This is a genomic window from Paenibacillus sp. 2TAB26, assembly GCF_052115145.1.
Taxonomy (GTDB): domain Bacteria; phylum Bacillota; class Bacilli; order Paenibacillales; family Paenibacillaceae; genus Pristimantibacillus.
Window position 1 is genome coordinate 1 of the sequence record NZ_JBFRGC010000010.1, and the last position, 57,671, is coordinate 57,671.

General features: G+C 46.0%; 41 protein-coding genes (1 of these 41 running past the window's edge). 6 read left to right on the forward strand and 35 right to left on the reverse strand.

Annotated features, from left to right (window positions below; genetic code table 11):
- Nucleotides 1–778: 778 nt before the first annotated feature.
- The 12 genes from AB4Z50_RS13205 to AB4Z50_RS13260 all read right to left on the reverse strand — a co-directional run bounded on the left by AB4Z50_RS13205 (nt 779) and on the right by AB4Z50_RS13260 (nt 20,118).
- A complete protein-coding gene (locus tag AB4Z50_RS13205) occupies nt 779–2,182 on the reverse strand; it encodes an alpha/beta hydrolase family protein (RefSeq protein ID WP_441879445.1) in 1,404 nt (467 codons plus the stop codon).
- A gap of 1,019 nt (nt 2,183–3,201) precedes the next feature.
- A complete protein-coding gene (locus tag AB4Z50_RS13210) occupies nt 3,202–3,756 on the reverse strand; it encodes a GNAT family N-acetyltransferase (RefSeq protein WP_339208279.1) in 555 nt (184 codons plus the stop codon).
- Nucleotides 3,757–4,082: 326 nt separating this feature from the next.
- A complete protein-coding gene (locus tag AB4Z50_RS13215; RefSeq protein WP_441879448.1) occupies nt 4,083–4,562 on the reverse strand; it encodes a hypothetical protein in 480 nt (159 codons plus the stop codon).
- Nucleotides 4,563–5,998: 1,436 nt separating this feature from the next.
- On the reverse strand, nt 5,999–6,988 hold the full coding sequence (locus AB4Z50_RS13220) for a carbohydrate kinase family protein (RefSeq protein ID WP_441879450.1): 990 nt from the start codon (nt 6,986–6,988) through the stop codon (nt 5,999–6,001).
- Nucleotides 6,988–7,827 (reverse strand): carbohydrate ABC transporter permease, encoded by an 840-nt coding sequence (locus AB4Z50_RS13225; protein WP_441879452.1) that lies wholly within the window; start codon nt 7,825–7,827, stop codon nt 6,988–6,990. The genes AB4Z50_RS13220 and AB4Z50_RS13225 overlap by 1 nt, the downstream gene beginning before the upstream one ends.
- 10 nt (nt 7,828–7,837) lie before the next feature.
- Nucleotides 7,838–8,770: a carbohydrate ABC transporter permease gene (locus AB4Z50_RS13230; RefSeq protein WP_441879454.1), complete on the reverse strand. Its 933-nt coding sequence runs from the start codon at nt 8,768–8,770 to the stop codon at nt 7,838–7,840.
- Nucleotides 8,771–8,834: 64 nt separating this feature from the next.
- On the reverse strand, nt 8,835–10,745 hold the full coding sequence (locus AB4Z50_RS13235; RefSeq protein ID WP_441879456.1) for a GH32 C-terminal domain-containing protein: 1,911 nt from the start codon (nt 10,743–10,745) through the stop codon (nt 8,835–8,837).
- Entirely contained in the window at nt 10,745–12,346 is a 1,602-nt protein-coding gene (locus tag AB4Z50_RS13240) for a glycoside hydrolase family 32 protein (protein WP_441879458.1), read from the reverse strand. Before AB4Z50_RS13240 ends, AB4Z50_RS13235 begins: the two co-directional genes overlap by 1 nt.
- 121 nt (nt 12,347–12,467) lie before the next feature.
- Nucleotides 12,468–14,099, reverse strand: a complete 1,632-nt coding sequence (locus AB4Z50_RS13245; protein WP_441879460.1) for a response regulator transcription factor — start codon at nt 14,097–14,099, stop codon at nt 12,468–12,470.
- A gap of 5 nt (nt 14,100–14,104) precedes the next feature.
- Nucleotides 14,105–15,880 carry a sensor histidine kinase gene (locus AB4Z50_RS13250; protein WP_441879462.1) on the reverse strand — a complete coding sequence of 592 codons (1,776 nt, stop codon included), beginning with the start codon at nt 15,878–15,880 and terminating at the stop codon, nt 14,105–14,107.
- A gap of 133 nt (nt 15,881–16,013) precedes the next feature.
- The gene (locus tag AB4Z50_RS13255) at nt 16,014–17,429 is read right to left on the reverse strand and encodes an ABC transporter substrate-binding protein (RefSeq protein ID WP_441879757.1); all 1,416 of its coding nucleotides are present in this window, start codon (nt 17,427–17,429) and stop codon (nt 16,014–16,016) included.
- Between the two features lie 1,798 nt (nt 17,430–19,227).
- Nucleotides 19,228–20,118, reverse strand: coding sequence for a LysR family transcriptional regulator (locus tag AB4Z50_RS13260; protein WP_339208264.1), 891 nt, complete (start codon nt 20,116–20,118; stop codon nt 19,228–19,230).
- 167 nt (nt 20,119–20,285) lie between these two features.
- Between AB4Z50_RS13260 and AB4Z50_RS13265 the strand changes: the two genes are divergently transcribed.
- Genes AB4Z50_RS13265 through AB4Z50_RS13275 form a run of 3 tightly spaced genes read left to right on the forward strand, consistent with a single transcriptional unit; the run spans nt 20,286 to nt 22,987 of the window.
- Nucleotides 20,286–21,125, forward strand: a complete 840-nt coding sequence (locus AB4Z50_RS13265; protein ID WP_441879464.1) for an SDR family NAD(P)-dependent oxidoreductase — start codon at nt 20,286–20,288, stop codon at nt 21,123–21,125.
- Nucleotides 21,115–22,293: an MFS transporter gene (locus AB4Z50_RS13270; RefSeq protein WP_441879466.1), complete on the forward strand. Its 1,179-nt coding sequence runs from the start codon at nt 21,115–21,117 to the stop codon at nt 22,291–22,293. The genes AB4Z50_RS13265 and AB4Z50_RS13270 overlap by 11 nt, the downstream gene beginning before the upstream one ends.
- Nucleotides 22,280–22,987, forward strand: a complete 708-nt coding sequence (locus AB4Z50_RS13275; protein WP_441879468.1) for an SDR family NAD(P)-dependent oxidoreductase — start codon at nt 22,280–22,282, stop codon at nt 22,985–22,987. Before AB4Z50_RS13270 ends, AB4Z50_RS13275 begins: the two co-directional genes overlap by 14 nt.
- 361 nt (nt 22,988–23,348) lie before the next feature.
- Here AB4Z50_RS13275 and dcm read toward each other — a convergent pair whose 3' ends face one another.
- The 5 genes from dcm to AB4Z50_RS13300 form a co-directional block, all read right to left on the reverse strand.
- A complete protein-coding gene (gene dcm / locus AB4Z50_RS13280; protein ID WP_441879470.1) occupies nt 23,349–24,245 on the reverse strand; it encodes a DNA (cytosine-5-)-methyltransferase in 897 nt (298 codons plus the stop codon).
- A 51-nt stretch (nt 24,246–24,296) separates the two neighbouring features.
- Nucleotides 24,297–24,563, reverse strand: coding sequence for a hypothetical protein (locus tag AB4Z50_RS13285; protein WP_441879472.1), 267 nt, complete (start codon nt 24,561–24,563; stop codon nt 24,297–24,299).
- Nucleotides 24,564–24,770: 207 nt separating this feature from the next.
- Nucleotides 24,771–25,340, reverse strand: a complete 570-nt coding sequence (locus tag AB4Z50_RS13290; RefSeq protein ID WP_441879474.1) for a manganese catalase family protein — start codon at nt 25,338–25,340, stop codon at nt 24,771–24,773.
- Between the two features lie 43 nt (nt 25,341–25,383).
- The gene (locus AB4Z50_RS13295; protein ID WP_144376813.1) at nt 25,384–25,647 is read right to left on the reverse strand and encodes a spore coat protein CotJB; all 264 of its coding nucleotides are present in this window, start codon (nt 25,645–25,647) and stop codon (nt 25,384–25,386) included.
- A gap of 2 nt (nt 25,648–25,649) precedes the next feature.
- On the reverse strand, nt 25,650–25,874 hold the full coding sequence (locus AB4Z50_RS13300; protein ID WP_076269558.1) for a spore coat associated protein CotJA: 225 nt from the start codon (nt 25,872–25,874) through the stop codon (nt 25,650–25,652).
- Between the two features lie 205 nt (nt 25,875–26,079).
- On the opposite strand from AB4Z50_RS13300, the gene AB4Z50_RS13305 reads away from it, so the two are divergent.
- Complete coding sequence (locus AB4Z50_RS13305; RefSeq protein ID WP_441879477.1) at nt 26,080–26,955, forward strand: arylamine N-acetyltransferase family protein; 876 nt, start codon at nt 26,080–26,082, stop codon at nt 26,953–26,955.
- Nucleotides 26,956–27,057: 102 nt separating this feature from the next.
- On the opposite strand, the gene AB4Z50_RS13310 is transcribed toward AB4Z50_RS13305, so the two are convergent.
- The 9 genes from AB4Z50_RS13310 to AB4Z50_RS13350 form a co-directional block, all read right to left on the reverse strand.
- On the reverse strand, nt 27,058–27,336 hold the full coding sequence (locus tag AB4Z50_RS13310) for a DUF2277 domain-containing protein (RefSeq protein WP_076269556.1): 279 nt from the start codon (nt 27,334–27,336) through the stop codon (nt 27,058–27,060).
- A gap of 112 nt (nt 27,337–27,448) precedes the next feature.
- Nucleotides 27,449–28,339 (reverse strand): glycoside hydrolase family 43 protein, encoded by an 891-nt coding sequence (locus tag AB4Z50_RS13315; RefSeq protein WP_441879479.1) that lies wholly within the window; start codon nt 28,337–28,339, stop codon nt 27,449–27,451.
- A gap of 220 nt (nt 28,340–28,559) precedes the next feature.
- On the reverse strand, nt 28,560–31,475 hold the full coding sequence (locus AB4Z50_RS13320) for a GAP1-N2 domain-containing protein (protein ID WP_441879481.1): 2,916 nt from the start codon (nt 31,473–31,475) through the stop codon (nt 28,560–28,562).
- 23 nt (nt 31,476–31,498) lie between these two features.
- A complete protein-coding gene (locus AB4Z50_RS13325) occupies nt 31,499–32,758 on the reverse strand; it encodes a TRAFAC clade GTPase domain-containing protein (protein ID WP_339208235.1) in 1,260 nt (419 codons plus the stop codon).
- A 14-nt stretch (nt 32,759–32,772) separates the two neighbouring features.
- The gene (locus AB4Z50_RS13330; protein WP_076269552.1) at nt 32,773–33,408 is read right to left on the reverse strand and encodes a beta-mannanase; all 636 of its coding nucleotides are present in this window, start codon (nt 33,406–33,408) and stop codon (nt 32,773–32,775) included.
- 23 nt (nt 33,409–33,431) lie between these two features.
- Nucleotides 33,432–34,718 (reverse strand): VWA domain-containing protein, encoded by a 1,287-nt coding sequence (locus AB4Z50_RS13335; protein WP_441879484.1) that lies wholly within the window; start codon nt 34,716–34,718, stop codon nt 33,432–33,434.
- Nucleotides 34,719–34,775: 57 nt separating this feature from the next.
- Nucleotides 34,776–37,199 carry a transcription initiation factor TFIID gene (locus tag AB4Z50_RS13340; protein WP_441879760.1) on the reverse strand — a complete coding sequence of 808 codons (2,424 nt, stop codon included), beginning with the start codon at nt 37,197–37,199 and terminating at the stop codon, nt 34,776–34,778.
- A 2-nt stretch (nt 37,200–37,201) separates the two neighbouring features.
- Nucleotides 37,202–40,591, reverse strand: coding sequence for a tubulin-like doman-containing protein (locus tag AB4Z50_RS13345; protein ID WP_441879486.1), 3,390 nt, complete (start codon nt 40,589–40,591; stop codon nt 37,202–37,204).
- Nucleotides 40,592–40,615: 24 nt separating this feature from the next.
- Entirely contained in the window at nt 40,616–42,391 is a 1,776-nt protein-coding gene (locus tag AB4Z50_RS13350) for a vWA domain-containing protein (RefSeq protein ID WP_441879488.1), read from the reverse strand.
- 305 nt (nt 42,392–42,696) lie between these two features.
- On the opposite strand from AB4Z50_RS13350, the gene AB4Z50_RS13355 reads away from it, so the two are divergent.
- Nucleotides 42,697–43,665: a hypothetical protein gene (locus AB4Z50_RS13355; protein ID WP_441879490.1), complete on the forward strand. Its 969-nt coding sequence runs from the start codon at nt 42,697–42,699 to the stop codon at nt 43,663–43,665.
- 118 nt (nt 43,666–43,783) lie between these two features.
- On the opposite strand, the gene AB4Z50_RS13360 is transcribed toward AB4Z50_RS13355, so the two are convergent.
- The 8 genes from AB4Z50_RS13360 to AB4Z50_RS13395 all read right to left on the reverse strand — a co-directional run bounded on the left by AB4Z50_RS13360 (nt 43,784) and on the right by AB4Z50_RS13395 (nt 55,520).
- Nucleotides 43,784–44,833 carry a glycoside hydrolase family protein gene (locus tag AB4Z50_RS13360; protein ID WP_441879492.1) on the reverse strand — a complete coding sequence of 350 codons (1,050 nt, stop codon included), beginning with the start codon at nt 44,831–44,833 and terminating at the stop codon, nt 43,784–43,786.
- A gap of 52 nt (nt 44,834–44,885) precedes the next feature.
- On the reverse strand, nt 44,886–46,220 hold the full coding sequence (locus AB4Z50_RS13365) for a multi antimicrobial extrusion protein MatE (protein ID WP_441879494.1): 1,335 nt from the start codon (nt 46,218–46,220) through the stop codon (nt 44,886–44,888).
- Between the two features lie 344 nt (nt 46,221–46,564).
- On the reverse strand, nt 46,565–47,980 hold the full coding sequence (locus tag AB4Z50_RS13370) for an alpha-L-fucosidase (RefSeq protein ID WP_441879496.1): 1,416 nt from the start codon (nt 47,978–47,980) through the stop codon (nt 46,565–46,567).
- A 27-nt stretch (nt 47,981–48,007) separates the two neighbouring features.
- Entirely contained in the window at nt 48,008–49,717 is a 1,710-nt protein-coding gene (locus AB4Z50_RS13375) for an ABC transporter substrate-binding protein (RefSeq protein ID WP_441879498.1), read from the reverse strand.
- Nucleotides 49,718–49,838: 121 nt separating this feature from the next.
- Nucleotides 49,839–50,738 (reverse strand): carbohydrate ABC transporter permease, encoded by a 900-nt coding sequence (locus AB4Z50_RS13380; RefSeq protein WP_441879500.1) that lies wholly within the window; start codon nt 50,736–50,738, stop codon nt 49,839–49,841.
- 21 nt (nt 50,739–50,759) lie between these two features.
- Nucleotides 50,760–51,644, reverse strand: coding sequence for an ABC transporter permease (locus AB4Z50_RS13385; RefSeq protein WP_076269619.1), 885 nt, complete (start codon nt 51,642–51,644; stop codon nt 50,760–50,762).
- Nucleotides 51,645–51,961: 317 nt separating this feature from the next.
- Nucleotides 51,962–54,196 carry a helix-turn-helix domain-containing protein gene (locus tag AB4Z50_RS13390; protein ID WP_441879502.1) on the reverse strand — a complete coding sequence of 745 codons (2,235 nt, stop codon included), beginning with the start codon at nt 54,194–54,196 and terminating at the stop codon, nt 51,962–51,964.
- Nucleotides 54,197–54,797: 601 nt separating this feature from the next.
- Complete coding sequence (locus AB4Z50_RS13395; protein ID WP_441879504.1) at nt 54,798–55,520, reverse strand: ThuA domain-containing protein; 723 nt, start codon at nt 55,518–55,520, stop codon at nt 54,798–54,800.
- Nucleotides 55,521–55,715: 195 nt separating this feature from the next.
- Between AB4Z50_RS13395 and AB4Z50_RS13400 the strand changes: the two genes are divergently transcribed.
- Entirely contained in the window at nt 55,716–56,654 is a 939-nt protein-coding gene (locus tag AB4Z50_RS13400; RefSeq protein WP_441879506.1) for an AraC family transcriptional regulator, read from the forward strand.
- A 58-nt stretch (nt 56,655–56,712) separates the two neighbouring features.
- On the opposite strand, the gene glgD is transcribed toward AB4Z50_RS13400, so the two are convergent.
- Nucleotides 56,713–57,671, reverse strand: partial view of a glucose-1-phosphate adenylyltransferase subunit GlgD gene (glgD, locus tag AB4Z50_RS13405; RefSeq protein ID WP_441879508.1) — the 3' portion only. 154 nt of this gene lie beyond the right edge of the window; 959 of the gene's 1,113 nt are visible here — the last part of the coding sequence; its start codon lies beyond the right edge, outside the window; its stop codon occupies nt 56,713–56,715.

Consider the following 57,671-nt stretch of genomic DNA (forward strand, 5'->3'; position numbering starts at 1 on the left):
ACGATATAAGAAACAGCGGGTTTCGGYGGGATGAATGCGGGAGGAGGTGACTGCGGCGGTTGTCTCATGGGTCCTATATTTCGCATTTGAACCATAACATCACTCCTAACGGAAGATATTCATGATATTACATGAAAGTGTATCTTATACTATGTAGATGAATAACCACTTGACTATACGCATGCCTAGTCATAACCATTTTGCACGGTCAACCGCTGCAATTTCTGTCCTGAAGCTTAAACTCCAGGGAATTGCTGTTATTATGTGTACGATTTCCATTTCACAGGGTACTTAAAAATTTCTCAAACTATTGGCTGAACTCTCCTGCCCGTTAGCTTAATTAGTGAGTTCAGTTTACAACTTTTATGTTTATCTTCTTCACCTTCTCCCTGCAATCTATCGGGAATGAGTTCAAGTTCTTGTCAAAATCGGGAATGGGATAAAGTTCTTATCATTTGTTTTTGAGAGGAACCTTATCCCACAAAATAAAAAAGCCACGATTTTCGAGGCATTAGAGTATTTGTAATTGCCTAAAGATTTAATTCCATCCAATAATCTGCTTCAATAAAACCAAACTTTTTATATACCGGTCTACCTAATGTTGAAGCCCCGAGTTACAAGCTACACAATTCCGATATGCCGAGTTTAGCGGCCATTTAGTGAAAAGGCATCTCTGTAGCATGCCAGAACGAAAAATATTTAGTTCTTGCATCCTTGTTGTATATGTTAATAAGAAAGAGAGTGTCCCACCGTCGGCACCCTTTCTGTAGTTTTCGGTTTATTCCTTCGGAAACTCAACCTCCGGATATGACGGATTCGGCTTGCTGATCAAGCCACCGCCGGTTTCTTTTAAATGCTTGTTGAAAAAATCCAAAACGTATCGGTTCACGATATCCGCGCTTCGTTCGCCGTCAATGTCGCCCGTCATGCCGAGCTGCTTCAAAAGTTTTGAATAAAGCTGTAAGTCGGTGAAGTTGTAATGCTCCGTACTTTCAATATACACCATTGATGCTTGGTCTATGATTTTGTATTCCTTTTTTCGTTCCTCAATCATCTTGTTGAATTCTTCTTTCGTCAAACCCGAATTTTTGATTTCTTCATCAGAAATCTTTCCACTCAGCGCCTTGTTTTTGATGTTCATAAAGCTGGTCGATTCCATGAACAGAAACGGCTTTGAAATCGCCTGCTTGTCGTTGACATTGTACAATGAACCGTCCATGTTGATTCCTGCTTTAATTCTGTGATTTGAATATGCGGCGTTAAACGCCGTGGCGCCGCCGAATGAGTGACCCATCATCCCGATGTTATCCATATCGAGTTTTCCCTCAAAGGCATCACGATTCAGCTGATCCAACTGGTTGATGACAAAGTCGGCGTCGTGCGTCCAAATGTTCCCGAGCTTGCTGATGTTTTCGGAAACTCCGTTCATATATGGCTCGGTTGTTAAGCCTGTCACCCGTCCGTCTGGAAAAGCCGTTGCTATTGTGCTGTAAGTATGATCGATAGCCACTGCGACAAATCCATGACTTGCCAGATGCTCGGCTTGGGAAGCGTGCAGCAGCCGGCTTGTTCCGAAGCCGTGGCTGATTACGACGACTGGATATCGGGCTTCAGCTAATGAAATCGTGGTGTTTTCGTATGAGTTAGTTTTGATATAGCGCCAATAGTCCAAAGCAAACGCGGGAAGGCCGAATCCATCTGCGAACCTCTCGATATACTCGTGAAATGTGCTTGCGTCTTCGGAAAAGAGAGGTGCCTGTTTCTGTCCATTCAAACCTTGTGCGGGGTACCATACTTGGACCATCAGTTCTCTATGATCGTGCGGATTTTTTGTCAGCGTTTCTTCTCTGCCGCGGTCGGTCAAATGAAACATCTTCGTCCCGACCGAATAAGCACCGTCAGGCTTAGGCAAATCGAAAACGGGCAGGTATACAGACAGGAAGACGGAGACCGCCAACATGGCGATTGTTAGAACATACAAGCCATATTTCAACAGCTTCCACATCCTGATATGAAACCTTTTTCCGAAGATCGCGATAAAGGCGAGGACGACGGAGATCAGATAGATCAAAACCATTTGCCATCTGTACCCCTCAAAAAAAAGCTGTCCCGCCAATAAGCCAATGTTCGCAAATCCGGCTGACGCCGCAAGCTTTCTCGGCATTTTTTGCTGAAACAGCATGACAAAAGACAAAAGAGTTAATAATATTTCGAAAGTTCTCATGATTTCTCCATTATATAAGTTGTTGGTGGTCTTATACATAACGAATGTGTGGTTCGATTGGTTGCAAAAATATTCCTTTTGGCTGCATTAAAAAAACGTTGGATTGCCCAGAGGTTGCAGCTTATGATGTTGTGGTTCGCTCTAAGCTAGTTCTCCTTTATCTGTTTCACATGTATACGGTAAACCCATTATCGCTTTGAGAAAGCATGGACATGTTGCAAACGACTATTATATCTTTCATAAGTAATATGACAGTATCAGCTTCGTATATCTCGTGAAATTCAGGTTCGCAAATCCTTTTCTGCGCATAAACCGTGAACACCTGATTCGTATATCTAAGCTAAAAAAATCAAAGTTATGCGAAAACAAAGCACCAAAAGCGAAGTAGGGAAATAGATTAAACCCTTGTTGCACAAGGGTTTAAGGTATTTATGAAGGCTCAAAAAATGGTTCGCATAATTGAATTTGATATGGCTTAACATTTTATCCTTAACAAAGAATTTTTTGAATAATAATCATGATGTTGTTATCGACTATTACGTTACCTATAGTGATAAAACGAGTTATATGATGGAAGCATCAAGAGATTTAAACATTAACATTAAATTTATTGTATTGCTGGTTGACAAGAATGAGTTATTACGAAGAGATAGTCAGAGACCTCTTAGACATCAAATGGGTGATCGTTGTATTATAGGGCTTAACGAGATACTAAAGTCAAATCCACCTGAGAAGCACATCATGAATACAACGCACACTGATATTGAGGAAGTTGTAGATGAGATTTTGAGAAATCCAAGGTTTCTTTTAGATTCTTCGTCATAGCATTCAAAGTGTTGATAGCTAAACAGCCTGCCGGAGTGATCTGGCAGGCTGTTTACGATTAAAAATGAATTAAGTTACCTCAGTCTTATAATTCCGATTCACTGACTTGTGCTCGGATGCCTCTTATTGTCTCCATTCAACATCGTGAACGGTTAGCTCGATACGAGGTGTTTTATAAATGCAATTCGTACTATTTGATCATCCCATATAGGCCCGCGCCATACCACTTCGTAATCTAACTTACTATTCATTTTAATCACGGGGATATTTGATTCTTCAGTATGGGAGTAGACTAATTGTACACCCTTAATTCGTGCTTCCTCTTCTAATTTTAGCTTAAGTTCGTAGGCGATCCCTCGTTTACGATAATCTTTATCGACCCATAGTTGGTAAACTTCCATAAGCTGACCATCTTCGGGAAACAAAGCTCGATCTATCCTCCGTAAAATACTAAAATCAGGAACATCGTCACGATTTCTTACTCGATACATCAATAATCCAATCTTTTTCTTGTATGATTGGTCTTCACAAATAAATGCACCTATTCCATTATCATCATTCTCTATAAAGGAAGAAACTGTATGCCGGTGCTCCATTATTTCTTCAGGTGTCTTATCGGCATTTGTTGTTGTCGTTCCTTCACTTTTAAAATCTATACTAAATATGAAATCCAAATCACAAGCCAAGGCCTTTCTTATAACGATCATCTTTCAACTCTCCCAATATACGCTTCATGTACTTTTACATAATAAGTAATATTAAAAATCGCATCTATCAATTTGAGAACCCACACCACGTAAAGTAGGTGAAGACCTTGCTCGAGAATAAGAGTTATTTCGACTATATTGTTCTCAATCCTTTCTAATATGGAAAATTGTAGCATGAGAAAAATAACTATGTAAATGGTTTTCTACTTACAGAGGTGATTAACGTATTCTGCTCGTTAACGTAATGAAGCTGCCCATCGTTCCGGCAGCTTCATCATAGGTGTTTATTGTGCTATCGTTCCCTGTTAGCTTATCAATTTGTTCCTCTAACTTCTCAATTCGTACAAAAAGACATTAAGTGAATTTACTTTTATATTTTCCACAGTTTGCTTATCTTCATCTCTTGCTTCCTCAAAAGGAATACCATCATGATACTGATATTTTAAAAACACATTTATTATCGAATCTATGTTTTCTACTGTTTCAATTTCACATTTAAAAGGTAGTTTTGTATGGATGTCTGAAATGAAATTAAAGCGCAACCTTCCAGATCGCCAATCGAACCATACATAAAAAAGCATTCTATTACAGTCTGCTTTTGTCATTTGTTCAGTTCTATTTGTAATTACATTACAAAAAAAGTTTCCTATCTCACCAACTGTAAACTCACTAGCTAACTGTTGACTCATCGAAATTGACCATGTGTTTTGTGAAATTTCTTCTTCTAAGTCATCGATATCATTTCCAATGAACATTTTATCTTCTACTATTTCATCGAGTTCCTTTAGAAACACCTCTTTGTTCATGTCCGCAGCACCTTCTCATTATACTTAATTAGCTCTCATTGCCCGTCAGTGAGTCAAATGTTACTTCTCATTGACTTATAGGCCATGTGAATAAGGAGCGGCAGACGCCAACAATGGGAGTATGGGGAAATTTTGAGTTAATTGGTAACGTCTCGCTGTCGATCCATATCGGTAAGCACCTGGACGACATCGCCTTCTTATATCAGTTCTAGGTTTCGAGCTGCGGCAGCAAGCAGAATCTTCAGATAGATCTGTTCTACCGGCTTTCCGTCCGGCTTATGCTCATCCAGTGGCGGATATAAGCACTCGCCTCCTCCTTGCTCATACTGCCCAATCGCGTCTTAAGCGAGTTTAAAGAAAAGGATCCTGATGCTTCACGAAACGTCTCGTGTGCTTATAGATGCCCTGGATCAGTGGTAAGGATTTTTTTCGTGTTCCTCATGGAGCACAACTTCGACTGAATGACCATTGCGAAACGTAACACCACCCTGTTTCGATTCGTGAAGGAGCCGGGCCGACAGGATCGATACATCCAGTATCTGCATGCCAATTGAGTAAAGAATCGTATAAATCCCTTTTCCCAAAGGGACTGCCGAAAGGGCTAAATGCGTTAATGTTACCTAATAATAAATCGTAGTGCTGTAAGAAACCCCTGTATAGAAAAATGATGATCTGCCAGAGGGAACCGCACTTCTCATACAGTATAGATTTATATCATCGGTCAATATTGAACAGTGCTTGTAAGTCTTTTCTGCGCTCACGGTGTTATCAAGGTAGTTGATGTAATTTCTTAAAAAAAGTAGCGATTAATTCATAGAATTTTGCCCAGCTTGGTCACTCCGAACCTTGTATAATACTCCATATATCCTCTTATCTGCATTTCTTCGTACAACTCTTTAGTTAAATATTTCATTCTTTCCTCTTAATCTCATTTCGCTGACTCACTAAGTATACGGCTTGTAAATCTCTTTTTTTGCGGTAACCTTCCCATTAGTTTAATAAAAAACGGGCCATTAACATGACTAAAAAATCAAAAAACCCGAACTCACGAGGTCGGAAAGCTTCATCTTAAGCTATTCAACTAACGTTCCCCGTCCTTCGGATGGAAGATGCTGGAGGATGCAGCCAAGTACGAGCATCTCCTTGTAATCGATATAGACGGCTCGAAGGTTGCCTGTTTTCCTTTCATAACTCAACGATCCCTTTAAGATGCACATCTGAAATGCCGCCGCATCCGATAAACCCGAGTTTTATGCTTTTATCCTCCTTCAATATTTGAAAGCATCCAACGTTAACCATCCAGTGGCATTTCCAAAATATCATTTAGATTACCGATCAGACTCTCAGAACTGATCAAATTAATTTACTGGAGCCTCTTAGACGGTACGGTGCACAAAAAAAGCCAGAGTCAGACAACTGACTCTGGCTTTTCGGGGTTAACGTCTCCCGCGAAGCAACTCTTCGATTTCTTCCAGCGTCCCGAGCGAATGAATGGCGCCCTTACGAGTCGTAGCGAGCGCCCCGCCGGCGTTGGCGAAGGCGACTGTTCTGTGCAGTTCCTCCTCGCTCCAGTTCGCCGCCTTCGTCTCGCTGCCGAGCACGCAGTGCAGAAACGCGCCCATGAAAGCGTCGCCCGCCCCGGTCGTATCGACTGGAACGACACGGTTGGCTGCCACTTCGCCGGCATAGCGCGCCGTCCGATAATACGTTCCTGCTGCTCCTCGCGTGACAAGCAGTACGTCCAGCCCGTAGCGAAGGACAAGCTCTTCGGCTCCGGTAGCAATATCCAGTGTGCCGGCGTCAGGCAGGCCCGTCAGCAGCGCCAGTTCCTCATCCGACACCTTAACAATGTGAGCCTGTTCAAGCCCACTCTTCATCCATACAAGCCCGAGTTCCTCGGTCTCCCACAGAGATGGACGCCAGTTCGGATCGTAGGAGATGATCGCGCCTGCTTGCCGCGCCGCCTCAACTGCATGAAGCGTCGCATGGCGCGAAGGCTCCGATGTTAGCGAGATGGAGCCGAAGTGGAACAGACGCGTTCCGCTTGTAAGTTCCGGCCGCACTTCGGCCTCCATAAGCAGCGCGTCCGCTCCCGGCTGACGGGCGAAGTGGAACGAACGCTCACCCCGCTCATCCAAATGTACGAACGCCATCGTCGTATGTGCGTCCCGGCTTAATACAAGCCCCTCAGCTGCGATTCCTTGCCTGATCAGCTCATCCCGCAAATACTCGCCGAACGGATCCTGTCCGACCTTGCCGATAAAGGCAGTCTTGTTGCCCAGTTTTGCGAGCGCCGCCAGTACATTAACCGGAGCGCCGCCGGGGTTGCGTTCCAACAAAGGCTCCCCCGATACCGAAACGCCATCCGGCACGAAATCGATCAAATACTCGCCAAGTGCCACCGCATCGTAAATTTTGTGCCCCATTACCCTTTGACCCCCGACATCGTGATGCCCTGAATGTAGTAGCGCTGCAGAAACAAGAACAGAATCAGAATCGGAGCCGTTGCTATCGTGCTAGCCGCCAAAATTTTGGACCAATCGGTACCGGCTAGCGAAGAGAACGACGCAATCGCGACTTGAAGCATCTGCTTCTTTTCGTCGTTGATGACGATAAGAGGCCAGAGATACGAGTCCCAGTTGCCGAGAAACGTCATTAGGCCGAGTGTTATTAGCGCCGGAACGGCCGCCGGAACGACGATTCTAATGAACACACGCATAACCGAAGCACCGTCAATCTTCGCCGCTTCCATAATCTCATTCGGAATGTCCGCGAAAAACTGCCGCAGCAGGAAGATGCCGAACACCGATAGCGAGGAAGGCACAATAAGACTAGCGTATGAGTTGACCCAACCGAAATTGTTCATCAGCAAGTAGTTCGGCACGAGCGTTACTTCACCCGGAATGACCATCGCCGACATGAACAAGGCGAAGACGATCGACTTGCCACGGAATCGCAGCTTCGCGAAAGCGAAGGCGGCCAAGGCGCTTACGACGAGCACGATGACAGTTACGGATCCAGCCACGATCACTGTGTTCCAAATGTAGCGTAGGAATGGATTCGTTTCGCTGAAAATAACGTTTTTGTAGTTCTCCCAGGTGAACTTGACTGGCACGAACATATGCCAATTCAAGCTCGATGAATATTGGAACAGTTCCTCATAAGGACGCAGAGATCCAGCGACCATCCATACGATCGGAATGATGCAGACGATGGCGATGAGCGTCATCATGATGTATTTAAGCGCAAACCCCATTTGCCGCATAATAATCCCCCTAGTAGTCAGCTTTCTTATTGAAGTAGGTCATTTGCGCAAGCGAGATGATCAGCACGATAGCGAACAGAACAAAAGCCGCCGCTGTGCCGTAGCCCATTTGCATTTGCTGAAAAGCCGTTTTCCAGATGTAATACACGACTGTCTGGGTGGACCCGTTCGGTCCTCCATTGGTGAGGACGAAGACGATACCACCCAGCTTGATTGCATCGATCGTCGTCATGATGACAACGAAAGCCATCGTCCGGTTCAGCATCGGCAGCGTAATGCGGAAGAACTGCTGCGCTCGGCTTGCTCCGTCAACCCGAGCAGCCTCATATAAGTCTTGAGAGATGTTGTTCAGTCCCGCAAGAAAAATAATCATGAAAAACCCAGATGCTTTCCAAATGCCGAGAATGATTATGCCGTACATCGCGGTATCCGGATTGGATAAAAAGTTCGTCAGCGGCAGTCCCATCGACTTGAGAAGCTGATTCAGGATGCCGAAGTCCTTGTTGTAGATGAGCTTGAACACCGTGGCTGCGACCGAGGTCGAGATCACGACTGGGATAAAATAAGCCGTGCGAAACAGGCTTGTAAAACGCCCGGCTCGCTGAATCAGCAACGCGAGGCCTAGCGAGATCGCTGTCTGTACCGGAATGACAATGACCGCGAAGAATAGTGAATGCCGAAGACTTGCTAGAAACTCAGAGTCATTCATCAGCGTCCGGTAATTATCTATGCCGTTAAAAGAACGGGTTCCGCCTACCATGTTGTAGTTCTGGAAGCTGATGAAGAATGCTTGGACCATCGGGTAGAAGACAAAGAGCAGAAGCGCTGCCAACGCAGGCAAGATGAACAGCCAAGCCGTTCTCTCTTCCTGGCGCAGTGCCCGGCCGAAGGGATTTCCTTTGCGGCGCTTGGATATCGATGGAGCCAGCTCGGTGTGTGCCATGGTTTTCCCTTCCTTTCAGTTTGGTGGTTTGGTGAATAAACTTGATTCAGAGAGCTATCGCCCTTTACGGCTCGAAGACAAACACGCTCATCGTCGCCGTCACTTTGCCGTCAGGCGTCTTCGCGATCAAGTCGGCTTGTCCTGCACTTATGCCGGAGATGTCAACACCGTTGCCGTCCGCTGCATGTGTCACTTTAGCGACTGACATGTCGCTGGACGCCCATTCGAGCTGTTGGGAGGCGGACAGCGGCAGCACGGACGACTTCACGGTTACATGGGCGCCAAGCGCCACATCCACACTTTCCTTGCCGATGAGGATGCGGGTCGGTACGTTGGAATCAGGATTCTCGTCACGCCACACCGAGCGCATCGGGTAGAATGAGGCTTCATCTAGCTTGACGCTACCCCGCTCAAGTTCTAGCGACAAGCCATTGCTTAACGGCTCGGGGAACACGATGGCGGATAGCACCTTCGCTCCGTCTTCAGCAAACACTTCGAGCGTGTCTTCGTCTACATAGATCCGAAGAGGTAACCTTCCGTCTGCAGACGGCTTCACCGGAGCCGCAAAGCTCTCCGCGAAGCCCGGCTCGAACGAAACAGTGCCAGATTTCGAACGGTCGATTGTAAGTGTTCCTGCTGTGGCATTGTAGCGGATGATGGTTTCCTCCGCCCCCGTACCATCAGTCCTTACCTTGAGTGCAAACGCAGCATCAACCGAAACGGTGAAAGTCGTATCCAGCTCATAAGAGGTTCCGCGCCACTTCCCGAATGCGTTCGAGTTGGTCGCGAGCTGCTGCGCTTCGAGCTTAAGTACGGTGCCGCGCAGCGAATCGAGTTCCTTGACTGGTTGTTGAATGAGACGGATCCCTTCACCAGGAATATCGCGAAGTGTAAGCTCGCGGGGAACGGACATGTTGCCTTTCCAAGGATCGGTCGGCATCGTAAACGGGTAGCGCCAGTTGGACATCCAGCCGAGCCAGATACGTCGTCCGTCCTTCTCCGGGATGTCCGAATACGAGACCGCCGCATAGAAGTCCTTACCGTAATCCGTCCACAACACTTTATCGGCGGGATTATCATTATGGAAGGTTTTTCCGTCGAACTCTCCGATGAAATATTGCGCTGTCGAGCCTTTGGTCGCCTCGTTGTTGCCGACGCTCAGCGTCAACACCCACTTGTGATTACCACTGCCGTCTACCGGAAGCTCGAACAGATCTGGACATTCCCATACGGCGGCATGCGAACCTTGATTTATGCCGAATTCACCTGTCTTGGTCCAGTTTCGGAAATCGGGCGATGAGTAGAATCTAACATGATTATCGACTGATACCACCATGATCCAACGCTTGCTCGCTTCGTGCCAGATAACCTTCGGATCGCGGAAATCCTTGATTCCGGGATTCGGAATGACCGGATTACCCTCATACTTTGTCCAGGTGCGCCCGCGGTCGCTGCTGTACGCGATGCTCTGCGACTGCACGCCGCTCTGGAAATGCGTAAAGATTGCAACCAGCCCGGATTTACCTTGGAAAAAACCGCTCGTATCGTTCCAGTCCACAACCGCGCTGCCCGACCATATTTCGCCGAGCTCATCGCGAATCAAGGCGACAGGAAGATGCTCCCAATGCAAGAGATCCTGACTGACCGCATGCCCCCACTGACCGCTGTTCTGGTAAAACTGATGGTACTCTCCCTCGTAATACACCATGCCGTTTGGATCACTCATGTTGCCGGTCTCGACACTTAAGTGGTACTGCGGGCGATAGCGTTCCGTGTAATAATTCGCGATCGGGTTGAATCGGAAAGGTGCGGGCGTCGCGTAGATATCCTCCGCCTTGTTGGTTTTTCCAGCGGAATCTTTAATTGAATCGGAGTGGAACGACATCCAGATCGCTCCTCCTATCGCGAGCACAACCACGGTGCCGATAGCGATCGTGGCTAGGGCCGACATAGACTTTTTCGGAATCCCGCTCATTACTTAACCTCCAGTCCATCCATAGTCCAGAGCCGCATGACTTCGAAAACAATGGTTCCTCCCACCGCCTGAATCTCCAGTCTGCGTCCTGAAGCCAGAGGATAAATGCGGCTGGTCAACACTCGATCGCCATCGTTGACAAACAACTCTATGGATGAGTTGTCTGAGAACAGACGGAGACTCAGGCGAGTGGCGGCAGAAGCCGGAAGGTCGGATACGTACACGCCGGGATCGCCAATTCCCGCCTCATTGCGGTTCAATTCGATGCGGCGCTGCGCAGCCAGCCAGCGGATCTTAGTGATTTGGTCTGTGACGGACCGCGAAGTCTTTACGGACTCAGCGTCGGATAAATCCTCGCATGCTCCACTAATTAAGATCCGAAGCTCCTGCGCCTCTGTTGCAGACAAATCAATATCGGCTTGCCATTCAAAGGCCGGCGGCAGCAACCAGATTCGTTCTTCGCCAGGCTGCAGATGGAGTCCGTTGTCTAATTTCGAAATCTCTTGTCCTCGAAGAGAAGCTAGTTCCTCTACTGGCCTCGAGGCCAGACGCCCATCTTCGGTCATCTGAAGCTCTCGGGCAAGCGTCATAGCCCCATACCAGGCGCGTCCCGTCTTAATGAGTCGCGATCCCCACATGTCCATCCAGGCGATCAGGATGCGGCGTCCGTTGCTGTCCAACATCGTTTGCGCGGCATAGAAGTCCGGTCCGTCATCGATGATGCCGCTGCTCTCGGGGATAAAACGACCTGCAGCGAAGTCCATCTCACCGATCATGTAGAGATTTTTGACGCCGTCCATGTTCATCGGTGAAACGATTAGGACGTACTTGCCTCCTAGCGGGAACAAATCCGGGCATTCCCACATATCTCCCTGCGTCCCGTCGCTCTCCGCCACGACACCCCGGTACGACCAATCCAAAATGTTGGGAGACTCGTATAGGAGGGCGCGGCCGCGACCGTTTTTACCTGAGCCAATGACCATATACCAGCGCTCTTCATGCTTCCACACCTTCGGGTCGCGAAAGCCGAAGCATTCACCGTCCGGACTGCCTTGAATGACGGGCACCGGATGCTTAACGAAGCGGATTCCATCCTCGCTCGTCGCCATAGTCTGCACTTCCTCCGGGGTACGCCCATCGACGTGTGCGGTATAGAAAAGCACCAATTGTCCCTCGTGCTCCACCGCACTGCCCGACCAACAGCCGCAGCCGCCTTCAGACGAACCGAACTCGTAGGGCTCCGTCGGTGCAAGGGCAACCGGGCGATGCTCCCACCGCACCAAGTCCCGGCTGACCGCATGTCCCCAGTACATCGGGCCTTGATAATCACCGAATGGGAAATGTTGATAGAAGGCATGGTACTCGCCTTTAAAATGAATAAGTCCGTTCGGATCGTTCATCCAGCCCGACGGCGCCATCAGGTGATAGCGCAGGCGGAACGGATCTTGCGCCGCCCGAGCGGCTCCGGCCTGTACCGCTTCCTCCGCTATCTTAAGCGCCTCCTCATGCTCGGATTGGCGGCTGTCTTGCCTCGTGTTCGTGTTTGTCATGTCGAATTCTTCCTTCCCGCAGCTTTCCATATTTGTTTCGATTGCCTCCATTGTAAGGCTGCGGGAAGGGCCAAGACTTTCACTATGCTCGGGGAGCAACTTTTAAAATGCTGGGTGGGGGGGGGAGGAAGTAGCGAATAGTGGGGAGGGATGACTTCTTCTATAAAAGCTGTTAGCTCTCATTCGTTGTCTGCCGCTTCTCCCGGTATTCCTTTGGGCTGCAGCCGTAATACTTTTTAAAAGAGGTGCTGAAATAGCTGGAGCTGGAGTAGCCAACCAGCATCGCGATATCCGTCAACTTCAGATCTGTCCCGCTCAGCAGCTCGGCGGCGCGCGTCATCCGGAGCCGCGTCAAATAGTCACTGAATGTAACGCCAGCGTTCTGCTTGAACAAGCCCGACAGGTAAGTCTCGTTCATGTGAAACATACTGGCCAACTGAGACAGTGTCAACTCGTAAGGATAATTCTCATCCACATACTTGCGGACCGCCTCCGTCTGCAGCTGGCCGCTGGAGGTCCGGCTGCTTCGCACCGCATCCATGACCAAATCGGCGATCCGTTCAATTTGCGCAAGTACCTCTTCCCGACTCCGATAGGTCGCAATCGAAGCTTGGCAATTCCATAGCACCTGTTGAAGCGAGGTATCGCCCAGTTCAAACTTTTTCGCAAGTGAACCGAAGGTAAGAATGACCCGCAGCGCCAGGAAGGTGAAGGCGAACATCGGCATGTCTCGATTCGACGGGAACAGCTCGAGTAATTGAGCGGAAAAAGCTTGCCGATTCAATGTCTCGATCGCCTGAATCAGCCTTCGCTCCGTCTCAGCCGTGAATGACTGCGCCCAATCCAGTACTCCCTGCTGGGTCGATGCGGTGGCCGATCCATCGATCGTCTCGCGGCTCCAGGCCAGCATACAGCTGGCATATGCGTTTTTCGCTTCGCGCCACCCCGACACGGGCTCGCCTATGCCGCCGACGCTCTCAAGCCGCAGGTACATCGCCGCATTGCGCCTCAGCTCGCGAACGAACTGCTCCGCGGCTGCGTCCCCAGACTCCTTACTTCCCGTGTCCACCAGCAGGAAAAACATCATCGACGGGTGCCCCACGTCATAGAATGGGTACACGTCCTCACGCTTATCGGCCGTCTCTCGGCAGAGCATGCGGAATGCCAGCTGCAGCAGATCGCGGCGTCCCTCCCAGCTTCGCAGCCTTCCCGGCGGCAAGCGCATCTCTAGTGTCGCAAAGCGTAGGCTTAGCGCTTCGCCGTCGAGCTTGGCGAGCTGCAAATGGTGCAGTCGATCTCTCACCGCAGACTCGCCTACGCCTTCCTCTTTCACCAATTGAAGGAGGAAATGCTCCTGCATTTGCCGCAGCTGCTGGTTACGCTGAACCTTCTCCCGCTGGCGCTCACCTTCCAGCAGTCGTTCCTCCTTCAACTCGCCCGCCAGCTTCCCGAGCAGCGATGAGAGCTCCGCCCGCACTACAGGCTTCAGCAGGTAATCCTTGACGCCGAGCTGAATGGCCGACTTCATATAATCGAAGTCCGAATAGCCGGACAAGACGATAACACGCAGTTCCGGATAGGCCTCCTTGCAAGCTCGGATGAAGGTGATCCCGTCCATTTTCGGCATTCTAATGTCCGAGATGACAATATCCGGACGAACCACCGCCTCGGCAAGCATACGGAGTGCTTCCTCTCCATCGGACGCTTCGTAAGCGATGACGAATCCGGCACTCTCCCAATCAATCTTCGCCCGGATGCTATTGCGAACACCGGCTTCATCGTCTACGAGCATTACACGGTACATGATGATCAACTCCTGCTTGCGGGCAACCGCATCGTTATCGTCGTGCCGGAATCCGGTGATGAAGCAATGTGGACTTCAAAGGCATCGCCGTATTGCACCCTGCAACGCGCCAGCACGTTTCGGAGTCCAATGCTGTTCCCCTCCGTGTGGAGGATCGCCGTCGTATCCGCCCCAGACAGCCCCCTCTGCAAATCGGCTGCCAGTTCCCCATTCATGCCGATTCCGTTGTCGGAGATGGTCAAGTACAGCCAACCGTCGCGGGCCTCGGCACCTAGTTCAACAATCGCCTTTTCCCCGTTTTCCAAGCTGTATTTAACCGCATTCTCAACCAAGGGCTGCAGAATAAACTTAGGCATCTTAAGTTCACGGGCCCCCGGCGCCTCTTCGATCCGTACCTGTAGTCGATCGTCATACCTTAGCTTTAGGATGAACAAATAATCCCGGATATAATCGAGTTCTTCCGGCACCCACACCTGATCAGAGCTCAAATCCAGCGAATACCGCATCATCTGTCCCAGCGACTCGGTTGCATCCATGACGAGGTCATTGCGCTTCATAGCGGCCAGACCGCTAATAATTTCGAGCGTATTGTTGTAAAAATGCGGGTTGATCTGCAGCAGCAACGCTTTGTATTCAGCATTTTTACGCCTCAGGTTCGTCTCGTATTCCGTTTCGATCAGGTACTTCAGCCGGTGCGTCATCTGTCCGAAAGCGCCGGTCACATAACCGATCTCACTGTGCCCCCGCTGGGTGTTGGGCATCTGTTTAATCGCTTCGTCGAACTCGCCTCGCTTCACAAGCTTCATGGATCGGGCCATTCGCGTAAGAGGATTCGTGACGCTTTTGGACAGGCCGAATGCCACAACAAGCACGATCACCAGCAGAATTCCGCTTACGAGCAGCATCGTCTCCTTAATGCGGTTTAGCTTCGCATACAATTCCCGTTCCGGCACGACGCCCATGATCGTCCAGTTCTGATCCGGCAGCTCCTCGTAGAAGACCAGGTAAGGCTTGCCCTGATTTCGTACGGCGAACACGCCGCTCTCCCTCACTCGCTTCCCCGCCTGATTGGTCTGCCGGACTTTGGCAAGCTTGCTTATCCCTTCCTGCAAGATGGCCGCTACTCCTGTAAACTGCTGGCCTAGCACGCTCCGCCCATCGATATCCAGCAGGAAGACGCGGCCCGTCTCGCCGAAATGAATCCGTTCTAGTGGATCCCGCAGAACGCTCGTCGGATAGTTGACCTTAACGATGCCAACGCTGATCAACGTCTGAAGCTCAACAAGAGGCAGCAGGTAGCCATTCACATTGCGGTTCCTCATGCTCTCATCCGGCTGGTCCTCGTCCAGGTGAGACCCCGTCCATTTCACATTCTGCTCCTTGTAATCCAGAAACCAAGGTTGCTGTTCATATGTGCGATCCTGCTTCCACAATCCGCCCTTCGCAATAGTAAAAAGACTGATCGAGATTCCGTTGGAATTATTCACCGCATAGGAGGACAGAAAATCCCGCACCCTGCGCTTCGCCAGCAGTTCTTCTCTCTCCAGGTCTTCGCTATTGCGCAGATCGGCCAGCCAAGTCTGGGTAATCGAGCTTCCGAGAACCTGGTTGCCGATATCCTCCAACTGCTTCATCAAGGTCGTTACGTGGGAAGCGTACTGCTCGATCGTCTGCGAAGCGGATATTTCAAGGGAATTCTTAATAAGGTTCGCCGACTCGGAAGTCAGAATATAGACCAACGAAACGAAGGGGAAAATAAGCAGGATGGAGAAAGCAACCATAAGTCGGCTTCGAAGCGAGTAGAGCATGTCGTCAGGCCTCCGGTGAATGTAAGATGAGAGCTATTTGAACGCAAAAGCCTGAAAAAGACGATCCGCAAATAGCGGACGTCTTTTTCAGGTTATCCTTTATTTCTTACTTCGGCATATCGGCGTAAGCCTTGTCGATCTTCTTGATGGCATCAGCAATCGCCGTATCGACGTTGCGTTTACCAATAGTTACGTCTTCAAGCATCTTGTTGACGGCATCCGACATCTGCGGGAAGATCGGCGTAATCGGACGCGAGCGACCGTATTTCTGGTTCTGGATGACAAAGACGTTCTTCGGATATTCGTTCAGCTCCGGGAACTGCTTCGCGACGGAGTAGCGAACCGGAATATCTTTCGTCACGCTGCTGTAAAGCTTGGAGCCTTCCGCTCCAGTCACGTAGTTCACGAACTTCCAGGCTGCGTCCGCGTTCTTACTCTGGGAAGAGATGGCGAGGGACCAAGAGCCGTTGGCTACCGCTTGCTTCGTTTCTTTAGGCAGCGGCGCGACGTCCCAATCCTCACCGAGCTTGAAATTCGGGAACTTCTCGGCCAAGAAGGACAACGACCAGGAGCCGTCGACCGTCATCGCAAGCTTGCCTGTAGGGAACGGATCCGGCGGGTATTCCAGCGACGATACTTTGTCCTTATTATACAGATCCGCGAAGAATTGTACCGCCTTCTTCGTCTCCGGCATATCCAGGTAGCCCTTAGATGTCATACCATCCTTGTCCATGATCTCCCCACCGAACTGCCAGATGATCGGGTACTTGAAGTAAGCGGCCGCTCCCGCGTTCCCAAAGCCTTGGGCCGGATCGATGCCATAAATGCCCTTTTTCGCGTCAGTCAGCTTGATAGCCGCTTCGCGCACTTGATCCCATGTCATCGGCTCATCCGGGTTTTTGGACGGTAGCGGAATACCTGCTGCCTCGAACATCTTCTTATTGTAGAAAAGTGCAATGGACGATTCGGTAAGCGGTGCCATGTAAATGTTGTCCTTGTAAGTATAAGCCCCAATTGTACCCGCCGGAATATCGTCGAGATTGCCGTCCACCTTGAAATAATTCGTCAACGATTGCAATGCTCCTGATTGCGCGTAGGATGCCATGTTCGGTGCATCGATTGCCATAATATCCGGCGGATTGTTCGCTGCGATCGAGGTCCGCAGCTTCGCATCGTAGTCCGAATAAGGAATCGGGCTCATCTCGACCTTGATGTCTGGATTGTTCGCATTGAATGCCTTCACCAATTGGTCGTAAGCGGAGTTTTCGGCGTCATTGCCGGAATTGCGCCAGAAGGTCAGCTTGACCTGTTCGCCGGATGTGGGCTTGTCAGAAGCCGATGTAGACGACGTGGATGCGCTTCCTGAAGCAGTTCCCGACGGGCTGGCGGTGTTCACATTGTTGTTGGATGAGCAGCCTGCAAGGAAGGCAGTGACGAGCAGCGCGCTTGTGCCGATGGCAGCAAGTTTTGACTTTTTCAAGGATGATGCCCCTCTCTTTATTGTGGTTGTTTGCAGTAACATTGTATCATCCAAGAGAGCGCTTAATAATTCAATATTCTCGGTTCCTGAGTTGCAAAATATTCAGAAGGTTCAAGAGGCAGACGATGAAGCTTGAAGCGCAGGACGCCAATAAGTCAAAGGACTTTTGATTGCAATGCGGATAGTGAGTCAGTTCAATTCTAATTCAAACATTGGGGACGCTTCCTAATCGATTTATTGCCAGCATACTGGACTGCTTCTTCTCGGTCTCATTCTCCCCTATACCTTCGATACCCGGCTTGGAAATACCCATTAGTTAATTGTGATGTCGTAGTTTATTTTGCGTTCTTACGACGATTCTTTTCTGAATGGGGTGAAACGGCTGGCGTTAGCCTCATAGAAAACCTCACAGACTAAACATTTCTCAAATGTTCAGTCTACTGGGGCTGTTCGCAACTACAGAGATAATGACCTGATGATGACCGTTACAGCCGCCGCACGAGTAGCTTGCTCATAAGTTTTAACCGAGCAGGATACGGTTGGCGTATGCGTCTCTTAATCACAGAGGCAACAATAAATTAGAAGGAAAGAGCAATGCTCAACGTCTTGATTTCATACGGCGACATTGCTTCACGGCGTTATGGCAGTCCTCTTAACCGTACTAGCTATGATGTCTGTGGTAGGTAATAAACGAGCTATTCGCTCTCAGGTTGGCCAAAAAAACCGCTCGGCTTTTTGACTAGCCAGCGGTAATTTGAGTTGCTAGTCGTTAAAGCGTAGCCTAAGCAGCAATCTTATATTTTCCTCCATCTGCCTTGTGACATACGCTATAGATTTACGGAAGCTTTCCAAGCTTGATACACTTCAATAAAATTTGATTCAATTTCCTTTCGCGGCCTGCCAAACTTAACTCCTTCAGATTTAGCCACTGCAATTCCTTCAGCTTGTCACTCCAGATTCTTTTTACACTCTTGTTCTGCTACATAGGCAAGCAAACTAAGAAATTGACTCTCCAGGACCTTTCCGAAGTTACCCATGGTTCGATACTTTCTAGAATCAAAGAGCAGCTCGTTATCCAAACAAACAATATCCGCTCCAATCTCACGAGTAATATATTCCCACTCATCTATGATTCCTTCGTAATCTCGTCCCTATCGATCTAACGAATCGATGTAAACTAAATCACCTGTCTCAACATAAGACACTTAGCCTGATACTGAGGTCGATTGAAGTCTTTGACGCTCAATTTATCAGCAGTTGCCTTTCCGGATTTTGCTCCTTAGTAGAAACACGCGCGTAGCCCATCTCCATCATTAATACTCCTCCTTCTCTATAAAGATATCTATGTCTTCTCTCCCTTGTAGGTTTATAACTCATACTCTTTGTCCATTACGTTAATTCAGAAGAGTGTCCCTTATTGTACAAGAAAGGTAAATTGTCTTTTTTCACATATTGAAGTATCTGGATTGAATTATATACCGGTATAGCCTTAGTCACCATCCTATCCTTTCAAAATGCATGCTTTTTGATACACTAAAAAAAGACACTATAAAGCGTTTCAAAAACTGTATATTTGATTTATGGTACGTTTCATTTTCTGGACACACTTTTGATACGGTATAATCATCGAAATCTTGATTAGTAATTGGTCTTCATATACCCAGTCGCCAGATGAAGAGAAGGATAAAGCGCGGTAACGTGTATGCCATACTATTATCGAGAGGTAAACTCGCTTATGGCAGAAGGTTCAAGATTGGACCTATTGCAATATATAAACATATTGGGTAGAACTTATTGGCAGAGCTGGTCGTGGCCCTCGGAATTTTGGAAAGTTGTAACACTATCCATAGAAATCTTGAATATGAGTCAAGAATGTTTTTGCAGCAGCGGAAAAGACCTGATGTTTTTTCCAAACCATATTCAATCCGGACTCTACTCTTGGCTCGAGAGGTCTAAAACAAAGGTTGCTATCAAACGACGTATTTACGATCTTATCTAGTGTTAGAGCATAACCGATGCCTTCTTCAACCATGATTGAGGCATTATAGGCCAGGTTGTAAGTGGCTATGATATTTAGTTTATCGAAATCGTCACCAAACCAATCGGCAAAATCATTCTTTGAAAATGTTTGCTTTAGCGCCTGTCTAGAGCAAATGAGCGGAACTTGTAGTAAGTCAGCGGGTTGAATTACATCCTTGCAAGCTAGTGGACTATCTTTTCTCATCACAACGCCCCAAACGTCTTTGGCGGGCAAATTCAAATAATTGTATTTCGAAACATCAGCCGGTTGAATGAGTATGCCAAAGTCAAGCAGTCCCCTATTGATCCGCTCCGTTACGTCATCTTCATTCCCGCTGTAGAGATGATACCGTATATGCGGATATTTTGAATGCAATTTCTTTACTACTCGAGCAATTTGTTTCATGGCTTCTGTTTCCCCGCCACCTATATATACATCCCCACTAACAGTTTCCTCCATAGACCGGAACTCAGTCTCTAATTTATCAACCATCTCAATGATTTCTTCAGCTCTTCTTCTCAAAAGCGTTCCTTCTTCTGTGAGGACAATATGGTGGCTACTGCGAATAAATAGTTTTTTTCCTAACGTTTGTTCAAGATCCTTTAATTGTCTGGACAAGGTTGGCTGTGTTAGATGTAAAAAGTCTGCAGCTGCCGTAATGCTCCCTTCTCTAGCGACAGTAAGGAAATAACGTAATACTCTTACCTCCATCGACATATCTCCTTTTTTGTTTCCATACTACATGTTCAAGAAATGCTTTTCAAGCATATCAAGTTATGAGATATAAGTATTTGTTATGTGATAATAGCACGTCTAAAATAAATACAATCAGCTTTTTTGATCCACATTGTTATAAAGAAATCGGAGGGATTTTAAACATGGTTAGAGAAAAGGTTTGGTTTATCACGGGAACTGGCCGAGGTATGGGCAAAATAATCGCGAAAGCTGCCTTGAATGCAGGACATAAGGTTGTGGCTACAGGACGCAATACAGACGCGGTGGCTAAAGCGATCGGTGATTCTGAGAATGCCTTGGTCGTTAAATTGAATGTTACCCGTCCTGATGATGCTCAGTCGGCAGTTAAGGCTGCAATTGATCGCTTCGGCACTATCGATGTGCTTGTTAATAATGCCGCGCAATTTTATGGAGGTTTCTTTGAAGAACTGACCCCCGTCCAAATCGATGAGCAATTACACGTGTCATTGATAGGGCCTATGAACGTTACCCGTGCGGTGTTGCCTGTCATGCGCAAGCAGCGTAACGGTCATATCGTCTCGATTTCTTCCGGTGCAGGCATTTCCGGCTTTGAGTTTAACTCAGCCTACAGTGCATCGAAATTCGCGCTTGAGGGCTGGATGGAGTCCCTCTCACCTGAAATAGCTCCTTTCGGCATTCATACGACGATTGTCAATCCGGGCTTTTTCCGTACGGAATTTCTGACAGAGTCCTCGTCGACTTACGCCAAAAACTTACTCGAAGATTACGAGGATCGCAGAGCAAGCTTCCTGTCATTTTTCAAAGAACAAAATGGGCAACAATCTGGTGATCCAACCAAGCTCGCGAATGCGATTCTCAAGATTGTAAGTGAGATTGATCCACCGAAACGCTTTATCGGAGGCGCTGACGCGATGGGTATTGCTGAGCAGAAGATTGTCGATCTTCARGCTCAAGTTAATGCCTACCGAGAGCTTTCGTCAGCTATGGCGTATGAGGATTAATCGCAACCATTTAGTTGTCTATGTATTAACTTTTGGGGTATTTGGTATTTTAAATACTGAAATGGGCGTTATCGGAATTTTGCCTTTAATCTCGGACCACTTCCAGGTCAGCATCTCCGCTGCGGGGCTGACCGTTAGCCTCTTTGCGCTTGCGGTTGCCATCTCTGGTCCCATTTTGCCCTCATTGTTCTCGGGGATAAATCGCAAAAAAATCATGCTACTTGCACTTGGCATTTTTATTGTGGGCAATTTCGTTTCCGCTATTACATCAGACTTTACCGTGTTATTGATTGCACGTGTCGTACCCGCTTTTTTTCACCCGATTTATTGTTCCATGGCCTTTACGGTCGCAGCCGCTACCGTTAACAAAGAAGAAGCATCAAAGGCAGTAGCGAAAGTCTTCATTGGCGTTTCTGCGGGCATGGTAATTGGGGTACCGGTAGCCAGCATAATCGCAAGCGCAACATCGCTTGCTTATGCGATGTTGTTCTTTGCGGTGGTAAATATAGCCGCCTTCATCGCAACGCTTTTATTCGTTCCGTCTATGCCTGTAGCGAATAAGCCTTCTTATGGCGTTCAATTGCGAGTCTTAAGAAGATCAGCAGTTTGGTTGTCCATTGCCGCGGTTATCTTCATGAACGGAGCCTTGTTCGGAGTGTACAGTTATCTTGCGGAATACTTGGAAATCGTGACCCAATTGACTTGGAACACCATTAGTTTGATGTTATTCCTTTACGGTGCGGCTAATATGATTGGAAACATAATCGCAGGGAGACTGCTTACTCATCATGCATTAAGTACAATAAAGCGATATCCGTTTGTATTAGGTGGCGTCTACATCCTCATGTTATTCCTCGGCCAGTTCAGTGTACCCATGGTCTGTATGATTCTGATCTGGGGAGTATTGGGAGGGATTGGCGGCAATATTACTCAATATTGGATTGTCACTTCAGCGCCGGATGCGCCTGAATTCGCAAACGGAATCTTCCTGACATCTGCTAACATGGGCACAACAATAGGCGCAAGCGTATGTGGGCTTTTCATAACGGAAATGGGGGCGCCATACGTCTTACTTGGAGGGATCTTGTTCGTTGTATTAAGCATTGCGTCCATTTATCCAAAAATTTCAATAGAGGGTCGATTGGAGGTTGCTCATGATGATAGATAAGCAGGTAGCTCTGGTCACAGGAGCGAATCGTGGCATCGGATATGAACTCGTCAAACAATTAGCTTGCATGGGTTTCAAGGTCATATTAGCAAGCAGAGATACAAACAAGGGCACTGCAGTTGCGCAACAGCTTGCCGAATCGGGATTTGATGTCTCCTTTATTTTAATTGATGTAACGGATCAAGAAAGCATTCGTCAAGCTGCAATGACTATCACAGAGACCGTTGGGCGATTAGATATACTAATTAATAATGCTGGTATTTATCTTGACGGGGATAACAACTTATTATCGATGGATCCAACAATTCTCGAGAACACAATGACAACGAATTTATACGGTGTTTATCATGTCATGCGTTCGTTTGTACCACTTATGGAAGAGCGAGGATATGGAACAATAATTAATGTCTCCTCGGAATATGGAACCATGAGCGCCATGTCATCTGAAGGTGCTGGTGCATACAAGATCTCCAAACTTGCCATGAATGCATTGACCCAATTGGCAGCAGCCGAAGTCAAAGGACATATAAAAATTTATGCAGCCGATCCAGGGTGGGTCAGCTCGGATATGGGAGGTTCGTCCGCTCCAAGAACTCCAAAACATGCTGCCGAGTTGATCCTCGGGTTGATAAAACTGGGGTCGGAAGGACCACGCTGTGGGTTCTTCAGAGATGGTAAACTAATCAATTGGTGATGTAAGTAAGTCTGGGCGTTTGCTAATATAGAGGAGTAACAATGTGGAAGATTTGATTGAATGTGTTTTTCTTGTTATGAAAACAGAATTGAAGTCTAAAATCAATAAATCGTTGAACTAACGGGAAACCATAGTTCAAAAAAACACAGTAGCAGCCAATCATAATGATCGGCTGCTTCCTTTTATTAGTTGAGGGAAATGATAATGCTGATAACCTAACATGTACTACTTTTATTACCCTTAGATAACAATGTAGATACTGTTTATACAAAAAATTAATGCAGCACAGAACAGACTGCATTACTCAAGTACATTAAAATCTGAAGGAATCCATCAATCGTTTACCGATTTCATAAGCAACTCAGCTCGTTACAGCATTGCCTGCCATTTTATATAATTGGGAATCGCTTATCCCATATCCTTTGAGTGTATAAAACCAATCGTCCGGAAAAGACTGCAGTCGAAAACATTCAAGAGGTGTCAGTTTGCGAATACGATAACCATCATAGATTCCATGTTTGTCCTGTGCTGTTAGCGTAAAAGATGGTTCTCCTGGCTCCTTAAATCTACGTCCGTTCTGCCTTTTCTCTTCGCGGTCAGGTATTAATACAGCCATGGGTTCCATGACCCCTGTTCGAGCTTGATTGGCTCCTAATCCTTTGAAATAACTTGCATCTAAACAAGCTGCTTCTCCTGCTTCGTTGACACCTGTCTTTTGTGATACATTAACTAAAATTTTGTTACCTTCACCCTTATTCGTTGTAAGTGTCGGCGCTAGTCCGTTTGCTGCAATTACTTGGCCATTCATACCTCTTCTGCTTGGATTTACATTTCCAGCGATCATGACCCTAGAAGCTATTGTTTTAGAGTCTTTAGCAGGCTTGTTGTTTTCTCCTCTGAAAGGAAATATTTTTCGTCCACTTGATCCTCTAAGACTTGCGACACTGAAGACTCGTTCTCTGTTTTGTGGCACATAGGCCGAGCTGTTAAGCACATACCACTCCCCCACGTACCCCAACTCATCCAACGTTCCGATGATAGTCTCGAACGTTCTCCCTTTGTCATGACTGAGGAGTCCTGTGACATTTTCAAGGAGTATAAATTCAAGTTTGAGAATAGATGCGAACCTGATGATCTCAAAGAATACTGTCCCTCTAATAGCGTCGTTAAATCCTTCACGCTTTCCAGCAATGGAGAAAGCCTGGCAAGGAAATCCCGCAACCATCATAAGCACTCCACATCCTTTCGTTTGGATCATGTAAGATTTTAAAACTCTCGTGAGTAGGTTGTTTTTTGGGAGATCCGCACGTTAGGCAGATTGTGTAATACTTTTTTTAGGATGAGCTTCATGCTGCGTGAATGTTTGGCATGTTTCGCATTTTGTATCACATTCCGCATATCCCACACATTTCATTCCAGCCTCCATAAGTCCAAATCCCATTCTAATGCCGGTATCTGATGTTCTCTCGTTAAGAACAAAACGTTGATACGCCCAAAAGGGTTGAACGACCTCGTACGTCCTTCGGTTTACTTCATTCCATCTAAGTCGGTTTGCTTCCAACTCTTCTGTGTACACCACTGCTTATAAACGTATAACTGAAATTCCGCTTAGTCCCGATGGACTTGTGTGATCAATCAAATTGTAGGGTTAGCGGATGTGTTACTCTGGCAAAAGAAAGAGCGATAATAAATAGCCGGTCCACCACACTCTTCTTGCTGTTAGCTTAACATCAGCAGGCAAAAGCAAAAAACCTCCCCGCAGTACCCTGCAGAGAGGTTCCATCTAATAAAATATTTTCTCATCCCGCTTTTCCTTAAGTATCTCGACCGCTTCACGGAACCGCAGCGAATGTATAATCTCCCTCTCCCGCAGAAACTTCAAGCTGTCCTGCAGATCGACGTCGTCCGTCAAATCAATGAGCCACTGATACGTCGCCCTAGCCTTCTCCTCCGCCGCTATATCCTCATACAGATCAGCAATCGGATCGCCTTTCGCTTGAATGTAGGTAGCCGTAAACGGTAYGCCGCCTGCATTCTCATAAAACAAAGCGCTGTCATGAGCCACATAATGAGCACCTAGACCTGCAGCCTTAAGCTGTTCTGGCGTTGCATCTTTTGTCAATTTATATATCATTGTAGCAATCATTTCCAAATGAGCAAATTCCTCAGTTCCTATGTCTGTTAGCAATCCAATGACTTTATCCGGAATCGTGTACCTCTGGTTTAAATACCGAAGCGCTGCTGCAAGCTCACCATCAGCACCGCCATATTGCTCCATTAGAAACTTAGCCATCATTGGATCGCATTTGCTTACGCGAACGGGATATTGCAGTTTTTTCTCATAAACCCACATGTACGGTGCCTCCTCTAGATTTCCTACTAGCCCTATCCACTATTTATACCTGCCAAGGCCATGGTGTATCATTCCATGACCAAGGGTTTGTGGAGAAGCTTTGGCCAAAATGCTTTAAAGGCCCGTACTTCGATTCATACTGCTGTACGATAGGCAATCTTAGCTGTGCGAACTGATTGTATTGATGTATGGCATTGGAATCTGTAGGATGAGTATCCAAATATAAATTCAGCTCCACGAGTACAAAATCTACCGCCTGCAAATCATGCAGCAGCTTGTAATACTCTTCATCAAGTATGATCGCCACCGTCAATCACCTTCTTCCTGTCTGTCGTTTTTCGGATCATATGGGCTATACAACATAGGCCAGAGTGTACCATATCTCAATGCTTCATGAGGTGAAAACTGAGGTAAATTGGGCGGTTGAAAGGTAATAAATAATTGAGGCGGCGTGCTGAAGCTTTTTACTTTTATAGGCGGGCAGGGATCTAAAGGGCTAATAAACGGCTTATAATAACGCACCTGATTATTCACGCAGATGTCTCCTCTCGGTATGCTCTTCAAAAAAGTATATGTATAAGGACTTGGTCATCATGACTAACCATTCATTGAATGACGCTGTACCGGTACAGTCTTTACATTTCTACATTGTTCTCTAGCTCTTTCTCGTTTAGGATGTGATAAAGGCAATAAAATAAAGAAGCTCAAAACGATGTTTGAGCCATAGAGGTGAATCGTTATGGAACCGTTGACGAGAGAAGAAATAAAAGCTTATTTAAGCAGGCTTGGCATCTCAGATATTCAGGAGCCAACCAAGGCATTTTTATTTGAGCTTCATAGAGCCCATGTAAGAGTTTTTTCTTGGCAAACCATTGATGTTTTTGCAGGTAAGCCCGCAGGAATTCACATCAAACAATCCATCCCGCTCCTTATCCATGGCAGAAGCGGATATTGTTTTCATTTAAATGGCGCATTTAGCCATCTTCTGCGTTCATTAGGCTACAAGGTTTCATTCCACCGGGCAGGCGTACAGCCACTAGGTGCCGAGCCTCGTATCAACTCGTTTCACCTTGGACTAACCGCTCACTTGTTGAACGAAAACAACGAAGAAGAACAATGGATTATTGATGTTGGATTAGGCGATATGCCTTTTGAGCCGCTGCCTCTTCTTGCTGGAACGTATAACCAAAACCCTTTTATTTATAAAGTAACAGAATCTCTTGTTGTTCCAAATGGATGGCGCTTAGAGCATGATCCATCTGCGTCATTTGTTGGCGTGGATTATGATTCTACCGTTTTGGCGGATATGACAGAGTTTGAGCCTAAGCATGAGCATTACAGCCGCTCCGCAGAATCTCCATGGATCAATATGTTTTTAATTAGAAATAGACATGCTGGCGGAAGCAATGAAATCCGAGGCTGCATTTGGAATGAACGAGGAACTGACGGTGTGAGGCAGACGGAATTAGTGAGTCAATCCCAGTGGCTCGAGGTGTTGGGCGAGGTTTTTGAAGAAAAACTCGTCAACTACAGCCGTCAAGAGCGGGATGAACTATGGAAAAGAATTCAGCTTGCTCATGAACAATGGAAAATAGCAAAAGCCTCATCATCATAACAAAAAAAGGCTTTTACTAACTCCTTATAGATGTCCTAATCAAATAAACCTCAGAGAAATCTGAGGTTCATTTAACTATTAGTGGTATAAGAACTCCAACCGCTAAGCTTCCGCCGTACCGAATCTTTTGGCGTTTCTTGCGCGGGCACGCTCGATTTCGACCTCTCGATCACGCGGCTCAGCTTGGGTAACTAGCGTGTCGAGCAATTTCTGGGCTGCCGCAGCCACCTCTTGTATCGCAACATTGAATGCTTCTTCATTGGCTTTCGATGGTGACTGATATCCCGATAGCTTTCGAACAAACTGGAGCGAAGCGGCAGCTACTTCCTCTTCTGTTGCCGGTGGATCGAAGTTAAATAACGTTTTAATATTTCGGCACATCATGCTCTTCCTTTCAGCATTTTATTTTGCCTGAAAGCTCTAGTTCCATGCAAATACAAGCCTTTTAACTTCGATAATAGCTTTTCTATAGAAACTTTTCAAGGGATAACAACTACCAAGCATTTGTCATAACTATCGGTTTTATCTCCCCGTCAGCAATAATCATTTTATCAATACAAAGCATACGATTCCCCGCTTCAGGGTCACCAATAATACGGCGATGATAAACAATGAGCCATTCATTACTCTCTGGCAAATGGAGGAACCCATGATGTCCTGGCCCTTCCGCAATAGGCTCTTGTCGCTCAAGCACGATGCCCTTATTCTCGAATGGACCCAAAGGATTCTCACTCACGCCATACGCAACGCAATAAGAGCCGTTCACCCAGTCACCTTGCGACCACATGAGGTAATACAGTCCATCCTTCTTTATCATACAAGGTCCTTCAACATAACCATCAGGCGTAATGGAGAGAAAGGTTTCACCATTTTCAAGTGGAATGAACCCCGTCATATCATCATTCATTTTCGCTACGTTGCAATGACGCCAGCCGCCATAATATAAATAGATCGTTCCATCATCATCCTTGAACAAATGAGCATCAATCGGCTGAGCGGAATGAATGAATCGATCAATGAGCGGTTTTCCCAGATATCCTCTGAATGGTCCTTCAGGACGGTCAGATACGGCTATCTCCAAACCGCCGATCTCATCGTTGCTTTGAATATCGTTTGTTGCAAAAACCAAATAATATTTTCCTCGTTTCTCGATAATTGTAGGTGCCCAAACCGCTCTCCACATCCATGGAAAGTCTGACATTTCAATAATGCTCTCATGCTTCTCCCAATGGATCAGGTCGCTTGAGCTGAACGCATCCAAATTCAATTGCTTCGTATATTCCGTAATGGACCTGGTAGCATAAATCCAATGCTTGCCTTCATACGTTCTCGCTTCAGGATCAGCATACCAGCCTGGGACTATCGGATTATTAATACCTTTCATCGAAAAACAGCTCCTTGTTCGTGTTGTAGTACCGATATTGTAAAATATTGCAGACCCTATGTCTCTATCATAAATTCAACTTTCTTATCCACTTTTATGACATTAATCAATTTCATCATTTTAATAGCCGATTAGCTAAAAAGAAAAAAGGGGTCGTCCCAGCAGTAGTAAAACTACTAACGGAACAACCCTTCCTATTCTTATAAATACGTTGCTTTGGTTATGGCGCAACAACACGCAGCACGGAAATCTCATACTTCGATTCACCGACTGTGATAATGCTTTTCTCCGGTATATCAACCTGCTTACCGAGGTTAACTACAACCCGGTTCGTATAGTCTGCTTCATTTATTGCAGTATTGCTCGGTTGCTCCGTCTGAGAATCGGTAGCTGTCGGCAGTGAATCAGTTTCAGCCGGTGTTGGCGTTGGCGTCGGCTTATCGGATTCTTTGGCAGTCGAATCCGTTGTTTCCGTCGGCTGTGATGAGCTTTCAACTTGATTTCCGTCAGTGCTGCTACTCCCAGTATCCGATTTGCAATCAGAAGTAACTTCTAGTGTCGTGTACGAAACTGCTTCAGCACCCGGCGTTTCTACCGTCAATGAGCTAGGCTTAAACAGTCCGCAAGCTGCTGCTTCCTTAAATGCGAAGACGAGGGTGGTCGCAGCCTTCTTGCCCACTGATGCAGCATTTTGCTCCACGTATACGATTGTATCCGGCTGGGTTATGCTCGGTTCAGGAGTCGTTTCAGGCAAAACAGCACCACCAGGCTTCACATCATCCTTGCCGCCGAAGGCAAACATAATGCCGGCTACGATTAGTACAATACCTATAGCCGATAACGATGTTATAAACGTCGATTTACGATTCCTGCGAAAAAATTTAGTCAGCGGTGAGGATAGCTCGCGCTCCGCCTGTTTATATACACCTTTAAGAATAGGGCCTGCTTTGTCAAAATGCTGCTTCCAATTGGCTCGTTTCTTAAATGCATCCCGGTCATGTTTTGTGAAATAGCTGACTACTGCAGTTACATAGGCAGGGACAAAACCTCTCGAGCGCATGAAACTAGGATGTTTTTCTGCCCATCGGAAAAACAGATATACCGTATCTTTTTGAGACGCGTTTTGCTGCAAATAGTTGAGGAGCGTGGCATAATCCACTGATTCCATATCCGAGCTGCGAAGAAACAATAGCACGAGACGGGGAAACTCAGCTAACTCCAGCTGATTGGCAAGCAATCGGCGACCAACGAGCTGCACCCGGTCGATCTCTGCTGGGGATAGATTTTCGAATAAATCTACCGTTGGCTCCGGGAATGCGAAGCATTCGTAAAGCGCCTGCAGCTCAAGCGCTGCTGATTTCTGCCTCGGATCGCTCAGCTGTCCATTCCATTTTTTCAGCTGATCCTTCGATTTGAGAAACTCGCCCAGCATGAGCTGATCCTTCGTCAATCTTTCCATATCAAGTTCAATTAACATTGCTCGATAAGCCGCAAGCTCGAGCTCCGTATAAAACTCTACCGCATCATGAGACGGCAGCTGTTTTCGCACGCCAAACTTACCTTCACTTGCTAAGCTGCGCAATTGCTCAAGCGCTTTGCTCGTCGCTGGCAGCGAGTGGCGCTCCCGTTTCAGCTTCTCGATGAGCTGCTGGCGGACCAGTACAAAAAAGTCTTCATCACCGTACAGCTTAGGATGAGCATTGCCCCACTGCTCAATGAGCTGCAGAACACTTTTGGCTCCTGCAGCTGCTTTAAGCTTTTGCTCAAGGAATGGAATAAATAAGTTTGCACTTAGCTTCGCATCTACTAAGACTCTTGTGAAAAAAGCTATACTAAAGTCAGGATTGCTTTCAACTGCCGCATAGAAGGAAGCCGCCGCGTCTTGCTCACTCTGCTTTCTTGCATTTATCAATGCTAAAAGGAAAAAGGAAACCAGCTTATTTTCGATATGTTTACCTTCAATTTGATAGTATTGTGTAAACACATCTACAATGAAGGTTTCCGGCACTACTCCTTGCCTAGCGCGGTCAAACTCATAATCAAATCGAGACAGAAATAAATCATTCAAGCGCATCTTGGCATCCAATGCGCCGGATGGCTGCAAATAATCCATCAAGCTCCGCATTACCGCGCTTTTATGCGATTCATATAACTTTTCGTTGCCTTCCTCGATTTGGTAAACGACGCATAGCTCATGATAACTGGCTGCTGCGAGTTCGCGCTCCTCCCCCATATCTGCCAGCATCAGCTCAGCGAATTGAAAGAAGCTATCCGTACGGTCAGGACGATCCAAGTTATCCCATGCAAAATCCAAAAATGGCTGATCTATACCGTCCAGATCAACATTCATCATTCGGTCGTTGCCGAAATCAAACGTAAAATCCTTCTCGATGCTGCGATCCCCATGGCGGAGGCTTCCTTGCTCTACGAACGTAAGATGAACCGATTTGCGGCTTACCGGTTCTTTCGCATAAGTTATGAAACCAAGCTGCTTGCGGAAGGCGTAGGGTAAACTCGCATATAGCACACTAAGCAGCTGTTTTGCCTTGTCCGGCAGCTGTTTGATTGGAACATCAAGCGAAACATAGATCTTTTTCTTACCCCCGACTGCTGCCATTACCGCATAGAGCAGCTGTTTGAACGATTTTTCTGAAATGTTCAGCAAAGAAAGGATGGAACGAGCAGACGGCTTAATCGCTGCTGCACTCTGAATCGGAAGCTCTAGCAGCTCTGCTATTTCCGTACCGCTGTCAATATTATATTGATCTGCGAAAGCGGCTTGCAGCCAGTTCATATAATCACTTGCAGGCTTGCTGCTATGACCGCTTGGAATAATAAAGTTATGCGTAAAAAACGCGCTGCGCAGACCCGTGAAGTCGGCTGCCTGATAAACGCTTCTGCCAAGCAGCACATCGCCATTATCCAAATGAAGCAAGTGCATCGTCTCTGGATACGCGGAACCGTCCTTCTCACCGCGGGTAGCCAGCTCAGTCGGGGCATCATAAACACAAAACGGATGAAGCACTTTTTTGACAAATGATGCTTCCAAACCGCTTGATTTGGCGATTGTGTCATAACCTTCCGTGGATCTGAAAATGCCGCGTCTTTCCCGTGCATACATCTGCTGCTGAATCATCCTGCTGGGCGTAGAATCGCGCACTATTCTCTTCTCCCCTCAATGAAGTTCAGCTTATAAAGCAGCCAAATGAAGGGCTCGTCTACCCGAATGGGACTGACGACGGTTTGCAGCTTCTGATCGACGGGATTGCTGCCGAGTGCGGAAACCGCATAATAAGCCGTATCCTTAAAATAAACATCCATCGTACCTTTAAAGGGACGATCGACCTTCTCGATGAAACGGCGGATTTCTCCATCAATATTTTCAAACTCGGTCAGGTTAAAATAATTGCGATGCACCATGTTGTTGAAAATATTGCTGTTCGATTTAATATATTCTCCATCTTCATCCTTTAGCGAATGAAGCATATCGCTCTTCGTTAAAACGACGGCAGTCGGAATATCCGTTTTGTTGTTTTCCTGATAAGCAATAAAGTCGCCAAACATCGTCAGAACTACGTCGCGCGGCTCGTCGTATTGGGAAACCCATTCACCGGGCTTATCGCCTAGATTCATTCTAATTTTCTCGCGGATTGAGCGAATTTGCAGCGGATCTACCATCAGCAAAATGCCTGCTGAATTTTTGATATGCTGACCATGCAAACCAAGATAATCTTGCTCTACCATGCCCTCGCCAGCGACATCAAAAAATACGAGAGTAAGCGGTGGCTTCGATTCATCTTTAAAAACAAATTGAAAAATAAAAGGCTCCTGCATCTTTTCCTTTTGGGTAGACGCAAGCAGATCGCCGCGCTCAAACAGCGGCTCCTCGTAATAGGTTCGGAATTTCCGGCTAATTTCAGCGTTAAGCGGCATGCAGGCTGCATTAAAATGATCCGCTGTCGTGTTCTGCAGCGTATGTATCAACGCGGTCATATACACCGACTTGCCTACTTGTGAAGCGCCAATGATTGAAATAATATTGCTCGGCACCTTGCCTGCCGTTACTGGAATTTCGTTGTGGCATTTTGGGCAAAGTCTTCTGCGTGTCAACTCGCCATAGCGGTCATTTATTCCAATCAATACATGGTCTGAGTAAATCCGATGCTCTTCAGGCACGTCGTTTGGATAGAGCACCGCTTCCATATCATGTACAGAATCAAGGCCAAAACGCTCACGATACTTATTCAGCTCATCATCTTCTCCAAGCGCATAATCCTCATCATCCTCACGGGAATGTGAAGCGCGGAATACAACCTCATCCGGTGTAAATTTACTAAAACAATAGGGGCAAACAATATCATAAAACAAAGGCCTTTGCTTTGCTTCCGGCTTTTTCTTGAAAAGATCGAAAATACCCATGCGATCTTCCTCCTTTATACTGAAATCAATTCGTACATCTGTCCAGACGTTCGGCCATCAGTGAAAAACAATCGTATAAAATCCTGTTTGCCAACCTCAATGGCAGGCAAAACGGTTTTTCCAGCTGCGAAAGGCGCAACGAACGGATACAGCATGCCATCTTCTTTATTCGCTGGATAGCTGCCCTGCTTTTTCACATAACAAAGTACGTCTTTCCCAATCGGTACCTCTGTTGAAACTTGAATTTGAATCGTTTTGAACTTTCTGAACAAACCGCTCTTATTTGTAATCGAATAATGAATTTTAGCTCGGCCAGCACTTATTTCGATGCTGTTCTCGTGATTAGGCTGAAGGATGAGCTGCGGACCGCCGCTCCCTTCCAGTGCGGCATATACCGTAAAGACAAAACGTCCGATGCCCTCTAATCGGCTATGATAGCCATTATTCGCTTTATATTCTGCCTTCGTGTACAACTTGACAGTTCCTATATCCACGGGGCTTTCCGCCGCCTGCTCAGCCGGTGTTTTCCCAATGTAAACCGCTTCTATACCGCCCGGCCAAATCCAGCGCAGCGTGCAGCGGTCCTCCTCCAACACGCGAGTTAAACCGCTGATGATCGGAGAACCATCCTCTGCATCGATAAACCGCATTTTATATCCGCCTCCCGCATCGTTTAAAATCCATGACTGCGGCTGTCCTTCGTCCGTTCGCCTAACGCCTTTGTGGACTGATCTCTATTGCTGTTTTTTCTGCCGCCATCATAACGGTTTGTACTGTTATTATCCCTTATCGGAACAACAAGTGTGAAAATGCTAATAATGGCTGCCAGTACAAGAACAGCGAATAGACGTGATAAACCGTCAGAGAGCATATCCCCGGACAAGCCGGAGTCCAAAATGAAGCCAGCCAGCAAACCGCCTACAATACCGCCTGCCCCAAAGCTTAATGCCAAAAACCGATTGTCGAAAAACAATCCGAGCGACATTCCTAAAGCTGCACCGATAATGGCTAATGATAAAATACGAAGCAGTGTATACAGCGTGCTGTCCGCAAGCGATCCCGTTCTTTCAGTTAGAAGCGTCCGATTATCGATTGTATTGTAAATATTTTGGAATACGAGCGCCAGCCCGTTCGCTTCCGATACATCGTAATAGCTTCCATTGGTAGAATCAGCTATTTGCTGCAGCAAGGCAGAGCCTTTGGAATCTGCAACGCTAAGGCCTACCGTATTAATGACAATTTGCTGCTCTTGGAATTGTGCAATTTGCTTATTGATATCGGATTCGCTGAAACCGTCCGACAATAGAATGACCATTGTCCCGCGCCCAGCCTTTTCCTTATCCTTAATCGTCTTCATTGCTTCGCCAAGCGCTAGACTAAAGTTTGTACCGCCGTCCGTCGGCTCAAGTGAGTCGATTGACGCATTTACTTTATCTTTCTCTTCCTGTGTGCTTACTTTAACAAAGGGCTGTATCAATTGTGCGGTATTGTGAAATGCAACCACCGCCACGCGTTTATCGCTTTCCATGTTTTGAATCAATTGCTTCGCAGCTGAATACCGCTCGTTATCAGGATCGGTCTCCAGCATGCTTCCTGAATTATCGATGACAAGCACTATATCCTTTACCTGCTTCGCACCGCCAAAATGTGCGCCGTAAATAAATTGCAGCAATCCGCCGACTGCAAACAGCAGAACTAGCGTCGACGGTACGAGCAGCTGCCACGATAATCCGGTATAACGCTGACGCCACGAAGTTCCGTTCAAACGAGGCGATATCATTTCAGCAATCAGGCAGGCCAGTCCAATGCATAAAGCAAGAACGCCAAAGTAAAGCCCAACGACGGTAAAGCGCGGCCAGATTTCTGACAGCGCCCCCAGTATGATTTCCCCGATGACAAATCCTACTGCGCCTCCTATTAAGCTGAACAATAAGAGAAGCCCATTTATTTTTCGTTGCATAATAACAGCACCCTTTCTACTTGCTAGTGGACCGTAGCAATTGTTGATGTATATCGGTCAGCGAAGATCAGGCAGCAGAGCAGGATCAAGCGTGTGAAATTCATACCCATTTTGCAAATAGGTCTCATAATACACTTTACCGTTTCGATAATACATCAAATCTTCTAAATGAAAGCCGCCCATAATATTCAACTTTTCTACACCGCTGCTGCGCTTCTCATGTACACACCCCAGCTTGTAAATGCGTGAAGATTCGTCAACGCCAAGTGCATATCGGATAAATTCACTCTCGCGATCTCCGAACAAATATTTTTCCTCATAACGATGCTCATGTGTATAGTCGAGAAGACGAATATGAACGACCGCATGCTCTTCCAGTGTCCGGTATAATCGGTGAAACAGCTCGTCCCTCGATAAAGCTTTGCGATTGCTGTATGCAACGGATACATTTGCACGCAGCAGCAGCTCCTCTTCAAAGGTTTGTGCAAAAGGCTCTGCTGTCAAAATGTACTTTCGGCATATCTCCATTAATCGCTCCAGAAACGCGGAATCTCCCTGCTGCAGAAGCTCCGTCACATTGCCGAGAAATCGTTCCTCAAAAAATATGGATGCGCCGCGTTTCTCTTCAATATCCGTCATGACAGCCGCAGTCACTCGTTCATAATACTCGAAGATGTTCTGCCCGATATAATCATCTGCTGAACGGATACTGTGCTGAGCCGCCGCATTCAGCGTTTCCTCTAGCAGTGCCATCTGTTCTACGCGAATTCGGTACTTCTCATGAAGACGCTCCAGCTCAGCAGCAAATTTACGGTACAAAGCAAGCTCCGTCTCAAGTCGTAAAAGCTGCCATTCCAGCCCGTACACCGCATCAAAAAAAGCGCGTATAAAGGATCGAACATTTTGCTTGTCCATAAATGGAAGACGCTGAAATTTCAAATCATCCACACGTTGTTCGCGGATTCGACCAAGCTCATCCTGAGCGATATCAATCTCTCTGACCAAATCGCGCATTCGAGCGCGAACAGCTGTCATGACGCTGTCTGTCTCATTTTTCTCGTCTGTCCATTTGGCAACCTGGAAAAAGCTAAACAATGGCTGATCTTTCATATTGCGGTTTACAGTGGCTCGCAGCTCTTCTGAGGCCTTCACATAACCTAAGTTCACCTCAGCTGAACTAGTGAAATGCTTACGGAAGAAGATGGTGCAGCCATCTCCGAACAAGGCTTCCTCTGCATCGCGCAGCGACATGCGCCGCAGTTGATCATAACGAATGTTGTTCGTTAGAAGACCCGACATATCGATGAGACTGTCCTGGCTTGGTACGAGATCGAGCATTCTAGTGTCCATCGCAGCTGCATCCAGCCCAAAGAAAGACAGCTTTTCCTTGCTGCCCTGCAGGTCAGCAATTTCCAGCCGCTCTTTTATTTGTTTAAAGAAATGATAGAGGACGGTTAACGCAATCGAATGATTCGGTCGTTTCACCTTGGACAAGCCCGCTGACACGAACCCCTGTCTTCCGGATTCCGTCATGAGACTGTTTTTGAAAGAAGAGTTGTTGTAGCTTACGTCACTCGATTGTACCTGTGTTTCCTTTCTCCTCCTGTTTTTCAACAGCAAAATATTGCAAATGATTTCATAGTTATCCTGCATCCCGTTAAGCGTTGTAATTCCCCGCTCATTGCGATCAGATAATACATAAACAAGATCAAATAATGGCGATGCCTTGTGGGTGACCGGAATTGATAATCCATCACCCGTCACCTGAAGCCTCGCCGAAAAAGAATAATCTGGCCGCTGCATTCCATCCAGCTCGCGCAGGAAGCTGATACCCGCTGCGCTTGCCAAACCAAACGTCTCTGATTGCTCACGTTCATTAATTAAAGCGTACAAATCCATTTGAACGGATTTGAACAGCTGCAAAAAAATCGATTGAGCAAGCAGCGATATTTCTGGAACAAGCACGTTTAATGGATCATCAACCCTTGTAATGACAGCAAGATGAAGGCGATCGAAAGATGCGTACAATCGGCCGTAATCAGCAATTGTATCGCTAACCTGACGCAGCGCCCGGTTGAGATCCGCTAGATGACGCCCTTCCTTATGGAATGCGGTGCCTATATCTTTGCGTTTGGTGCGATTATCCGTTTTGCCATCTACAACATCCGTAAGCGCTACCCTCGTCACCTTCGGGGCAGATCGATTACGATTTGCCACATGGTATGACGATGCTTTATAACCTGCACTTCCAGAGGCAGCATTTGCTTCACTCGACGAGACATGGAAATAAATAACGCCGGCATTGTTGTCCCATTTCAGTTCATTGGATTGAATCATAGGTTCAATCGCATGTCCTGCCTCATCTCCGATGTATAGAAATACGGTTGGATAGTGAATGCTGCTTTGATCATCCTCAAGGCCGCTAAGCTTCTGCTCAGCAGCCGAATAGTCGCTTGCATATAGATCCAACAATTCTCTCATCATTATTTCAACTTTCTACGAATTTCGTTAAGTTTAGTAGACATTTCCCGGTAGTACCGGTGCATTTCCTCTCCATTTGCCAGCTCAACCTTCTCGTATTCGAGACGCTCGCGTGCATCAAGGAATGTGCCGAACAGCTCCTCCAGCTTGGCTAACAACTTTGAAGTATCCTCCGTTGCAGTCAGCTCGGTTACTCTACGCTCTGCTTTGCGTCTAAGAACGCTGCGGTTTTTCTCATCCAGCTGTCGGAAGCTCTCAAACACCTCAAACTCAACATAGCTGCTGCTTTTCATTAAATTAGCGAAAGGCGGCCATGCTTCTTCCTCTGGCTCGCGATCATAAACATACAGGGCACCTTTCTTGCAAATGGTCTCTGTGTATAGCGCCTCGATAAACTGATCCAGCAATTTCTCATCAACTTGGTGCTGCATAAGCAGCTGCTCAAGCTCGACTAATTTTACAGAGATGGATTCATATTTCGCCAATTCCTCACGAACCCGTCTTAGCTGCTCCGGCGAACGAATGAGATTTTCTTGTGCAAGCTCCTCTGTAAAGCTGCCGAAAATATCTTTTGTCGATTCAAGCTCCAGCCCCTCGGATAAAAGGCGCTTCAGCTCGTTTACTGCTCGCTTAACTTCACCTAAATTCGGCTTCGCGCCATCAAGCTGCATATTGAACGGTTTTAACGCATCCGACAACTGGAATGGCTTCGTGAAGCGAACGGAGTAACGGCTGCTCGTGTTATTGTCTATGCCCTTCTCTTCAATAATACGGAAGCTCTCGGCTTTGACAAACTCAGCGCGAACCCTCGCATTATAGCTTCTCACGCGTGGGTTGACGTATGTGTCGCCCCATGATTTCTCTGGAATCGGCGAAGGCAAATAGGTCCAATTGACACGGTCAGTCTGCACCAAATGACGGCCGATGCCTTCCTTATCGAGAATCGTGCGTTCATAGCTTTCTTCATAGACCTTCAGCGGCGTATAAACAAACAAAGGTACACCATTTCTCGTATTCAGCCAGAAAATCCGGTTTTTCACTTCACTTTCCTTGATCGTAAAGTGGGATTTGCCTATCGAGTTATTTTGATAGTTCCGAATCCCTCTCAAAATGCTCGGCGCCTGCACAGGCACGGACACAAACCCCCATGAAGGGACATGCAAATTGCCTGAGCTGTTGCTGAGATGGAATACAGGCACAGCTTCCTCATCAAGCTTGCTCGCAATATGACGCTCAACAAACTTCTCAATCGATTCATCATTCCCGTATTTCATAACTAGAAATTCTTCCATTGATTTCGTAATTAGATCGCCAAATTTATTCGTCAAAAACTCTGAAATCGAGCTGACGATATCTATTTCCTGCTCTTTGACCCAAAGATTCGAATGGTCTAGAAGCTCCTGCGTAAAGTCGCGGATCAGATCATCGCCGTCCTTCTTATCCATTAAACGGCTGATAACGTCGGAGATGTCTGGTACGCCTACGATATTCCAATAATAAGTTTTGTTTCCTTTATGATCCGCTTGTTCCTCGCCGCTTGTCAGGATTTCACCATTTTTGGCAAAAATCGAATTAAGCACATTCAAAATTTCAGTAAATACGTTATAAATGCGGTTATTCTCGTTGTTAAGCAGCTGGTGGAGATCCTCATAAAATTCAATCAATTGCTCCATCCGCTCAACGTCAGCAAGCAGCCAGTACTCATTTATTTTTGCTTCGATATAGTTGTTTTTCTTCTTATCCTTGGATACGAACGCGCTCTTCGCATCGCCCATACGCTCATTGGCTTGCTCTCTAGCTGCTTCGATCTCTTTAGGAAGTCGTGACAGCCCTTCACGAAGCGTCTCAATATAAGAGAGCAGCATCTTCAGCAAGCAGAAGYCTTTCTCAGTATGCAGGAGACGGGATACATAAAATGGCCCTTGCTCTGGATGGAGAAATGTACGACGAATTTGATCGGTAAATTGCCCAACAATTTCGCCTGGCAGCTGTTTTTTGGCCTTAATATATTCCTCGCGCGCACGAGCCAAAAAGTTTTGCTCCAGCTCCGTGTCCATGTTTACGGCTTGCATTTTCACCACGTTATTGTAGCTGAGGCGCTCGCTGTTCTCGAAGCCTGGCAGCGGCTCAGGCACGCGTGAGTCAAAAGTTTTCATCATCGTTTCGAGATCAATGCCAAGCTTGCGGGCAAATTTCTCTACATCGTCCTGACTCGGCGCCTTTTCAAACATCTTATCCATTTTGTTGAAAAGCCGGTAGGCCAAATAAGTCGTCATTTCCTCGATCGGCAGTACCGCCGAAGAAGCTCCGATAATATTGTAATCGTAGTTAGCCGGGTACATTTTGTTCATTTGAGCAATATTGGTCCGAATGTTGCTAATATAATCGTGAATAGCAAATTCCTCACCGGATTGTTTTTCCTCGCTGGATATGAAGTTCGTAATATTCTCGGCTGTTACATTCATGCAATAATCATAAGCATTTTCAAGCAGCTTGCCCTCAGCGTTTGTAGCCGAGATGAGATGGCATAAATTAAACGGTGGGAGCGGCGAATTGACGTTTAGTATATTGCCATATTGCTGCGTAAACCGTTCACCACGGCTGTCCACATTCATCCAATAGTCCAGTTCCTTCAGTGCAGCATAGCCATTTTTCTTAATGTACTCACGTGTATGGTCGCTCAAGCTTTTGCTTGCAAGGTTAATATCCGGCGTAAACAAATAACCAAGCGTATTAACGCGGTCGATGCCGGCTGATCCATGATCACGCTCTATAATTCCTCGAACGATATAAGAGATATCGAGGAAGCAGCCGCTTCCTGTTCCGCCAGACAAGCCGGTTAGCAGAAACACCATCAGCTTTTTGTTCGTCCCGACGGATAACGTTTTAATTTTTTTGTCGATGCTCTGCACCACTTGATTGATCTTCGTAAACAGCAGCAGCCGACCTGCTTGACGAACGCCAGCTGCACCATTCATGCCATCAGTTATACTTAGCTCTGGCGACAGCCAGTCCGTGATGTACGGCTCCAAAATGCTGCGATTTTGCAGCAGTCCTCCAACCTCTGCATTAGATAGCAGCACAAATTCATTAATAGGATCAAGACCGATCCCTTTATACTTTTTATTGCGATCCTGTTCATTCGTTTCAAAAGCAAGAAATTCCACATTATCAGGCTTCTCGCGTTTTCTTTTGGAAACGGGATCCTCAGGAAGCTTAAAGCGGCGATTGATCTGGTATTTTAGGCGCAGAAGCGCATCAATACCGGTACCTCCAAGTCCAATGATCAGAATGGGATTATCTATGGTGTCTACCCGAATTTTCTCGCTGACAATACCTCCGCCAAGCGAAACGTCAAGCTGCTGTATGTGTTCTCTTACGATCGGTTTCATTTTTCATTACCTCCAGGGCTCTATTTATACGAGATATTCAATGAATATCGTTTTGTCTATTTGTTTCAATGAAACCGTAATACGGTCTCCGCTTTTCATTTCCAATGCACGCGTCGCATCCACTGCTCGTCCCGATTTCTCAATTGTGCAGGAGGAGCCATTTTGCAGAACGATACGATCATTGCTTCCCGGCTTGAAAATGACCTTGTCGGTTTCCTTCAGCTCAGGCGCTAGCTGCAACAGCTGGTGAAGCTGCAATTTGCCTTTGAAGGCTGTCAGCTTCTTGTACTGCGGCGAAGTTTTGTCACCTGTATTCTCATCTCGAATTTCAATGACGAGTTGCCCAACAAACCCACGGTTCGCTTGTTTCAGCACTCTTAATATAAAGTAAGCTGCTGCAAGCAATGCCGCTAGACCTATAACGCCAATTACAACAGGTACAACCGGGAACGGCTTCTCTTCTTTATCTGCCTCCGGCTTTGGCGTCTGCCCCGTTGTCCCCGCCTTTGCCGAAATCTTAACCGCATCTGTTTCTCGGAAAAAGCTTTTCTCTTTGGCCTTCACTATAATCTCATAGTCATGCTTCTCAGGTATTTTGTAGGAGCCTGCAAAATGGTCGCCCGCATTCTCCATCGGTATTTCCTCGGTTTTGCCCGTGTCTAAGTCTTTAACGAGTAAAACCGCGCTCATGTTGCTGTACTGGGAGGTGTCTTCCAGTTTTTTTCCGCCGCTTACGAGATAAGAATTGATCGTCACCTTGTCGCCCTTGGAATAGGCCGCTTTGGCTAGTGGATCCATAGCAAGACTTAAGTCATAGTTGAAAATAAGATTAATGTCGATTTTATCGCGATTCACGCCTTTGATTTGAAGCGTCCAGTCGCCTTCCGACGGCTTTAACAGCTTCAGCAAGGAATAGCTCTTCGAGCTCGATAGCAAGACGCCATCCGAAGGAATAGGAATAGCGTTGCCAGATGGATCTACGAGCTTCGCCTCAACCGGCTTGCTCGACATAATCGAGATATTTGCTTCTAGTACATTCGAGTTGGGAACTGAAATTTTCACATCCTGATAGCTGCCGTTTGYCGTCAAAGAATCAACCGGTACGACGTTCAGCTCAAGATGGCTGGCAAAAATTTCACTCAAAATTCGCGGCAAATCGTCAGCCGTATCGGTCGCGAATGATTTCCCGCCGGTCACTTCCGATAGCTTAGCAAGCGCAGATTCATTTAGTTTCCCATTTGCATTTAGGCCAATCGTATAAATCGGAACGCCTTTATCATTCGCTTCTTTAAGCGCCTTGTCCATGTCCGCGTCGGACTGTGCCTGCGTTCTGCCGGATGCCTTATTAAAATCGTTATTGCCGTCAGCTAGCAAAATAATCATCGGCTCGTGATCTTGGTCAGCACCATCGTCCAAAATCTGTACCGCTTCCTTTACTCCAACAGAAACATCGGTATAAGCCCCGCGGTTTAACTGATCGATGAAGCTCTTCAGCTTCTCTTTATCCGCAGCAGACTGGATTTCCAGCAGCGCCTTCTCGCGTTGAATTTCATCGGTATAAGCCACAATGCCAACGCGGTCGCCTTGTGTCGGCAGCATATCAATGAACATCTTCATGGCTTCATTTCCAATTTTCCCTGGATCGCTTGTGCTCATTGAATTGCTGACATCCAGCACAAGTACTGCATCAATTTGCGAGTCGCCTTGCGCTGCATGCACGGTTTGTAAGCTGCTGAATGGCAGCAGCAAAATAGCAGAAACCATAATTAGCTGACATGATAAACGTTTTAATCTATTCATTTTGCTGTACTCCTTTGTAATGGGACAAACGGTTCTTCTTCGCTAGTCCAATAGTCACTGTTAGTCACTGCTACCAGTATGATGATATACTACAAAATAAGTATACCTGATAGATTTTGTTAAATCACTTTTATTGTAAGAAAGGAATAGGATATGGTTACCTACGTTTGTCTTGGACTATTGTTTCTTTTTGTCATCATCAAAGCAATGAGCTATCGTGCACAGCGGAGACGGGCGCCTTCTCCAGAACAGCTGAGCAAGCTTGTCCTTTCCATACTAAAAAGCAGCGGGCAGCGTGATCGCGAATGATGAAGAAGCTGCCGGTACTACTTAACCCTTATATTAAAACACGCTATCCTTATAATAAACTTAAAATTTGCCGAAGATGCAACCACTTTACAGTACTAGGTGATGCGCAGTGCCCCGTGTGCGGCAAATTTGCCCTAAAAAATGTTGAAGCTCAGGCAGCCTATAAGCTGAAGCTTAAGATGTGGAAAGAGCGGTTTTTTGCATTGTTTATTATCATTGTCGGATTTGCAATGAGCGAATCAGCAATGCATTCCACTTTGATTGTTGCTGGAGGAATGCTGCTAGTCGCTCTATTATGGACGTTGCAGAAGCGGTCGACCCCTGCACTTTTGCTCCTGCAGCTGCAAAAAATATTTCAAAAAGAGGCATATACCCTCACTGCAGGACTAGTAAATGACCGAGAAACAGCTATTCAAGTGTTCCATAGTGGCGATAAACCGCTTGCGTTTGAAATGCTGCGTGAAATTGGCGCGCTCGTCCATACCGACCAGCTTCGACTGGAGCAAATTTTGCTGCTTCAATCCTTTGTTTTGCGCAAGGATATGGATTTGATGCTGGACCCCTTGTTAATGGATCATTTTAATCCCGATCTCGTTGAATATATTGGCGAGCTTGCCAAAATTAGAAGAGATTTGCTGAAAGAAAATACATTCCGTTATGTTTTGCTTCATGAGGCGCAGATTTTGAAAATGGAGCATGGCGAGAGCATTCTCGTTGGTGTTGCCGGTGCGGCAGTTAGGATGAAGCGATACATCACGCTCTATCCCTATTTGCTGATGCGCTATGCACGAAAGCTTCCTAAAGACCGTTTCTTGCGGCTTTATCAAATGCTTCAAAGCAGTCCGCACGCAGGCGCCAGCCCTTTATATCAAGAAGTAATGGAAATCTATAATGAACGTTACAAATGGGACGAGGATTTCAAGCGTACGAGCAAGGAAACAGACCTGCAAACAGATCGAAACTAAATGAGCAAATTAGAGAAATAATGAATAAAGGCAAACAGTCACTTTAACAAAAGTGATCGTTTGCCTTTTTTATGTGAATGGATGATTAGAGTCTTTAGGCAAAAATCAAAGCTTGTTCTCAGCTATGCTCAGACACTGTTTTCTTTAAAGGAATAACCATACTCCAAGTGTTCCCTTCAAAATCCCAAGGCTGGGTCCCGTTTCCGGTTGCCAGAAATAAATGGGTTGGCTTGCCATCATGGAACAACAAATTAGGACGCTCGATGTTCGCTTGAACCGTCCTCGTGCCATCATCCCACAGGACATCTCTTGTATACGCCTTAGGATCATTTGAAATATCCCATTGCAAGCAATCGGTGCTTGTTGCATAGATGCCCGCTCCCCAATCGCCAGTGACACCGCCCGAATCGTTTTTAAAATCATCTTTAATTAAAATATGAAATTTCCCATCCTCCCACCACAGAAACGGATCTTCGACGTGGAAGTCTGGATTGTCGAACTGAAAAATCGGTTCCTCTTGCATACGGGTATACGGACCTTCTGGACGAGGAGCACGGGCAACGCCTAATTGCAAGGTAGAGCCCGCATACTCTCTAGACTTATAAATCATATACGTCGTTCCATCCGGCAATATAGCTGCTGATGGATTGGTTGTAATCGTACAATCCCAATGCCCTGGCGCTCTTGGCTCTAACAATGGGGCATCTGGACGCTCCCACGGTCCAAATATAGATTTCGAAGTGGCTAACCCAATTCTTTTTCGATTCCAAACCTCGACATCTCTTTCTTGACTTATTTTCTCTCCCACAGCTGGGATAGGCCCTCCATAAGTCGTTCCAAAATAGTAAAGATAGTACGTTCCGTTCCAATATTTCACCGACGGATTATGTTGATTCAAAGCGTCAAAATAACTGCGCTCTCTTCGCTCAAATATAACTTCGGCGAACGTATAAGGCCCCTCAGGCGTTTCGCTAACTGCTCTAACAATCTCGCAGTTGAACAGCCACTGCGCAGCAAAGCCATATTCCTTAGGCCACCTTGAAGCAAACATATGATATTTTCCATCCTCGCCTTGCACAACTGAGCCGCACCAAATATAATAGCCATCCATTTTAAATCCACCGTTCTTAGGTGCCGGCAATAGATTTTCATATATGCGATTTCCCATGATCATTCTCCTCGTCGATTAATGAGTCGATTTCGAATATTGCAGGGTGAATCTATCCACGTTTACCCATTGGCACAGGATCAGGCTGTTTAACAAATTTCAGCGCCAGTGCTACGAAGAGGAGCTCTGCTGTCATGCCAATCGATTGTGCCCATGCCCCAATCGTCCCGTTCCATTCTGGCGCGAGCCCAATGCCGATTAGAAGTGTGATGAAGGTAAAGCTGAGATTGGCAATTTGAGAACCAAAGATCAGCTTCGTTTGCCCTCTCACAAACACGAGTCCATTCATGACATCGAGCCAAGGCATAACGAGCGCGAACAACACAAAAGCTTGCAGCACTCGTATGCTCTCGGCCTGCAGCCGTCCATGAACGCCGATCACATGCTCTAGTAAAAATACGCCTGCGGGTGTATATGCTATCAATCCCATTAATATAGCAGGAATAAAACCAAGCATTAAAATAAACTTTCGGACAGCTAAAGGATCGACACGATAAAAGTTAATCACAATTTGATGAAAATAACTGAAAAAGCTGCTGAGAAGCATAACTAAACTAGCCGCAATCGCAAACGATGCAATGGCTAGCTGCGCATCCCATGTTTTCCCCAGCATCGCATTAATTGCCGGTCCGATCCATACGGATATAAACGAGGATAACAGTAAGGGCCGATAAAAAGAAAATACATGATGCTTGTTTTCAACAGGGTGATTGTCCAGCTTTTCGGGCATTTTGCGCACCAGTAAACGTCCTTCTGAATAGCTGACAGCTGCTTCGATCATCATGCCGAATAAGAAAATAATTGCTCCAACAACCCCGCTGGTAACGCCTGTATGTATAAAATAAAGCGAAAGCGCATACATTCCTGCCAGTCTAATCGCCATGCCAATGGTTAACCATTTCGTCCGCAGATTGTAAATAATGACACCATGGTAGAGACATCGAATGCCAGAGAACAAGCTTACGAACATCAGTACCTTATACACACGAATAACATCATGGACATTATCTTCACTTACCCCGAACACTCCCTTGAAAATAAGCGTTCCAACCGGGGTATAGCTGATTATAAAACCTAATAGCATAATGCTGGCAAACACAAGCTGTGCCACGGTAAGCGTCGATTTAAACGAGCGTTTGTCGCGAACGAGCGTGGAGCAGGTTTGCCGCAGCAGTACGGCTGGCCTCTCTGTAATAGCAAGCAAGCTCATCGCAATGGCATAGCTGGCAATGATGCTTTCAGGGTTTGCCGCTCGGCTTAAGGTACTGTTGATAATGACATGTGAAATCGTAACTAAGCTTGCCGAAATGCCTAACGGGAGAAAAAAAGACCAAAGCTTTTTCATGCTTACTGATTGCTTCTGTGGCTCTGATAATGATAGGTTCATAGCTGCTTCTCCTTGCCATATCAAAAAAAGTGTAGGCGTCCTCCTCCCGGAAAATATACCGAGAAGCGGCCGCCGAACGTATTTGAACTTTCAAACGTCTCAAGAGCAGATTCCGTTATCGTCATCGAATCATGTTTGATTCATGTGAAACGCACTTTTTAAGTATAACTGGTATTTCTTCCCGATTCACCTTCTTTTTTGGTTGAAAGGATTCATTTGTTGTTTTCATATACGATAAATATATTTCTTTTATCCTTTTCCACAAGAGAAAAGCATGTTGCTGAGTGCAACATGCTTAAACTTAATATCTTGAACAATCTATTCCTATGCTATAGCAGACGACCTCAAGTTATTTTCCTCAACATCCGAAACACATGCGCAATTGGTGCAGGTCCCTTCACGGCAGCTTCAGGCAGCTGCACGGAAATCCCTTCAATCTCATGTGTCCAGTTCAGCTTTCCTTCCATTCCGAGCAGCTCGATCGACTCCAGCAAGCCTTCATAAGGAATAAAGACCGTCTCTGAAACTACTGTATCAGCTGATGGATAGTGGTTGGCACAATAAACATAATCTCCTTTTTGCGTGAACGCTTGACTGCCTGTATAGTAAGGCGCGCAAATGCGAGTACCATAAATCGCTTCGCCGTTCACCTTCAGCCAAGCGCCCAGTTCCTTCATGCGCTGGATAGCTCCTTCGGGAAGCCTGCCATCAGGCTGCGGAGCTACATTTAACGCGAGATTGCCGCCCTTAGCTACAACCTCAAGCAAAATCTTCACGATTTGGCGCGTCGGTTTATATTTATCTTCATATCGGAAAGAGAAGGACGTCCCCATCGTAATGCAACTCTCCCAAGGGATATTCATCGCCTCAGTCGGAATGGTCTGCTCAGGGGTAACATAGTTTTCATACGGTCCGCCTACCGTGCGATCTGCCGAGAGCAGCCATGGCTGCTGCTCCCTTGCCTTCTCCACAATCTCGCCAAGGCGAATGTCCTGACCGCTCCGAAGCGGCTTTACCCAGCCGGCATCAAGCCATAGCACATCTATTCGGCCATACTGCGTCAGTAATTCCGTAATCTGTTCGTGGGTAAACGCGACAAACTTGTTCCACAGCTCTGGATGCTCCTGCGGGTCGTAAGTAGGCCCACGCCGCGTATTGGTAAGGCTGCGTTCCATATCCGGTGCCCAGTAATAAGGCGTATGCCAATCTGCTTTCGAGAAATAGGCGGCGATAGACAACCCTTTCGCGCGGAATGCATCAAATACATGACGGCAAATATCGGCATATTTATGCGTATGAAACGGTGTCTGTTCATCAGTGATGCGATAATCCGTCGTTTTTGTGTCCCACATGCAATATCCGTCATGATGCTTCGTCGTAAAAATGAGGTATTTGAAACCTCCCTCCTCCGCTAGATCTGCCCATACGTCTGGCTGAAAGCGAATCGGGTTAAACGTCTTATTTAAATCAAAATATTGCCGCTTGAATGCTTCGCCATCCTTCTCCCAGTCAATGCCTTCACGCGACCAATCCTGATCCTCGTCGCTTAGTGCCCAAGACTCTACTACTCCTAGCTGGGAATAAGGTCCCCAATGCATCATAAGTGCGAGCTTCTGATCCTTAAACCATTCCAATCGCTCAAGCGTAACTGGATTATCAGGCCGTATCCAATCACGCTCGCTGCTAAAATTATGCACACCTTCATGAAGCTCTTGCTCTTCTGTTTCTTCTAGAACGTTATCACTGGATAGTTCGCTCATCGCTGCAAAGCCTCCTCCATTCGGTTATTAAGAATTGCCCAATGCATTTTGATAAATTTCAATGTATTTGCCAAGCTGCAAGCCGTCAAAGCCTTTTACATAAGCATCCCATTCCTTGCTGATGTCTTTGGAGCCCGTAATAAACTGTGCCATATTCGATTTTGTATAATCAATAATCGTTGTTTTGAGCTGAGCAGCGATTTCCGCATCATCTTGCGCAATGAATACGCCGTTTGGATACATTTCTTTGGAATGGAATGATTCATATTTTTTCGATTCCGTATTCAAACGTGTTCCATATCCACCATCTGCTAGCGGGTCCTGAATGGCCATCCAAGAGGAACGGTATGCATAGGTACGAAGTGAAGGGCCAATTTGCTCCCAGCCATCGTTATGCGTTTGCTTGCTCTCCCGTTGAATATAAGCATACTTAGCCTGCTTGCCATCAATATCTAATTCGCCGTCCTCTGCCTTGCGCCAGCCTTGCCCTTCAGGGCCATTCTCTTGCAGCACAATCGCTTCCTCCGTGAACAAATAATCGGCTAGTCTGATCGCAGCGATCTGTTGATCTGCGGTCGCCTTATTCGTAATCGCAAATTGCGATTTGCTAATGCCCGCGAAGTTAAGCGTTTGCTGTACGCCACTTGGTCCTTTCAGCGGAGGCAGCGTCACATAATCCTTGTGCCTAGGCTGTGTTTCCGACATATTATAGCCATAGCTTATCAGCGCGGTTGTCACAGCTCCCATAATGTTATCCGGCTCGCGGTTCGCCAGCTGTTGAATCGCATCCGCATTTTGCGTGAAGGCTGCCGGGTCGATCAACCCTTCCTTGTACAGCTTGTTCAAGTATTCAAGCCCTTGCTTCCATTCATCCTTGTTAGCTACAAAGTCGACTTTGCTATCTTTAACTGATAAGAAGGTACCAGCATTTTTTTCGGTATAATCATCTACTATAAACGCATTCATCAAGAAAGCGGACACGTTGCCAGCCCACATTTCATCGGACCCTGTAAGCGGAAGCTCATCCTTCTTCCCGTTTCCGTTCGGATCTTGTTCCTTAAATGCCTTCATGACCTGATAGAACTCCTCCGTTGTTGTAGGCAGCTGGAGTCCAAGCTTGTCAAGCCAAGCCTTGTTGATCCAAAGCTTCAAAGCATTATCGCAGTGGTAGCATTCATTGATTTGCGGCAGCGCATAGATGTTTCCATCTGGAGCAGTAATAGACGACTTCATATATGGAATATCTGCTAGAGCTTTTTTTATATTAGGAGCGTACTTATCGATTAATTCATTCAAAGGAAGGAATACGCCCTGCTTCCCATACTTCATTTGCTCTTCTCTTGTCAGATTAGCTTGCAAAATGACTTCCGGATAATCACCGCTCGCGAGCATCAGCTGTTTGCGGTCCTCAAGCGCATTGCTTGGAACGAGATCCCATGCAATCTTAATGTTCGTTTTTTCTTCCAAAAACTTCGTGTACGTATTCGTCTCCATGTTCTCGATCGTAGGAAGCTGAGGAGCAAACATCTTAAGCGTCATCTGCTTATTCACAATGGGATACGTACCTACAGCTGTAAAAAGATCCTCTTGCACAGCATTTGTTTCTTTTTGCCCTGTTTCCTCTGTTTTGCCATTGCCGGATTTCCCCGTATCCTTGCTGCAAGCAGCTAGAATAACAACACAGCTAAGTACGACACACATTAAGATTGCACTGGATTTTTTCCATCCTTTTCTCATAAAACCGACTCCTCCTTGTTATATCCTAGTCACTCCTAGCAGCATGCTGTAACGTTTGTAACTGAATGATTGCCTCGGCCCCAAAGGCAACCCATCCCCCCTCCAAAAGAAATCCTCCTACTCATCCCTTCAAGGAACCAATCATGACGCCTTTCACAAAATATTTCTGAACAAAAGGATAGATGATGAGTACGGGTCCGCTAGCAACAACTATCAATGAATATTTCAATAAATCTTTTAGTCCCTGCTGAGCAAGCATCTGATTCGCATTGGAAATCATCGACGCATCCACCGTATTTAGAATTAGAATATTACGCAATACGATTTGCAAGGGAAACAATTCCTGGGATCGCAGAAATATGAGTGCATCGAAATATGCATTCCAATGTCCTACTGCATACATCAGCATCATAACGGCCAAGATTGGTTTCGAGAGCGGGAGTACGATGCTGAAAATAAACCGAATGTCGCTGCAGCCATCGAGGTCCGCCGCCTCGGACAGCTCCTCAGGAATACTGGTCTGGAAGAAGGTTCGTGCTATGATGACCTGGAAAACGGCAAGAGCTCCCGGCAAAATCATAGCCCATCTTGTATCCAGCAGATGCAGTTGTTTGACGACCAAATAATACGGAATCAGCCCGCCCTCAAACATCATCGTGATAACAAGAAGAACCATGAAAAAATTTCTTCCATAAAACGTTTTCCTCGCTAACGGATAAGCAAGCATGACCGTCAGAATAACATTAATGATCGTTCCGACTACTGTATAGAACAATGAATTCATAAATCCAGTGCCGATCTGCGGATTGTTAAATACCGCCTTGTAGCCATCGAGCGTGAAATGGACCGGGAACAGCCATACCTTGCCGGAAACGACAGCCTGCGGCGAACTAAAGGAAGAGCTTAAAATATAGAGAAGCGGCAGAAGCACCACTAATAGAACCACAGTCAGAAAAGCATAAATGAATGCCATGAATAAACGATCTCCGTTTGATTCTCGAATGGTAACGGTTTTTTTCATAAAGTCTCCCTTCTGCCTCAATTACCACAGACTATTATTTGAAATTTTTCTAGCGATATAGTTGACGACAATCAGCAATGTTAAATTAATAACGGAGTTGAAAACTCCGATCGCTGCTGAGAAGCTGAAGCTCGATCCCAGCAAGCCCACTTTATACACATAAGTAGAAATGACTTCTGAGGTCGCTAGGTTTAGCGGATTTTGCATCAAATAAATTTTCTCAAAACCGAGCTTCATCAGATTGCCTAGATTAAGAATAAGAAGAATGACAGATACCGGAATTAAACTAGGGATATCGACATTAATTATTTTTTGTATTCTCGATGCCCCATCAACCCTTGCCGCTTCATACAGCTCAGGATTGACGCCAGCTAATGCCGCAATATAGATAATGGCCCCGTAACCGGTATGCTGCCACACATCCGACCAGACATAGATGGATTTGAATAATGAAGGAATACCCATAAAGTTAGTGTTTTCCACGCCAAGCATTTGGAACAATTTGCTGACGATCCCTACGTTTGGGGTCAAGTTGACAATTAAGATCGATACCATAATGACCGTTGATATAAAGTAAGGTGCGTAAGAAACCAGCTGTACACTTTTCTTGAATAGTCCATTGCGCACTTCATTAAGCGCAAGCGCAAGGATGATTGGGGCTGGAAAGCCGACTAACAAACCATAGAAGCTAATCCCAAGCGTATTTTTCATATACAGCCAAAAATTTGGAGATTCGAAAAACTGCTTGAAATATTTTAGCCCGATCCACTCGCTTCCAAAGATGCCCTTAATGACGTTGTAATCTTTGAACGCGATCACGATGCCCGCCATGGGGACATATTTGAATATAATGAGATAAGCAATCGGCAATAAAATGACGAAATACAATTGCCAGTGGCGAGCCATTTTGTGTAGAGGCCCATACCTTCTTGCTGGGTGTGCAAAGGCCTGCGGAACAGAATGCCATTCATGATTAACTTTGGACAAGGGCTAGCCTCCTTTAACATTCTCTTTTTTGGTTGCGCTTTCATGTGATCATTTTATAAGCTGCCCTCACCATGCAACAAGATACATTAATTGCTCGCTTAACCTTTTTCGCATCGCTGCTCCATAAGAAACGGCAGCACCTTATACTATCGGTGCTGCCGTCCCTATAGCATCCATTTTTCGATACAAGAACTAACATAATTCTTGCGCTTAACGATTTTCAACTCCGTGTATATTCAGCCATTTTGCTGCTTCAGCGTCTCTGAACGGTATTCGCCTGGCGAGCATCCAACCACTTTCTTGAACACTCTCGTAAACGAAATCGCACTTGTGTAACCAACCTCTTCCGCAATATCCTGAACCGTCCTCCGTGTCTCTTTCAAAAGCCGCTTCGCTTCATTCAGCCGAATATCAATTAAGAAATCAATGAACTTCTGGCCTGTTGTTTCTTTGAACAGCTTGCTCACATATTTGGCATTCATATCATATTTCTCGCTTAAATATTCAAGTGACATATTCGGATTTACATATTCCTCTTCAATAACTCTCCGCATCTCCTGAATAATGCCGGCATGCTGACCGCTATATCGCATATCTGCAAGCGTATGTTCAAGCTCTGTCATTTTGCCGATGATCGCCTCGTGCATATTTTCCAGAGAATGGCAGTTATCCAATTTCCCCGTTAGAACCGGCAGTGCTTCGCTTTCCCATACGAGATTAAATTCCTTGCCGAGACCAGACAGCTCGCGTCCCAAACTATAAAGCAAGTAATTAATAACATTCATAATCTCGTCCTTAGTGAGCAAGCCTTGCTTCATCTGGCTGAACAAATCGTCTAATTCTGCTCTCCAGCTCGCTTCTGATTTGCGGAAGGCATAAACAGCAGATCTAATCATCCCAAGATAAGCGTATACTTCAACCTGGCCTTGACTCATCATATCCTCGCGTGTAATAAGGCGATTTTCGCCAAGCACCATTTTGTAATTAAGTGCTTCCAAAGCCTGTTGAAACGACTTTGCGATTTCAGAATGCTGCAAGGCTGGATCACCGATTCCTATACTAATTGTGAACTTCATATTTTGTTCGATCCAAGCCCGTATGCTGTCACAAAGCTGAACTAGCATTGCAGCATGAGCGTTCCCGCTCTCAAATAAAATAACACTGAGACGAGAAGAGGCTGTCCATTCTGCCCAGCACGCGTATCCGAAGCGTGACGATTGCTCATAAGTAATGCTTCGCAGAGCGAATTTCAACAAATTCTGATCGTTTCGCGAATAACTGCTGCAAAACTCTCCGTACTTATCCAGTTCCATGACAATAAGCGTATGGCGATCCGCAGGCGCGGGAAGCTGCAGCCGCTGCGCTTCGCGCTGCCATTCCCCAAGCGTCAGCTCCGCTCCAGCCTCAATAAGCTGATGGAATAGATTACGTGTCCGTAAATGAAGATCTTCCTTATATTGCTGCTGATATTGCCTTGCCTGCTCTGTTAAATTATCAAGTGCGGATTCGATAAAGACAAACTCGTTAATCCTGCCCGATCCGGTGTTTTTTCCACTTTCTGCCAGAGCTAATTTATATCCGCTGAAGCGTGACACAATCTGTTCTACCGGCTTCGCATTTCGCCTTGATATATAAATCATCCATACGAGACCTGCAATGATCATCAGGAGCCCGATCACAAACCATACGTTATAGAGCAACGATACCGTTTGAATAAACGTACCTTGCACAAAACCGCTTATATAAGACCAATTCGAATAACTTGATTTATAATTTGCATAAACGCGCATAGAATCTACTGGCTCTGCCTCATTGAGCAACTCATTGCCCGCTCCGTCTTTGATGCGAATGAAGCTGACTTCCGAATTGTAAAGCTCATGAACTAAACGCTCCAAAGAATCCGTTGCGACATTCACAACGATCATTCCTTTTTCACCTGTCATGAATGGAGCACCTCTCACGAGGCTGACAACATCCTTGCTCTCCAATAACGTAAATTGCTTAAATGTCCGCTTATCCGTCCATTTCTGAGAGATCGTATTGCGATATTGCTCAATAAAAGCTTTGTCTGGATAGGTGTTGATATGTCCGCCCGTCGCATTACTTAGCACAACCTGATCGTCATAGCGAACCAGATAGACAGAATCAATGAGTGGATAATAAGAAATCATATCGTTCATTTTCATGACGGCGCTAATGTTAATATAAGGGTCACCATTCTCGTTGCTGTTGAAAAAATCGATAAGTGACTTGTTGTTAATCGATTCCTTCATCACCATGTTATCTATTGCTCGCAAGGACGTATCGATTAACCTCATCGCTTGCAAAGACAACATGCTGTTAGCATTAATAGCTTCTTTCCGACCCTGCTCACTAATTAATTGAAAAAACACAAAAAAAGTGAAGGTAACTACGATAATAAATATCGGCATATAGGAAAGAAGCAGCCGATTAAACCACGATTTGCTCATCATTAGCCCTCACCCTTTTCTCTGATGATTAGCGCCGTTTTCTTGTTTACGAACAGCCGCTCTCTACCTGAAGTTTCAAAGCCATTCTCTGCAAAAGCACACTGTAATTATTTCCCGGGTGATGTAAACCAAAGAAACCCCGATACCGTTTCCGTATCGAGGCATGGCAGCCTCTTCAGGAGCAATGTCCTCTTCTCATGTGCAGGCCGTGCGAGTTTGGTTTTATTTATCTTAGGCGGTAGCGCTGGTAAGATCAATAAACCGTTTTCAACTTCCTGCATTATTTTCGCCAAAACAGCCGCTTGCCAACACGATTAACGCTGCTTTCTTTACAATCGGTCATAGGATTAAAAAGCACCATATCCAAAAGCACGCAGCCGGCTTTAGATATAGTGCACGCTTATTGTATTGTTCGTGCGACAAGAATTTCATCTATGCAATCGGGCAGGCAAGCCCGAGCGATCACTCCATTTAGTATGGTGGATTATACCCCATTTGCCAATGCTCTATTTTGACTTTATGCAACGTTTCAAAATAGTGCTCAAAACAAAATAACGCTTGGGATTCAAATCCCAAGCGTTACATTACTTTTTTTATAATTTTATTTTACTGAAATTTTTTCAAGTGGCTGTGCATTTCCATAAACCGGACGGTTGCGGTCTACCGGCTGTGCCCATTTCACGGCATTCGTAATGACGCGTTGAATGTCTTTGTTATGGTACGTTGGATAAGTTTCATGTCCCGGTCTAAAGTAAAATACTTTGCCGTTTCCACGTGTAAACGTACAGCCGCTGCGGAACACTTCTCCGCCTTCAAACCAGCTTGTAAAAATAAGCTCGTCTGGAGCAGGAATGTCAAAATGCTCGCCGTACATTTCTTCTTTTTCCAGCTCGATATACTCCCCAAGGCCTGCAGCAATCGGATGACTTGGCGCTACAACCCAAAGGCGTTCCTTCTCATCCGCTTCACGCCATTTCAAGTCACAGCTTGTACCCATCAATACTTTAAAGATTTTGGAGAAATGACCAGAGTGCAGAACAATCAAGCCCATTCCATCCAGCACGCGCTGCTGTACTTTTTGAACGATTTCGTCCTTTACATCTCCATGCGCAAGATGTCCCCACCAAATGAGTACATCTGTATTGTTTAATACCTCATCCGTTAATCCATGCTCTGGCTCATCTAGTGTAGCCGTTCCCGCATCGTAGCCAGCTTCAGTTAGAAAAGCTGCAATTGCACCGTGAATACCTTGAGGATAAATTCCAGCAACAACCGGATTTAATTGCTCATGACGATTTTCATTCCATACCGTTACCTTTGCCATTATATGAACACTCCTTATTCATTCAGTTAATCTCAGTATAAAAAATTTGCCCCATTAAGGTAATACTTAAACATGCTGATTTTATATTCAAAAGTGTCTTTCTTTTTTGGATATACTGAAAAGACAGCTAATAATGACGCGTTTATTGATTCAACATTTCCAAAAGTGGTATACTCCAAAATGGAGGTGATGCATATGCCTATCATAAAAACCACCATTGATACGCATTCCGAAGCGATCAACGAAGAAGTCATTTATCAAAATCCGCTATTGTTTCTTAAAATTTGGGAGATTTACTCGGAAGCTGACTATTTCAGCACGCTTGAGAAACATCCATGGCACTATCATAAAGAAGTAGAATTCCTTGCTATTATTGAAGGTCACTTAGGTGTGCAAAGCAAGCACGGCTATGTCGTCCTCGGTCCAGGCGATGTTATGGTGCTAGGCGCCTCCCAGCCGCATCGCTCTCACAAGCCGCTTTCGGAAGTACAGCACTATGTTGTCTTTCAGATTGATTTGGGCAAACATTTTGATCAAAGTACGATGCCTTATTTAAATTGCTTCTCTGAGCTGACAGAGCCGCTCGATAAGCTTAATTATATTTTTGACATGAACGAAACAGCCAAGCAAGAAACCCATGCCTTTATTTTGGAAATATTCAAAGAGTCACAAACGAGGATGAGAGGCTACGAGATTGCTATCAGCTCAATTATAAAGCGATTGCTGCTTCTTCTGCTTAGAAGCGACAGCCGAAACCTGCTGAACGATACAGAGGAAATTGAACTAAATCGATTACGACCCGTTCTCGATTATGTGGACACCCATTTAAGCAGCAAGCTGTCCGTAGAGGATGCTAGTTCTTTGCTTAATTTGAGCTACCACTACTTCATTAAATATTTCAAAAGAACGATGGGCGTCTCCTTCGTTGAATACGTCAACTATAAACGAATTAAACGATCCGAGCTGCTGCTGCTGACGAGTGAGCTAAGCATCATGGATGTCAGCTACGAGGTAGGCATTACGAACATGGCCCAGTTCTATAAGCTCTTTAAACGGCAAAATCAGTGCTCACCACGAGAATACAAGCTGCGAATGCGCAGCGAATCCAGAGTTGCGATGGAAGGCATGCAGTAAATTAAAATACAAAACGACCGCTCTCCCGTAAAAAAACGAGAAGCGGTCGCTGTATGTTTTATATTATGCTTTTCTTTGAGAAAACGGTAGGTGACATTTCCTCTCCTGCCAGCTTATTTCCCCGCGTGACATGTACCTCTTTATCGAGAATAACGTGATCGAGGCTAGAATCCTCATCAATCACACATTTCTGCATTACGATACTGTTTCGAACAACGGCTCCTTTACCGATCCGAACGCCTCGGAATAAGATGCTGTTTTCCACAGTTCCCTCAATAATACAACCATTAGCCACCTGTGAATTTTTAACGACTGCACTACTCGCGTATCTTGCAGGCGGTTCATCCTTGATTTTGGTGTAAATAACACCCGGCTCGTAAAATAGAGATTTCCATACCTCAGGATTCAACAGCTCTTTGCTGTGCTTAAAATAATTTTGAACGGAATTAATGACGGCCAAATATCCTTTATATTCGTAGCCATACACTTTTAACTCGTTCAGATTTCGAATAATGACATGCCGGACAAGGTCATAGTAGTTTTGATTTACACTTTTTTTGACCAGATTAATAAGCAGCTCTTTCTTAATGATGATCATCCGCATATAGGCTTTGTTGCTTTCCTTGTTCTGGCGATTTTCTGTCATACGTACGACTCGCCCATCCCGAGCCAAGTCAAGCGTAATGAGGTTAGAGAAATCSTCACGATCAACGTCCATTTCCTTGTAGATGACAGTAATATCTGCATTTGTGCGTTTATGATTCTCTACAGCTTCCGTATAGTTGATATTGCAAATCATATGACTGCTTGAAACGATGACGTACTCCTCCGTGCTGCGGGCAAAATATTCGAGAGAACCGTAAAAATTTTGCAAATCGCCGTTAAAGCCGGGAACATTGCTATTGTTAGGGGGCAAAATAAACAATCCTCGGTATTTCCGATCCAAATCCCACTCTTTCCCAGAGCCCAAATGGTCAATGATGGAACGGTAATTGTTATGAGCGAGTACTGCCACAT

Coding starts and splice junctions, on each gene's coding strand:
- AB4Z50_RS13205 (WP_441879445.1), bottom strand. CDS start 2,182: ATGCTGTTTCAGCAAAAAATGCCGAGAAAGCTTGCGGCGTCAGCCGGA.
- AB4Z50_RS13210 (WP_339208279.1), bottom strand. CDS start 3,756: ATGATCGTTATAAGAAAGGCCTTGGCTTGTGATTTGGATTTCATATTT.
- AB4Z50_RS13215 (WP_441879448.1), bottom strand. CDS start 4,562: ATGAACAAAGAGGTGTTTCTAAAGGAACTCGATGAAATAGTAGAAGAT.
- AB4Z50_RS13220 (WP_441879450.1), bottom strand. CDS start 6,988: ATGGGGCACAAAATTTACGATGCGGTGGCACTTGGCGAGTATTTGATC.
- AB4Z50_RS13225 (WP_441879452.1), bottom strand. CDS start 7,827: ATGCGGCAAATGGGGTTTGCGCTTAAATACATCATGATGACGCTCATC.
- AB4Z50_RS13230 (WP_441879454.1), bottom strand. CDS start 8,770: ATGGCACACACCGAGCTGGCTCCATCGATATCCAAGCGCCGCAAAGGA.
- AB4Z50_RS13235 (WP_441879456.1), bottom strand. CDS start 10,745: ATGAGCGGGATTCCGAAAAAGTCTATGTCGGCCCTAGCCACGATCGCT.
- AB4Z50_RS13240 (WP_441879458.1), bottom strand. CDS start 12,346: ATGGAGGCAATCGAAACAAATATGGAAAGCTGCGGGAAGGAAGAATTC.
- AB4Z50_RS13245 (WP_441879460.1), bottom strand. CDS start 14,099: ATGTACCGTGTAATGCTCGTAGACGATGAAGCCGGTGTTCGCAATAGC.
- AB4Z50_RS13250 (WP_441879462.1), bottom strand. CDS start 15,880: ATGGTTGCTTTCTCCATCCTGCTTATTTTCCCCTTCGTTTCGTTGGTC.
- AB4Z50_RS13255 (WP_441879757.1), bottom strand. CDS start 17,429: ATGTTACTGCAAACAACCACAATAAAGAGAGGGGCATCATCCTTGAAA.
- AB4Z50_RS13260 (WP_339208264.1), bottom strand. CDS start 20,118: ATGGAGGTAAGAGTATTACGTTATTTCCTTACTGTCGCTAGAGAAGGG.
- AB4Z50_RS13270 (WP_441879466.1), top strand. CDS start 21,115: ATGAGGATTAATCGCAACCATTTAGTTGTCTATGTATTAACTTTTGGG.
- AB4Z50_RS13275 (WP_441879468.1), top strand. CDS start 22,280: ATGATGATAGATAAGCAGGTAGCTCTGGTCACAGGAGCGAATCGTGGC.
- dcm (WP_441879470.1), bottom strand. CDS start 24,245: ATGATCCAAACGAAAGGATGTGGAGTGCTTATGATGGTTGCGGGATTT.
- AB4Z50_RS13305 (WP_441879477.1), top strand. CDS start 26,080: ATGGAACCGTTGACGAGAGAAGAAATAAAAGCTTATTTAAGCAGGCTT.
- AB4Z50_RS13310 (WP_076269556.1), bottom strand. CDS start 27,336: ATGTGCCGAAATATTAAAACGTTATTTAACTTCGATCCACCGGCAACA.
- AB4Z50_RS13315 (WP_441879479.1), bottom strand. CDS start 28,339: ATGAAAGGTATTAATAATCCGATAGTCCCAGGCTGGTATGCTGATCCT.
- AB4Z50_RS13320 (WP_441879481.1), bottom strand. CDS start 31,475: ATGATTCAGCAGCAGATGTATGCACGGGAAAGACGCGGCATTTTCAGA.
- AB4Z50_RS13325 (WP_339208235.1), bottom strand. CDS start 32,758: ATGGGTATTTTCGATCTTTTCAAGAAAAAGCCGGAAGCAAAGCAAAGG.
- AB4Z50_RS13330 (WP_076269552.1), bottom strand. CDS start 33,408: ATGCGGTTTATCGATGCAGAGGATGGTTCTCCGATCATCAGCGGTTTA.
- AB4Z50_RS13335 (WP_441879484.1), bottom strand. CDS start 34,718: ATGCAACGAAAAATAAATGGGCTTCTCTTATTGTTCAGCTTAATAGGA.
- AB4Z50_RS13340 (WP_441879760.1), bottom strand. CDS start 37,199: ATGAGAGAATTGTTGGATCTATATGCAAGCGACTATTCGGCTGCTGAG.
- AB4Z50_RS13355 (WP_441879490.1), top strand. CDS start 42,697: ATGATGAAGAAGCTGCCGGTACTACTTAACCCTTATATTAAAACACGC.
- AB4Z50_RS13360 (WP_441879492.1), bottom strand. CDS start 44,833: ATGGGAAATCGCATATATGAAAATCTATTGCCGGCACCTAAGAACGGT.
- AB4Z50_RS13365 (WP_441879494.1), bottom strand. CDS start 46,220: ATGAACCTATCATTATCAGAGCCACAGAAGCAATCAGTAAGCATGAAA.
- AB4Z50_RS13370 (WP_441879496.1), bottom strand. CDS start 47,980: ATGAGCGAACTATCCAGTGATAACGTTCTAGAAGAAACAGAAGAGCAA.
- AB4Z50_RS13375 (WP_441879498.1), bottom strand. CDS start 49,717: ATGAGAAAAGGATGGAAAAAATCCAGTGCAATCTTAATGTGTGTCGTA.
- AB4Z50_RS13380 (WP_441879500.1), bottom strand. CDS start 50,738: ATGAAAAAAACCGTTACCATTCGAGAATCAAACGGAGATCGTTTATTC.
- AB4Z50_RS13385 (WP_076269619.1), bottom strand. CDS start 51,644: ATGGCTCGCCACTGGCAATTGTATTTCGTCATTTTATTGCCGATTGCT.
- AB4Z50_RS13390 (WP_441879502.1), bottom strand. CDS start 54,196: ATGAGCAAATCGTGGTTTAATCGGCTGCTTCTTTCCTATATGCCGATA.
- AB4Z50_RS13395 (WP_441879504.1), bottom strand. CDS start 55,520: ATGGCAAAGGTAACGGTATGGAATGAAAATCGTCATGAGCAATTAAAT.
- AB4Z50_RS13400 (WP_441879506.1), top strand. CDS start 55,716: ATGCCTATCATAAAAACCACCATTGATACGCATTCCGAAGCGATCAAC.